Here is a 57,671-nt window from a genome sequence, read left to right on the forward strand (position 1 = left end):
TAATTCTTGTCATATCTACACTATCAATATTACAAAATTGTTCAGATTTTATATTCGCTAATTTACTAAAAGCTGGTTCTTTTTCTAAAATATCATTAATTGATAAACTTCCAGCTTTATAGACAGCAGCAGTTGATGATTTTACAATTTCTGCAATAGTATACGACCAGTTGTGACAATGTAAACATTTGGTAAAGCTGCTAAAGCAACTAAATATGACAATAAGAATATAGCTATAGCAACTATAGTTTTTTAAAATATCGATTGCATAATATTTACTATTAACTAAAATATAATAGACCCTGATCGAATGCATAATTCTACATCAAGATTAGAAAAAACTACTAAAAAATTAATATAACAATAAAAACGATTAAAAGGCAGAATTTATAGGCTATTACTATACTATAACAATCCTAATTTCTCAAAACCGATGTTGTTTAAAGCACCATATAAAATAACCGCCACAGAATTTGATAAATTTAAACTACGACTATTTTTATGCATTGGTATCTTAAGGTGTGTTTGTTTAAGTAGCTCTAATACATCTGCAGGTAGACCTCGAGTTTCAGGGCCAAAAAGTAAAATGTCATCACAACCAAAATCCACTTGATGATAATATTGTTTTGCTTTGGTTGTACATGCCCAAATTTGCTTATCTTTATTTTTTTGATAAAACTCAGCAAAGTTTTTATAAATCTTCAGATCGACAAACTCGTGATAATCTAAACCTGCTCTTCTTAGTTGTTTATCTTCTAACTTAAAGCCTAAAGGCTCAATAAGATGCAAATTAGCTCCAACATTAGCACACAGGCGAATAATATTCCCCGTATTAGGCGGAATCTCCGGTTCGTATAAAGCTATATTTATCATATTTTAACATTTAAACCAATTAGCCACATCTAAAGCAGTATATGTAAGTATCACTTTAGCGCCCGCTCTTTTCATCGATATAAGCGTTTCAATAGTGATTTCCTTTTCATCAACTAAACCAGCACTAGCGGCAGCTTTTATCATCGCATACTCACCGCTGACATGATATGCTGCTATTGGTAAATCTACAATATGATTTAGCTCATTTATGATATCCAGATAACTTAATGCTGGCTTGACTATAATAAAATCTGCACCCTGCTCAATATCTGCAAGCGCTTCACGGATTGCTTCTTTCTTATTACGATAGTCCATCTGATAAGTTTTACGATCACCCTTAAGTGATGAACCACAAGCATTCCTAAATGGGCCATAATATGCAGATGCATATTTGACAGAATATGACATAATACTTACAGTCTCAAAATTTGCTTCATCTAAAGCTTGTCGCATCGCAATTATCAGCCCATCCATCATCCCACTTGGTGCTACAATGTCTGCTCCAGCCTGTGCATGAGAAACAGCTATTTTTTGTAATATTTCTAATGTTTTATCATTATCAACATAATCATACTCATCTAAAATCCCACAATGCCCATGTGGTGTAAAACTACACATACACACATCTGTAGCTACTACAAGCTCTGGAGCAACTTGTTTAATTTTTCTAATTGCTTGTTGTGTTATACCATTAGGATCGTAATTCTCCGATGAAACAAGATCTTTAGTTTTTGGTACACCAAATATCATTAGACTTTTTATTTCAGCCTTGACAACTTGGTCAACCAACTCATCAAGTCTGTCTACTGACCAGTGATATTGATTTGGCATACTTGAAATTTCTTTTTTAATGCCTTGACCATGTACGACAAATATTGGATACATCAAGTCATCAACATTTAAAGTCGTCTCGGCAACCATATCGCGAAAAGCTTGTGTAATCCTAAGTCTGCGTGGACGTGATATTGGAAAATTCATATTATACCTATCTTTTATCTTTATTTGGGTTTATTCTGTATAAGACTATAATATTACCAATAATCTGCACAAGCTCAGACTTTGTGACTTGAGTAATTTCACTGGCAATTTGTTGCTTTTTTCTTTAGGTAAACGACTTGCTTTTATCTTTATTAATTGATGTGATGCCAAAGCTAAGTCAATCTCTAAAATTACATTTTCTGTTAAGCCTTTCTCACCCATCAGAACGACTGGCTTTAAGCTGTGTGCTTGAGCCTTTAATTTTTGTTGTTGTTTTACATCCATTTTATTTTACCTATTTTATAATTTCTAATATTAAGTTTTCTAGGACTAACTCTTTGTCTACATTTTTCAATTTTACAAAATAGCTTTGTGCCTCTAGAGCCTTAGAATACAGTTTGTATATATAATCAACATCAAATTTAGCCGCAAGATATTTTATCACTGCTAGTTTATCATAGTTTGCGATATCTTGGTTTTGCTCATCAAGTTTATAGTAATAAACATCTATAACTATACTAGTTAACCAATAAAGAGTATCCTTAAAATGTGGATTAGCTTCTTTCAGAAACACATTTAGATTAACCTGATTAGCTAGCACTTTGATCAAGTTATTTCGCAGTTGCCAAAAATGTTGTTCAAGCTTAATTTTAGCAATTACATTTATATCATTACGTGTCATTTGTAATGACTTTTCAATATCATCTTTTGACATATCAAATGCATAGTTTAGATAATTATACTTATCGTTTTGAGTAAATTTGATATCATAAACTAAAGATCTACTTTTGACAGTTGCTAAAACATCATTATAGTTTCTTGTAAACATCAAAAAAAAAGTATCCCGTGTTGGTTCTTCTAATGTCTTCAATAATGCATTAGCAGCTGATTCATTTAATAAATCAAGCTCTTGAATTATAATAATCTTTGCTAAATCATTATGTGCAGTCAGCTCACAATTTTTGATTATTTTTTTTATTTCTGCAACTTTAATCTCATCCTTTTCAATCGCTGCTATATTGATATACGGTGAGTCATTATAACTAAGTATTTTCTCACTTAACAATAATTGACACAACGAGTTAATAAAGTTATCTATCAATACAGCATCCTCTACTCTGAATATAAAAGCATGATGAAGCATCTGCTTAGCTTTTTGCTTGAGAAAATTATCAAGAAGTTGCTGATGTGTAGTGAGAGATAACACTTTTATCCTATATTTATTTTACATGCATACAATAAGTTTGCCATAGTTCTTTTAAGCATATTAAGCTTAGACTTTAAGAACCCCTTTTCTTTTTTTATAACATAACTTACTTCATATACATCATACTGTTTGTTAAGTAAATCGATTAAATAATCATCATAAGTCTGAATTTTATCAATCAAGCCTAACTCAAGGGCATCTTTACCAAACCAATATTCGCCAGTAGCTACTTTATTAATATCTAGACTTGGTCTATATACCAGAATATGTTTTTTAAATAGCTCATGAATATTCTCTAAATCTTGCTTAAACTTATTACGTCCTTCTTCCGTATTAACACCAACTGTGGTTAATGTACGCTTATACTCTCCAGAAGTATGCATTTCAACATTGATGCCGTTTTTTTCAAGTAATTCTCTAATATTAGGAATAGTGCCAACAACTCCAATAGAGCCAACTATAGCAAATGGTGCTGCTATTATTTTATGTGCAACAGCTGACATCATGTAGCCACCACTTGCAGCAACTTGATCAATACAAACTGTCAGATTTATTCCAGACTGATGAATACGCTCTAGTTGCGCTGCTGCAAAACCATAACCATTAACAACACCTCCTGGACTATCTATCCTGACAATAATCTCATTCTCTGGGTTAGCTACTGCTAAGACAGCTGAAACTTCATTACGTAGGTTTTCGACTTGCGAAGCATGGATATCACCCTTAAAATTAAGAACAAAAGCTTTTTGTTTTGGTTTATTTTGCTTATTTAATTCTTTTTGATCCTTTAAAAACTTTTTATACTCTTTTTTATCAAGTAAGGTCTCTAAAAGCTGTTGTTTAGTCTGTTTATATTCAGTTGCTATTTTATTTATCTCAAGCTTACCTTTAGCTAGCCTTGCAGCTTCTTGTTTTGCTTTGCTTAATAATGAAAAAAAACTGCCAATTACAAAGATTATAGCAGCAACAACTAACAAAGTACTAAAGGCAAAAAACACAAAATTTATAAAACTTTGATACCACATACCTTACATCCTTATCTATGTGTTCTTAGAGTTTTAAGTAATGATTCACCAGCACCACCTTTTAGGTTAGCTTTTTTAACGGAATCTCTAGTAAAGAGCCTTCTCTTATATTCATAAATTGCACTGTATTCCTCATCTAGAATAAATCCTTCTGCTTCTAAACAAATAATCAAAGCAGCGATATAACAATCCGCTAGAGTAAAGCCAGAAGATATAAAAAACTCTGATCCAGTAAAAGCTTTCTCCATCACTAATAAACTTTCTTTTAAATCTTTGAATATCGATTTAAGCTTCGCCTCGTTTGTTCTGTTCTTGCGAATTTGATCTAGTACCGGATACCACTCGTTATCAATCTTATCAAGCGATAAGCGTATCTTTATACGCTCATTGACCACACTTGGTAACAAACTTGGAGCAGGAAACCTCTCATCTATATAGATTAACAATGCTTTTCTATTATTAATATTATAGTCTTTCTCCCTTAAAACAGGGAAAACACCATTAGGAGAGATTTTCTTGATCATACCTGGTTCTAAATCCCCAGCCTCTACGATATCTGTTGCTATTTTCTTTTCTGATAAAGCAATTCTCGCTCTAAGAGAATATGGACAATACTTTGTTGTATATAATGTAACTTTCATCAAATATGCCTTTTTATAGATTAAAACAATTACTATAGTTTGATATAATTGTAGATAATAAGAACTAATATCAAATTTTACCATATTTATGGATAACTACAACACAGACGAGCACGGCTTTTTACTTGACTTTGTAAGTTGGGATATAAATTTCTGCAATTTAGCTGCTGCACAAGAAAATATATCACTCACACAAGATCACATACTTATTATAGAATTTTTACGTCAATTTTATCAACAAACCAATAAATCGCCAGCAATTAGAGAGCTTGTAAAAGTTTTGAAAGAAAAATATGATGAAAAAATAGGTAATAGTCTATATTTACAAACTTTATTTCCAGTATCACCAGCCGTACAAGCAGCTAAATTAGCTGGCTTGCCTAAACCTAAACGATGTATTTAAGATTAAAGAAGTAAAATCATATGACAAAAGTTTTTTGTAAAAATATCATCAAAGAGTTAGATGCAATTCCATTTCAGCCACTACCTGGTGAGCTAGGTAAAAAAATTCATGCTGAAATCTCTAATCAAGCTTGGCAAGCATGGTTAGCGCATCAAACCATCTTGATCAATGAATACCGCTTAAATCTAATTGACCCAAAAGCAAAAGAATTTCTCAAAGAACAAATGTATAAATTTCTATTTGAGAATCAAGAAGAAAAACCAGAACAATTCAGTGAAATATAGTTGCAAATCTTAAGGCTAATATTTTCTTGAGTTTTTGGTTAATTATAGCTAAATTTATCCCATACTTTTGACAGAAAATACTACTAACATGAGTAAATTTAAAAATTCTTATTATTTTGATATATTGATTTTGCTAAGCATATATATAGTATATTTCTTTATCTTTCTTGGTTGGCGCCATCTTAGTATACCTGATGAAGGTCGCTATCCCGAAATAGCGCGCGAAATGTTAAGTTCTGGTAACTGGGTTACTCCAACTATCAATGGTGTACCTTTTTTAGATAAGCCTCCTCTTTATTATTGGCTTGAGGCTACTTCAATGCATTTTTTTGGTATTAATCCATGGGCAATTAGACTACCTCAAGCTTTATTTGGCATATTAGGATGTATTTTGATATATACTTTTGGTAGGTACTTCTATTCGCGATTTGCTGGAATTCTAGCAAGTCTTATTTTAGCAGCAAATGTACTTTATTTTTTTGAGTCTCACTATGCAAATATGGATCTTATAGTAGCCAACCTACTTTGGATTGCATTTTTTTTGTGCTTAGCTAGTTTAAAACAGACTAATGCTAATAAGGCTAAGCGCTTGCTTATGTATACAGCATATTTTGTATCTGCCCTAGCATTTCTAACTAAAGGACTTATGGCTATCGTCTTTCCATGCATGACTATATTTATTTGGATGCTTATAACTAATAATTGGTATAGACTAAAAGAACTATATATACCTACAGGAGCAGTATTATTTGTTACTATAATCACACCTTGGCTAGTATTAGTACAGCAACAAAACCCTAACTTTTTATATTTTTTTTTCTATTTTCAACAATTTTACCGCTTTGTTGGTCATGGCTTTAACAATGCAATAGGACCATGGTTTTATTTTGTAATCATACTCACTGTATTCTTACCATTTAGTGTCTTACTCCTTAATAGATTATTTAAAGGTACAAAAATAATTTGGCAAAATAGAAAACAAGACTCCACAACTTTTCTAATAACATCTTGGTGTTTGTTAATTTTAGTATTTTTCTCAATTCCTAGCTCAAAAATCATAAGCTATATTTTGCCTATATTTGCACCATTATCACTATTAATGGCATTATCATTTGAGAAAATAGTTAAAAATAATGACAATATCGCTATGTTGAAAAAAATGCATATTATTGCAAGTATCATATTTCTAGTAGCTGCTGTTGCTATTATCGTATTTTCTTTAATGCAAAAACTTCTTTTAAATACTGAAGCACCTTTGCTATATACTACTTTAGTAGCAGTAACTGTGTTGATAATAGCTTTTAGCCTTAAACTATCATTAAAAAATCAAATTAGACAGGCAATTATGCTAATAATTTTTACTCTAATGCTACTTAATGTTTTAGGACAACTTGTAATTCCTTATTTTGATCTAAGAACTTCTGAGCCTCTCGTTGCTAAGGTACTCAATGATTCTAATTCAGATACTATTTTTGTTTATTATAATAGGCCACAACCAAAACATTTTATATTGAAAGAAGAGCTAAAACAAAAAGGCTATGAGGAAGATCTACCAATATTACTCAATGGTAATATCTACATAGTTTACAACTGGAATACTTATAAGCCTGAGATTGATAACTGGGCGAGAGAATTTTACTATGGCATAAACCAATATAAACAAGCACAGAATGGTCAATGGCCTAAATATCTAATAACTTACCCTGAATTTAATAAACTGCTAAATACTAACAAAGATATTATTATCTTTACTTCTGAAAAACAGTTACAAAAATTAAAACAAACATACCCTAGCGTAAATTTCGAAATTAAAGGTAACTATAATAAAAATGTTGTAGTCAGGGTTGTAAAATAACCAAATTGAAGGCTACTAATAATTAAACTACTTAACTTTTAGTGAGTTTTAAAAGCATAAAGTTAAAATTTTTGCTCCTATTAAAATTAAAAATAACACTAATCAAATATTAGTATTTAAGCATATTAATATGCATAAGATTAATTAGGTAACTCGACAAAGTAAGCAATTACTTATCAAAAGACTTTTTCGTTCTAACTAAAAATAAAAGTTTAGATCAGTTTAGCTAAATAGAGTTACAAAATAGAATTAATCTATATAAAATTTTAAATATTTCTACTTTCATCTTCATCAACAATATATCTAGGGCGCTTTTTTGCCTCATCAAATATACGACTTATATACTCGCCTAAAACTCCCAGAGAAATAAGCTGAACACCACTAAAGAACATAATACTCACAACTATAGTTGGCCAACCTGATACATTGACATTAAAGAACAAGCTTTGAACAAAAATATAAAAGCCGTATGTCAATGCAAATATTGAAATTACAATACCTAAAACAGATATCAATCTAAGCGGAACCGATGAGAAAGAGAATATACCCGTAAATGCTAGCTTAAAGAGTTTTTTGTATCCCCAGCGACTTGAAGTACCATCTTTACGATCTGCTACCTCAAATGGTATAGCATAAGAGCTAAAGCCAATCCATGCAAAAAGTCCCCTAATAAAACGACTATTCTCAGGTAGTGAATTAAATGCTTTTATACATTGTTTATCTAATAATCTAAAATAACCAGCATTAGCAGGAATTTTCACTCCCATAAGCTTATTACTAAACTTAAAGAATGTCTCAGATAGAAAACTTCTCGTAGCACTCTGATCTTTTCTTGTTCTTACACCATAAATATTAGAGTAGCCTTCACACCATTTGCTGTAAAACTGATTTATTACTTCAATAGGATGTTGGAAGTCACAATCCATTATTATCGCAGCATCCGCATCTTTAGATGCTTCTAGACCAGCTGTAATAGCTGCCTCCTGACCAAAGTTTCTTGAAAAACTAATAAATTTAATATTTAGCTGATCAACTAATTTTTGAATAATTTTCTTAGAATTATCCGAACTTCCATCATCAACAACTATTATTTTATAGTTCATAGTAATTTGGCTAAGTTTAGCTGCTAGCTCCCTCAAAAAAGAATCTATTAGTACTTCTTCATTATAAACTGGTATCATCGCATAAATACGCGGTTTATTAACATCCCTACTTGTCATCACAAATACAAAATATATTAATCTTAATTAATGATATTATAACTATGAAAGTATAAAATACATAGTAGTAAAGGCGATAATTATATTAGCAAATAAAAGTTATGGTTAAAAAAATAATAATTTGTGCAGATGACTTTGGTATGAGTGATAATATTAACAGCGCTATTATTAATCTTTTAGAAAAAAAGATTATTAATGCCACTAGCTGTATGCCAAATATGTCAGCATTCAAACCAGGAATTGCTCAATTAAGAAAAATATATGATGATTTTAGTCATGTTGGTATACATTTAAATTTAACTGAGGGTAGTGCTTTTACAAATCCAAAATCTATAACTAGCAATCGAAAATTTTTATCGCTATCAAAACTTCTTGTCAAATCAAAACTCAGAGCAATAAGTTATGCAGATGTTTACAATGAGTTGAAAGCTCAGATAAATAACTTTATCGAACATTGGGGTGAGTTACCTGATTTTATCGATGGTCATCAGCATGTCCATCATTTTCCAGTGATTAGAAAAGCTGTTATAAATCTATATAAAGATTTCAATATGTATACTAAGCAAACATATATCCGCTCAACATATAAAATAGATAAGTCAGATTTTAAGTCACTAATAATCTACCGTAGTGGCGCAAAAAAATTCTATAACATGTTAATAAAAAATAATATCAAACATAATTCAAGTTTTTCTGGTGTCTACTCGTTAGAGAGTAATAATCAAGACTTTAGAAGAGTTATTCTAGAAGCTTACGTCGAAATTAAAGATGGTGGCATAATAATGTGTCACCCTGCTGTAGATATTGATATAAAAGATCCGATATCGCAATCACGCGTTAAAGAATTTGCATACTTTAACTCCAAACAAGCGCTAAAAGATCAGAAATATCATAATATTATACTACAATAACTACTATTTTACCTTCTTGTAGATATAGCGTGGATTAATTGTATCTGCTAAAAGTTTGTTCTCAAAATCAACCCTAACCAAGACGCCTAATGTATAACACATAATTAATAAACTACTTCCTCCATAACTTATAAGTGGTAGTGTAAGTCCCTTAGTAGGGAGTAATCCTGTATTAACACCAATATTAACAAAAACTTGAAAGGCAACCCAAAAGCCAACACCGTAAGCAAGACAAGCCTGATAGTATCTTTTAAGTTCAAAGGCCATTTTAGCAATACTCATAGCTCTAAACACAATAAATAAATACACTACAAGTAGAACCATCAAGCCAACAACACCTAACTCTTCAGCAATTATAGAAGTGATAAAGTCAGTATGCGCCTCTGGTAAGAAAAACTGTTTTTGAATCCCATTGCCAAGCCCATCACCAAACCAGCCACCACGTCCAAAACCTATCAACGCTTGAACAAGCTGATAGCCAGAGTCATTGGCATTTTCCCATGGGTGTAAAAAACCTGTTATTCTATGCATTCGATATGGTGATATAATTACCAACATTGCTGCCATCATAACCATAGCACCCAAAAGTAAACCATACCAACGCACTTTGTTACCTGATACAAACAGCATCCCCATAACACATATTGAGATAACAACTGTAGAGCCAAAATCTGGCTGCATCAACAACAATATCGCGATACAACCCAACAAAGTGATTGGTGTGAGAATCCCTTCTTTTAAATTAGCCATTTTTTTTAGATTTTCAGCGATATAACCTGAGAAGAATATAATTGCTAAAAGTTTAGCTAACTCTGCAACTTGGATATTAATAATTATCAAAGGTATCCAGCGTCGCGCACCATTGACACTTTTTCCAATTCCTGGCACAAGTACAGCAACCAAAATAATCAGCATCACAAAGAAAAAAATATTATAATTCTTTTCATAATTCTTAGTTGGTACTAATAAAGCTAATAAAAACAAAAAGATTGTAATAATTGCAAAAAAGCTCTGCCTAATAGAATAAAAATAAGGATTATTGTAGTCATCTAAAGCAACAATCATTGATGCAGAAGTCACCATCACCCAACCAAAAGTAAGCAGACCAAGCATTATAAAGATAATTGAAATATCAATCTCTAGTTTGGCTCTTATACGTTCTTTTTTTGAGTTTTTCCTGCTTAATAACAGTTTTAATCTATATAGCACTTTTATTTCCTAACTTTTTTGCTCTAGCTGAGCAACAAGATTTTGAAAAACTTCACCACGCTGTGCATAACCATTAAACTCATCAAAGCTTGCACATGCTGTTGATAGTAATACTATCTCATTAGCTTGAGCTTTTTGACTAGCTAGTTCGAAAGCTTGTTTCATATTATTACATAACTGATATTTACAATAGCTTTTAATATAGCTTTCAATATATTCTTTATCAGCTCCATATAAATAGACATATTTAACATATTTATCTAGCGATTTTATCATCAAACTAAAATCACCACCCTTTGCTACCCCACCTAATAATAATATGATATTTTTAGAATTTGTTATACTGTTAAGAGCAGCTATTGTAGCACCAACATTGGTACCTTTTGAATCATTTATATAAGTTATGCCATTTATTTTTTTTACAATCTTACAGCGATGTTCTAAGCCTTTAAATTTTTTAATAGAGTTTATTGATTGATTAATATCTAAGCCTAACCTATCAAGGATATTTAACACAACAATAATATTTTCTAAATTATGCTCACCAAACAGATTAGTCTCAGTAATATCTAATAGCTTTGTCGAGTTCTTGTAGATAGCTCCTCTTACTATTTGATATTCACCAGCATACTTGATGCCATCATTATGTACATCATAAACAAAAAAATCATTACTGAATTTTACTAAATTAAGTTTTGACTGCTTATATTCATCAAAATTTTGATGTCTATCTAAATGATCCGGTGAGACATTAATAACACAACCTAAATCAAATCTAACACAATTAAATAAATCTATCTGAAAGCTTGATACTTCAACAATACAGTAATCAAATTTTTCATCTATTTTATTTAGAGCTGGGGTACCAATATTACCAACAAGAATACTTTTATAACTAAGGTCTCTGAGGACAAAATCAGTCATTGTCACTACTGTGCTTTTACCATTTGATCCTGTGACAGCAATTGTTTTAGCTTTAGTATTCTTAATATACTGATAAAATATATCAATATCACTGACTATTTTATCTTTAAATTTAGCTAGCACTCTGTATGGTGGCTTATTAAGAGGAATTCCTGGGCTGACTGTGATTAAGTCATAATTATCTAAATCATAATTAACAAACTCATCATTATTCTGCGATATATCAACTGTAATATCCATAAAACTTGCAAGAAAATCACAAACAGACTTACCTGTAGAGCCATAACCAACCATCAGTAGTTTGGTTATCTTGTTATCATTAAAATAAAAACCAAACATTATCTAACCTTGATAGCAGCTAAACCAATTAAAAAAAGTATCAAAGAAATTATCCAAAAGCGTATTACAACTTTTGTTTCTGGCCAACCTTTTAACTCAAAATGATGATGTATAGGTGCCATTCTAAAAATTCTTTTACCATTTCTAAGCTTATATGAGCCTACTTGTAACATCACTGATAAAGCCTCTACAACAAATAACAATCCCATAATAAAAAATATCAACTCTTGACGTATCATCACTGCAATTACACCAAGTACTGCACCTAGTGTTAGCGAGCCAACATCTCCCATAAATACTTCCGCTGGATAAGAATTAAACCATAAAAATGCTAAACCAGAACCACACAAAGCTGCACAAAAAACTGCCACCTCAGCAAGTCCAGAGCTACCTAAATAGGTAAACAATAAATAATTTGCTAAAGTACTATTAGTTTCAATGTATGCATAAATACCTAATCCAGCCGCAACAAGTACAATAGGTACAATAGCCAAACCATCTAACCCATCAGTAAGATTAACAGCATTACTACTTCCATTGATAATAAAAAATGTCAAAACCACAAATAAAACAATACCCATTGGGATATATAGACTCTTTGAGAACGGTATCGATAAACTCATCTGACCATTATTAGACAATAGATAAAACAAAACTATAGCCAAAACTATTGAGAAAATTGATTGCAAAGCAAACTTGTGCTTAGCTCTTAAACCTTTAGAGTGCTTAAGTACTAGCTTCAAATAATCATCAAAGAATCCAATAGCTCCAAAGAAAATAACCACTAAAATCAAAATCCATAAATATATACTTGTCAAATCTCCCCAAAGTAGACAAGAAATAATAACTGACGAAAGAATCAAAATACCTCCCATAGTTGGGGTATTTCTTTTAGAAAAATGGCTTTGTGGACCGTCATCTCTAACAACTTGACCTATTTGCATCTTCTGTAACCACCTAATCATCGGCCCACTGAGAAAAAGAGTAATTAGTAACGATGTTATCGAAATCATGATTATTCTTACATATACATAACTACTAAAAACTTCTAAGCCTTTGAAATAGCTTAACCATTCAAAAAGATAAATCAGCATATATTTAAAATGTTTAATGACCTTAGGGTATTATAATAGATATGTTATTTTTTTAATAGAGTCAAAATCAATCTCTAGATAGTTGGCTCGAATTTTTTATATTTTAGCGCAAAATCATCATTTTCGAACTGCTCATAATTTTTGATAAAAGCTCTTGCTAACGATTTATATTCTTTTTTGTATTCAGCGCTATCACTCCAATTATTGGTAAGTTGAAGCTCTTGACCATTATCATTTATTGAAGTTAAAGCTTTAAAATTAAAATACTTTTGACGGGTAAATTTAAAACTAACATTTTCTGGTTTAGTCAATAAGTAGTTAACAATAATTTTTGTCTCTTCGACAGGAACTCTTCTACCTGTCTTATAATCACCTTCAATCCAGCCAACATTTATCATATAAATTTTAGCATTACTATGCTTTAAGCGCTGGCGTAGTATATTAGCATATCTAGTTGGCTTAAGTAGTAAAAATGGTTGTGCATAGCAACTTGTAAACTCTGGTTTAGGCTCTGTAACACCTGCCTCTACACCTATAGAAGTAGAAGTATATCCAGATAAAAAATAGTAAATTGCTTGACCCATACTAAGTTTTGCAACTCTTGGTAGCACACCTTTTGCGTCTTTCACAAGAAAGATTATTGTATTAGGATTATCAGTATTTACAACATTATCAAAGTTTTCACGCGGAAAAGTCACATAGGTATTGCTTTGTGAATTACTCTTCTCACCAAATACAATATTTTGATTATTATCAAAGTTAGGATTTTCTATCAAAAGATCACCAGCTAATGCTTCTTTAATCCGTGGATCATCTTTTTTAAAACTTGCTGATTTAATTGTCAAACCTGACTCTAAGCTATATACACCACGCATTTCTGTCCAGGCAATTGCCTCATTAGCAACTAGACTCTTATTTCGGTCTAAAGCTAATGTTGTTTTACCACTACCAGATAAGCCAAAAAACATCGTACTATTAGCTTCGGTATCAACACTGACAGCACAGTAAAAGACACCAATATTATTCAATGAAAGATAATAGCTCATAACTGATAACAGCACCTTATTTATCTCAGCAAGATACATAGTCCCAACTAATATACTTTCTCGCTGTTTGAGATTAGTTGCTATTACCTTTGGTGAGTTTAAATTAAGATCTAGATAATCATCTATCTGCGTTTTAGGTGAATGTATTATTACCCATTGTGGATCAAATGACTCCAATTCTTTTTCATTCGGAGTTATCGATATTAACTTTAAAAAATAAGCAGCTGAAGCCTGAGTAGTTATTAGTCTAACTGCTATGGTATATCTTTCATCATGATTATAAAAACCATCAACAACAAAAAGATCTTTTGTTGCTGCTTCTTGAAGTAGTTTTTCTTTGATTAGCTTCCAGTTTTTTCTTTTTAATCTTTTATTATATGATCCATCTTCACTCCACCAGATATTCTTTTTAGCATATTTAGTCTCAACAATGTACTTATCATTAGGGAGTCTACCTTTGATCTCACCACTGTCAACCACTAATGTTTTACCATTATAACCTATAAAACCATCACTATTATGTGCATATTTAGCTAATTCTTCGAGAGAAAGGGTTTTATGCACATTTTCACAAATATATAGATACTTATTTTCATTTATGGTTGAAGGATCCATTAACAAAAGTCCCTTAGCTTACAAAGCAATTAAATTTAAGTAAAAATTATAGCTAGTATATACTTTTTTCAAAAAAATATGTTATTGTTTTTGTAATAAAGTAAACTATTAAATAAATTTATTTAAGCAATTATTTCTACGACAAAAATGACTAGTGAAATTAAAGTGAACAAGACTAATTTTATAAAAAATATCATCAAGAAAGACATTGAAACAAAGAAAGTCTCAGGTATTCTAACTCGCTTTCCTCCTGAGCCTAATGGCTACCTTCACATTGGTCACGCAAAATCTATATGTCTTAATTTTGGTATTGCACAAGAATTTGGTGGTAAATGCAATCTACGCTTTGATGATACCAATCCTGACAAAGAAGACATTGAGTATATAAATGTCATCCAAGAAGATGTAGAGTGGCTTGGTTTTAAATGGGAAAATCAACCGCGTTTTGCTTCTGAATATTTTGATAAAATGTATGAGCTAGCTATATTACTTATAAAAAAAGGCAAGGCTTATGTCTGTGATTTGTCAGCAGAAGAAATGCGGACGTACCGTGGTACAGTAAAAGAGCCGAGTAAAAATAGTCCATATAGAGAACGCAGTATCACTAAGAACCTTGAATTATTTGAAGGTATGAAAAATGGTAAATTTACTGAAGGTAGTAAAACTTTGAGAGCAAAAATTGATATGTCCTCTGGCAATATCAACCTTAGAGATCCAACTTTATACAGAATAAAGTTTTCTCACCACCCTAAAACAGGTGATAAATGGTATATTTACCCAATGTATACATTTGCTCATCCACTTGAGGATGCAATCGAAGAAATAACTCATTCACTATGCACTTTAGAATTCCAAGACCAAAGACCATTTTATGATTGGGTGATTGAGGAAACAGAATTGAAGATAAAGCCACAACAAATTGAATTTTCAAGACTTAATCTTAATTACACAATTACAAGTAAGCGAAAACTAAAATATTTGGTTGATAATAAGCTTGTCAATGGTTGGGATGACCCACGTATGCCGACTATAAAAGGCTATCGCCGCAGAGGTTATACTCCAGAATCTATTCGTAATTTTTGTGACATGATAGGAATATCTAAACAAGATTCTGTTATTAACGTTTCGGTTTTAGAAGATGCTATTAGAGACGATTTAAACAAAAATGCTTTAAGAAAAAATGTTGTCTTAGATCCAATAAAAGTAAGCATAAAAGATATGCCTAACCATCATCTAGATGTACCAAACCATCCACAAGATCCAAAATTTGGCCGCCGAGAGATCACAATATCATCACAAATATTTATTGAAAAAGATGACTTTGTTTTCAAACTAAAAAAAAATATGAAAAAATTTAGTCCAAATGGTAGAGTCCGTTTACTAAACGGCTATGTAATTGAGTGTCAAGAAGTAATCACTGATACTAATGGAGAAGTTATAGAACTACAATGCTCTTATTTATCAGAAACTCTAGGTGGTAAAAAGCCAAATGATGGTATCAAACCTAATGGTATTATCCATTGGGTTGATGCTAATAATTGTCTTGATGCTGAAGTTAGAATTTATGATCGCCTATTTAATGATGAAAATCCGGCAAGTGCTGATCGTATTGAAGATGTTTTAAATCCAAACTCATTACAAGTTATCAAAAATGCTAAAGTTGAAAGATCTCTTGAAAATGTCAAATCTGAAGAGCGTTTCCAGTTTAACAGAGTTGGTTATTTCATTGCTGACCTAAAAGACTGTTCTCAGCATAAGCTAGTATTTAATCGTATCGTGACTCTTAGAAACTAATTCAAAGGTAATACACTAAAATGTTATCAAACTCGAAAAAAACTATGATATGTGCTTTTCTTTTTTTGTATCTGGATATTTGGAACTTTAGCTTTATACACTGAGTATTCATTATATGTTGATGTTTTAGAAACGCAAAAAAATATATTTTGAAAAAATAAAACTTTGTTAGAAAAATTAACTAGTCCTTTAGGTGTGTGTGGCCTATATCCTTTAGTATTCTTTTTTATTTTGCAAACCTATGCAACACATTTAGAATACGATTGGCTAATGTGTATAATGTCACTAACATTAACGGCATTATTTTATTTATTTGAAGTCAATATAAAGTATAAAATATTCGATAATATTATATTCGTTTTTATTTTAATAGACATTACAGTTTTTATATTTTATAACGCTTTCACATATTTTTCTCCTTAGCCTAAAACTAGAAATTTTGGTAATAAAATTGCTGTCAAGGCTGAGCCTGAGCAATTTGTCAAAAACAATTTAAATCACGACATAGACTATGTCACAGGTGATAGCCCTGTTTATAATCAAATGTAATTACCGGTTGGAGCATTATTAAATAAGTAAACCTTATGTGTTTCTCAAATTTTAAAATACTATCACCTTAAAACAAAATGGTTTTAGTACTCAGGCACACCAATACACAAGCATTAAAAGCATAGATAAATTTAGAAATACAGATGTTAAATTATCATTTTATCTAGTATAGAAACACCAAAACTAAAATTTAGAGTTTTTGCTAATATTGTTTTTATTAAGATGAGTACTTATTGACAAATTTCTTAGTAATAAGGTTGCTAGACTTGTTAACACCGCTATGGCTATAAATGTATCTAAACCGTAACACATCTTTGCTTTAGCTAAGCCTAAATCATTATCTGAAATATAGAAGAAACTAGCGATAAAACCACCTAATTTGCCTCCCACACCTAGTGTTACTAACCAAATACCCATATATAAAGCCACAAAACCTTTAGGAGCTATTTTTGTAATCATTGATAAGCCTATTGTTGATAATGATAATTAAGAAATTCCTAGTACAATATAAGCAAAAATAATCCCATATGCAGTAACTTTAGTACCTTGTGGTGAAATAAGTATTGAGATTAATATAATTAAGAATGTTACTATTAGCAAAATAAAAGCTATATTAAATTTATCAATATCACCTATTTTTGTTTGCTTATTATCCAAATACACCCAAAATTTACCAAGAATACCGGCAAAAAATAATACACTTAAAGATTCTACACTTAAAAACTGACTAGGGTTTAATAACGAATTATCAACAGAGTATTGAGTAAAAAGTAATACACTTATAAAGATTTGAAAATATAAGCCCCAGTATATAATCGATAACAAGAAAAATATCCCCGCAACAAAAACTTTTTTATAACTAGATTTTTTATTGATACCCCAAGGATCAACATAGATGTTATTACTGCTATAAATATTGAGAGATTGGCTATTACAAGTTGCTCAAAAATATAGAATAAAACTATAATGTATACTGTTAATAACAAAGCTACTTTTATAACTATAGCCAAAGTAAGCTTAAACTCAATAATATGCTTATTTAGTAACCTAAAGCCGATAAGCAAAAGACAAATCATAAAAGCACTAACTACCATACTACTATAGAAAGGTGCGCCATAGCCATAATTATTTTTTAACCAGCTAGCTATAAATAATGCCCCAAAGCTACCTAAATTAATTCCCATATAAAAGATATTAAACAAAGTCTCTCTTTGAATCATTTAGGCTAGACTTATCGTAAAATCTACCAATAAAAGCCGACATATTTGATTTTATAAGACCAGTACTGACAGAAACAAAACTTAAACCTAAATATAGCATACTCTGACTACTTAAATATGCTAGTATAAAAAATCAGCCTAACATAAAAAACGAACCTAATAAACCAGCACGATAATAGCCTAAATATTTCTCAGCAACAAAACCACCTAGAATAGCTGATATATAAACCATGGAAAGAGTTGTACCAACTAAAGATGCTGATAAATCTTGAGAGATTTGAAACTTATTGATCAAATAAAATATCAACAATGATTGAATTATGTAGTAGCCATAACGCTCAGCAAACTCAGCTAGTGAGGTAATTGCTAAAACTTTTTTCTCCTCTCTGAGATCTCTAGAATTTATATCTTTGGCAGTCATATTTAAACTAAATAATTAAAATTAAACTTATATAGGCTCTATGATAGCATAACCCTAACTATATTTTGATTATTCTAATTCTAAAAGCTCTTCCCAAAGTAAATATTTTTGTTCAAGATCGCGGCGGTTTAAATCTTCTAATTGCTTTTGTACTTTTGCAATCTTCTGCTGTGATTTTTGATAAAAATATAGTTGTGAAATTTGTTGTTGTATAATCGCAATATTAGCCTCAAGTTTTTCTATCTGATTTAGCAGATTGCGTAGTTGTTTTTTCTGTTCATAAGCCAGCTTTTTTTAATTGCTCAATATTATTCTTGGTAATTTTAGCTGGTTGTTGTAGTTGTTTGTGCTGTGATAACTAATCATCATATCCACCAACAAACTTTTCTAAATGGCTATCATCAATCAAATACTATAGTACTTGTTGCGACATTATTTATAAATTCCCTATCTATTATGACTTACTATAATTATAGTACCTTGATAATTTATAAGCATTTCCTCGAGTATTTCTAAAGTCTCGATATCCAAGTTATTTGTCAGCTCATCAAAGGACTATGATATTGCTAGGTTTTGATAAAATCTCTGCCAGTAAAAGCCGATTCTTTTCACCATCAGATAGATGTGTAATATCTCTGGTGTAAATAAAAACTTCTGAAGATAAGTTTTTACATGAATCTCTTATTAAGATTAATAAAATCCTATTACTCTTTAACATTATTGATAATACTAAGTGTTTCATCTAATTGATCTCTTAATTGATCAAAGTAAGCAATTTTAATACTATCTGCTAGAGTAACCCCACCTTGAGATAGTTTATCCAGCCAAAGTAAACAATTCAAAAGAGTGGTTTTACCACAGCCATTCTGGCCGATAATTGTAATCTTATCACCCTTTTGAATCTCTGTTAAAAAATCTTTAAATTAAATACTTACCAGCATATTCAAAAGCAATCTTGTCAGCTTGAATAACCTTTTTCGATGATTTATCAGCTTGATCAACTTTAATATCCGCTTTACCAATATTTTCACGCCTTTATTTGCGTTCACGACACATCTGCTCTAGAGCTCTGACTCGCCCTTCATTTCTTGTACGTCGTGCTTTAATCCCCTGACTAATTCATGCTTCTTCTTGAGCTAGCTTTTTATCAAACTCACTATTAACCTTTTCTTGGACATCGAGTATTTGCTATTTTTTCTCAACAAACTTAGTATAATTACCATCAAAACAATACAAATTTCCTCTATCTAATTCGACTATACTTTTAGCAACATTATTGAGAAATTTTCTATCATGAGTAATAAAGAGTATTGCCTCACTAAAACTATCTAAAAATTCTTCAAGCCAATTAATAGAATCTATATCAAGGTGGTTAGTTGGCTCATCTAAAAGAAGTAAATCAGGCTTTTTTATTAAAGCTCTAGATAGAATAACTTTTCTTTTCATTCCCCTAGAGAGATCTTTGAATAATGCTGTTGAGTTAAGCTTAAGTTTAGATGCTAATACCTCAACATCATTTAGATATCTCAACCATGATTCTCATCGATATAACTATGTAATTGTTCAAGTTTAGCAGATTCTGTATTTGACACTAAAGTCTACTGGTATGCGATTAAATACTCTTCCAGAGTTCCTAAGCCTCGAAGTATAACACCAGCGATACTTCTCCTTGCATATCATTAGGAACTTCCTGATCATGCTTGTAATAATAGCATTATTATGCACAATAACCTCACCACCGTCTGGGGTATTCTTCGATAATTTTTAGTAGCGATGATTATCTGTACCATCACGACCTATTAAGCAAATTCTTTGACTTTTTGAGATTTCTAAATTAACATTATCAAGGACTATTTGCGTACCAAAGTTTAGACTTAAATTTTTAAGAGATATTAACTGCATTTAAGAAAAATAATCAAATTTTATTAATGGTGATTATTGTACCCTTTCACGCAATATTTTAATAGAAAATACAAAGATAATCGCTGCAATAAAATACATCCCTCCACCAAATGAAATCGGCGAACTCGGAGATATTGATGCAAGATGTCCCATCATAATATCATTTAAAAACCAAGCCAAACCAAAACCTGCTCCAGCAGCACCCATTGCCTTACCTTGTTCCTTATCAGTAACTGCTGTTGAAATCATTGTTAAAAGAGCTGTATAACAAATAAGTTGAGAGGTTGATAAAACTATTGTCAGCAACCATTGTGTGATTTGATTAATTAAAATAGCCACAAAAATAAAACCTATACCACAAATAACTGCGGCTCTTACAAAAGCTATCTGATTAGATAATTTTGCAAAAATCATAGGTTGAATAACAATACTCGCGACTGCTGTAGATAATCCCATAAGAGCATAAAAAACACCCGTTTGCGAAACTGTATAGTTATAAGTCAAATTTAAAAACAATGCTATGCCCTGGCCATAAAATCCCCACGCACATTGAACTAATAAATATACTACCCCAATTAATCTAACACGCTTATCAGATAATAAAAATGATATTGTCTTGTAGATTGTTCCAAGTTGAATAACTAAACCAGGATTCTTCGGTAAATCTTTAGTCATGATAATAGCTATAAAAACAATATTAATCAGTGATAATATCGCTGCAAAGATAAACGGTAATGTATGACTAACATTCATTACTGAAACAAAACTTGTAACTATCGGACCAACAACAAAACCTAAAGATGCTGCCATCGTAATATAACCTAAATTTTTAGACTTATCTTTTTCTGTAGATATATCGATGACTGCAGCTTGAGCAATTTCGAAAGCTCCTCCAGCTAAACCACAAACAAATCTACTTGCTACAAATAATAGATAGTGATGTGAGTATATAGCATATGCTGATAAAATATATGATATACATGTGGTTGATAAAGCAACAATTAGTATAGCTTTGCGTCCATACTTATCTGATAATTCACCAATAATAGGACAACCGATTATTAAGCCTAATGGCCAACATGCCAAAGCTATTGAATAATACCAGTTCTGAAAGTTACCGCCTGGATCACCAAAAGTAATACATGACTGACCAAAAAATAACGACGGCATAATAGGGAAAACAAGCCCTGCACCCATTATATCTATTATAATTGTTGTAATAAGCACTGGGATTAAAATATTCTTTGCTTGCAGATTCATTGTAGACCTCATATATTATAAAAATAGTAATATTAAGAAAAATTCAACGCTATATACTACCGTAACGATGCTTTTTTATCAATGTTTAGAAATCTTTAAGATATAATTATGCTCTAATACTAGTTTTTTGAGTGCATCAAGAAACATCTTTATATAAAAGATAAAACACTATCAAAAAATTGTTTATAGCCTACTTCTATCATCTTGGAAATTTACCTTTTACTCTATATACAATTTGTTTAGATTTATTATTCACTGCTTTTTTTAGTTATATTGGAGCTTCTTCTATAATTTATCTTAATGTTTAAGATAATGGTTACACTCTTTATATGTTATATTTCGCTTTAACAATTATTGTGTTATCTTAACAAACCTCACATTAAAAAAAATTAGTGAATCAGTTGAACTTAAAGTATTTACACTTATTGGTGTATTACTTCTTAGAGTTTTTGTTATGATTATATAATAGTCATACACAATTCAAGCATGGTTATATTTTTATGTTCTTAATGCTTATTACTTGTTATGGTTTAAGTCTAAGCTCAACTTCACTATTAAGTTAGTCTTTACAGCTAATATCTAATCATTTTTGAGCAGCTACAGCTATAAATAACTTTTTCAAATTTTCACTTGCTGGCTTTGCAAACTTTGTGATGAGTTTTTCTGTTGGTTCTATGCTTGTATTAAACTTACCTATACAGCAATTGACTATTATCTTAATCACAATAGTACTTTTGTATACTTACTAAGTGCTATGAAAAGCTAGGTCTTAGCTATAAAAGTATAAGCGTAAAGATTTAAAATGACAAAACAAGAACTAAAAAACTACTACCAGTTAGCTTTTATTAATAGAGTCAATGATGTGATTTCAGTGATTTTATTATACAAAGTATTCGTTGTATTAATGACAGGTAACATTATGATTAGTATCGCTGATATTATTACGAACCTGTAATTTTCTGATTTTGTGCAAATAACTCTTCTATTTAACTTTATTATTTCTGGAGTTATTGCGCATAACTTTATAGCAAAAAGTACTATTAAGTTTCGTATTATATATCTTTATTATTTGTTCTTATATATTGTTTTAGTAGCACTTTTATATTGCACATAAATACGCTACATGATAATAGTTTTGGTTTTCTTATCCTTGCTAATATTGCTACGATTATGAGTGTAATAATGAATAATATATTTTATAGATTTCATTCTACTAAAATAAATCTAGTTGCTTATATTATGAATCTTTTAAACCTTTCACATATGATTACTGAAAAAAGATACCATGATGTAACGATATTAAGCACTACAATCTTAAGTTTCATTATCGGTTTAATTGTTGGAACATTTTTAACTTCTATGATTTATTCTTTTGCAATTTTAATTGCAGTCCCAGTTCTAATTAGTTTATATATATCAAACCACAAAATAAATCTTCAAAAATAAAACTCTTATTAGAAGCTAAATAATGCTTATTCTTTGTCTAACAGTTTCATATAATGCTATACCAGTAGCTACTGAAACATTTAAACTAGAGACCTCACCTAACATTGGTAAGTTAGCCAAAAAATCACAACTTGCTTTTGTACGCTGGCGCATACCACTTCCCTCAGCACCAGCAACTATTGCGATAGGATCAGTTAAGTTCATAGCATATAAGCTATCATCAGCTTCACTAGCTAAGCCAACTATCCAAACACCTAGTTTTTTGAGCTTTTCAATAGCTCTCGCTAGATTTGTAACTATGACAATTTTTGTATGTTCTGCGGCACCACAAGCAACTTTTTTAACTGTCGCATTTATCGGCGCACTGTTATCTTTGGGAATAATTATAAAATCAATCCCAACTGAATGTGCACTGCGAATACACGCACCAAAATTGTGAGGGTCTTGGACATTATCTAATATCAAAATAAATGCATTTTTATCTTGTGGAACTAAGCTTTCAATCTCATTTTCCGTATAAATTTTAAAAGTATTTTTTTCTAGTGCAAAAATATTCTGATGATTAGCATCTTTTTTAACACAGCTAGGAAGTAACTTTAAATCATTAATAAAAGTAACTTTTATATCTTTTGAATTTGCTTTAACATAATAGCTTCTATTTTAGGATTAAGATTTTGTTTTTTAAACACTAATATTTCTTTTGCCTTATCTGATACTATCAAGCTATCAACACCATGAATTCCATAAATTAAACTACTCATTCAGCCTCCAAAAGTCTTACTAGCTTTTCCCTTAAGCCATCAAATGAGCCATTACTCATCATCACAAGTTGTAAGTTTCTGTGTTGATGAATATTTAGTAAGTCATTTATTTGTGTAACAAAATCTTCAATATCCCTGATAAAATCAACATTATCAATATTTTTGAGCAGCTCTTTAACATTCCATTTTAGTAGACTATGATTATATAGTAACACTCTATCGGCTTGTGTTATTGACGCTGGAAGATTATCTTTATTATCCCCTTGACGCATAGTGTTTGAACGCGGATCAATAAGAGCCACTACATAGGCATCTTTGTCTTTATGACGCACAGCTTCTAAAGTCAATTTAATTGATGTTGGATGATGAGCAAAATCATCATACAAAGTAACATTATCTCGATGTAACAATATTTCTAGGCGCCTTTTAACACCTTTAAACTCCTCTAAAGCTTGCTTAATCTTTTCACCGGAGATATTAAGCTGCTTTGCCACAGCATAAGCACTCATAGTGTTTAAAGCATTATGCTCACCTATTAAATCCCATGATATTTGGATACTATTACTATTATCACTAGCCAATTCAAACTTAGAGTAGTCGTAGCTATTTTTAGTTATAAAAACTCCATCGGCTGAATTTACTTTGATAAGCTCTGACCAACAACCCATAGATATTATTTTTTGTACATTATCATCCTTAGCATTGTAGATAATCTTTGCTGTAACTGGCATTTTTCTAAGTAGTTGATGAAATTGCCAAAATATTGCATCAATATCTTTAAAAATATCAGCATGATCATATTCAATATTATTAATCACAAAAATACTTGGATCATAATGAATTAACTTTGAACGCTTATCAAAAAAAGCAGTATCATATTCATCTGCTTCGATAACAAAATACTCAGAATCTGTATAGCGTGAAGAAACCCCAAAATCGCTACTAACACCACCAATCAAAAAGCTTGGATTTAATCCAGCTTGCTCAAGTATTTTTATAGTCATTGTCGTAGTTGTAGTTTTGCCATGTGTTCCAGCTATTGCAATAATCTTTTTATACTTGAGAATATTTTGATATAGCCACTCAGGCCCTGAAAAATAGTTTAACTTTTCTGAAAGTATTTTTTCTATTATTGGCATACCTCTCTTCATAATATTACCAATAATAATCTCATCAGGATTTAGCTCTAACTGAGAGCAATCAAATCCTTGCAATATTTCTATACCTTGAGATTCAAGATAAGTACTCATTGGCGGATAAACATTAGCATCAGAACCTGTTACTTTATAACCTTTTTGTTTTGCTAATACTGCTAGTGAACCCATAAAGGTACCACAAATACCTAAAATATGAATATGTTTTGACATTCAGTCTTTTTTTAAAAAACGTTTATAATTAAGTGGCTAGATTATAACAGTTTATTAAGATTAAATATATCAATACTATTTTAGTTGTTGGTTATATTGACTTGGTATTGTTAAAGTTATTATTTATACTTATAGCAGATTTAGAGTATTAAGAATAAAAAATGTTTATAGAGTTTGCTCTTGAGAGTAAAGTGCTTAAGTTTGGCGAGTTCACCCTCAAATCAGGTCGTATAAGTCCATATTTTTTCAATGCCGGTTTATTTAACTCTGGTAGCCAGCTTGCATCATTAGCTGATTACTATGCACAATTAATTATAAAAAGTGATATCAAATACGATGTTTTATTTGGTCCAGCATACAAAGGAATACCTTTAGTTGCAGCAATTTCAACTTTTTTAGCTGTAAAATACAATATCGATATACCGTATGCCTTTGATCGTAAAGAAGTAAAAGACCATGGTGAAGGTGGTGTATTTGTTGGGGCTGATATGACAAACAAAAAAGTATTACTTATTGATGATGTAATGACATCAGGTACTGCTTTTTATGAGTCATACAACAAATTTAAAAGCATCAATGCTGAAATAGCTGGTGTTGTACTATCGATAGATCGCCAGGAGAAAGCCAAAGATAGTGATATTTCAGCAACTAAGAAAATATCTCAAGACTTTAACATCCCAGTTTTAGCTGTGACAAACTTTGAAAGTATTTTTGAATATGTTAAAGAAAATCTTGATGAAACCATGATTAATAAATTTAAACAATATCGTCAAAAATATGGCTCATAATAAAGATATTTATATAATTTCTGATTTACATTTAAATGCCAATCATGCTGAAATGGCAGAGCTTTTTAAAAAATTTCTAGATAATATTACATCACAGCAGAATCAACTTTTTATCTTAGGAGATTTTTTTGACTATTGGATTGGAGATAATCATCGAGATAACTTCTATCACAAGATCACAGCTTGGTTAAAACTAGCCTCTGATAAAGGCTTAGAAATATTTTTTATGCACGGTAATCGCGATTTTTTAATTGGCCGAAAGTTCGCTAAACAAAGTGGCATTACACTAATTAAAGATCCTTTTTATCTAAATATTGCTGATAAAAAAATAGTTTTATCACATGGCGATCTATTCTGTACTAATGACAAAAGTTACCAGTGGTATAGAAAATGGATCGCATACAACCCTATTTTAAGATTTATTTTTAAAAGATTATCGCTATTTATAAGAGAATATACTGCAAAAAATGTGCGTAAAGCTAGTTATGCAAAAAAACGCAACCACCCAAATGTAGATGTCACTTCTAAAGGTATAGAAAAATATCGTAAAGGTTATCATATTGTTATTCATGGTCATACACATAAAATGGCAATACATATTGCAGATGACTACACTAGATATGTACTAGGCGATTGGTTCAAAGACGGTAATTATATAAAAATTTCTAAAGATTGTGAGATTATGCAGTTTACTACATTACGATAATTTTCTAGTAGCTTATAACTCAAAAGCTTTTGCATAAACCTCACAAAGCTCATCCATAGACTTATTGATTGCTACTTTGTGTTGACCTTTGTCTAGTAGCTTCTGTAAAGCTGATGTAGGTGGCACTTGTAATCTAATATCGGCTCGATAACATCCTCAAATTTAGCTAGATGTGCAGTTGCTACGATTATATAAATCTTTATTAGCATCAAATTGACTTTTTGCCACAAAGCCAGTCGCAGTATGTTGACATACAATTTCATCATACTAACGATAAATTTGCTTTATCTTTTCTATAATTTCGAAATAAGAGACACAAACTGCTTTGACATTGTGTTTGAAACTTTCATAATTTCCTAATAGATATAAAAGTCTTTCAAAATTACTAGGATTACCAACATCCTTAGCATTTGCTAATGTTTCAACACTTGCTTTAGGATTAAACTTACAAGTCTCTAGATAGTCAACAACAGTATCATTAGTATTTAAGCTCATTGATATTTCATTAATTGGAAAGCCCTTTTGCTTAGCCCAAAAAGCAGCCGTAATATTACCTAGATGGAACTATATAATTTGCTTTTTTACTAGTTTGTAAATAGTACTGCTACGATGTATAAACATAGTAAGTAGATTGTAGTAATAATCTACCAATATTTATACTATTTGATGTATTTAATTTTGGTCTCTCTGTCCACCCACGGAGTCTTAAAAGCCTCTTTAACCAAAGCTCAACAATCATCAAAAACACCCTCAACCGCTTGGATATTATCACCCCAACAAGTTATTTGTTTTTCTTGTCTTTTGGAGATTTTACCTTTAGGGAACATCACAATAACACGAATATTACTACTTCCCATGAAAAGCAGCCGCTACCGCAGATCCAGTATCACCAGAAGTTGCAACTAAAATAGTAAATGACTTATCGCTATTTATAGCGCTTAAACAGTTTGCTAAAAATTTGCACCAAAATCTTTAAAATACAAAGTTGGACCATGAAAAAGTTCTAAAACTGATGTGTTTTTATCTAAACGTTTAACTGGCACATCAAAAGTAAAAGCATTATGACAAATCTTATCTAAAGAGCCTTCTAGCTCATCGCCTTTGAAAAACTCTCTCAAAGTACTTGCCGCAAACTAAAAATAGCTCATATCTTTAGCAAAATTCTGCCAATTAACTGTAGTAAATATATCTGGTACAAATAATCCTCCCATCAGGAGCCAATCCAGACTGTATTGCTTCACTTAAACTTTGATATTCTTATCTCTAATACTAATAAAATCATGCTTTACCTTTATTCTTTTTTCTCTAATATATAAGCCTTTGTCACTCATAGTGCTTATTCAACTATTAGACTTTAAGTTAAACTGTTTAAACTTATCTTGGATTGTTTTAGCAACTGCATTTGCATTATCTTGTTTTTTTACAAGTGCAAACATTATTGGGCCAGATCGTGATATACCACAAGCTATAGCTCCTGCAGCATAAGCAGCTTTTTGCACATCATAAAATCCTGTTATTAACTTAGATCTTCTTGGTTGAATTAAAACATCTTTTAAACTCTGAACTATAATTCAATATCTTATGTATATAAAGCACTTATTGTAGATGCTAAATATGCACTATGCTCAACTATTGTAGATAAATCATAAGGATCTTTCAAAAGCTCACGCGCTTTTTTAGTGTCAACCGAAAGATCAGGGAACAATAACTACATTACAGTCAACTATTGGCAAATCTATTTTTTTACATGGTTTTGAACTTTGTAATAATACTAAACCACCAAACATACATGGTACGGCATTATCACCATGGAACGACCCTCTTCGCCATAGATAGCATAATCAATCAAATCATCGTAAAGGTATACGGCTTCTCAAAAAAAGCATTCATTGTAACCAATGCAGCTACTAATGAGGCAGCTGCCTCTATACCATAACCTAGAGTTATACCCTTTTGTATATAAACATCAATACCAATTTTGATATTTTTATCAGCTAGAAACTTTTTGATAATTGCTATAGCAACATTTTATCACTATCAAAGGTAGTTTATCTACTCATGTAGCCCAGTTATGTGCTTGATAACTAAACTCTATGTCATCTCTTTTGATAAGCTCTAGAGTATCACTATAATCTTGAGCTGCTGTAGCAAGGCTACTCCCACCAAACTTATGTACTACCATACTTTACACTCTTATGTTGAACAAATATCAAATTAGTTACTTTTGTATTATACTTTAACAGTAAATTTTATCACTAATAATGATAGGGGTTTATGCTTAAAGTTGGTTTTATTGGTTGGCATGGAATGGTCGGCTCAGTTTTAATGTCTCGTATGATCGAGTCAAAAGATTTTAATGATATTTCACCAACATTTTTCGACATCTTAAATAGGACAACAGCCTTCTGGATTTATGCAACAATATGGCACGTTACAACAAGATGTCAATAGTATTGAGCAACTTAGTAAAATGGGTATACTTCCGAGTTGCCAATGGTTAATACACCAAAGAAATCCACCCTAAACTAAGAGCTTACGGCTGGCAAGGTTTTTGGATAGATGCTACATCTACACTACGCTTAGATCAAAATAGTACTCTAGTTTTAGATCCTTTAAATCATAACTAAATATTGATAATGGTAAAAAGATTTTATCAGTATTAACTGTAACTGTTAGTTTAATGTCACTAGCTATATATAGCTGGCTACTTAAAGAAGATCTTGTTGAATGCTCTAGTACATATCAAGCAATCTCAGGAGCCGGTGATGCAGCAATGCAAGATTCTACTCCAACAAACAGATCTTTTGAGCAAAGCTGATGATGTAAATGAAGATATTCTAGTTAGAGAAAAAATTCTAAGAGAATTATCAAAAGACTCATTAAAAATTTCTCAACAAAAAACTGTACAAACTTTAGCTTATAATCTCCTGCCTTGGATAGATGTTGCTATGCCAAATGGACAGACAAAAGAAGAATATAAAGCAACTACAGAAACTTAACAAAATCTTAGAACCTAAAAAAACTATTCCTGGGATGGTGTATATATCAGAGTACCTAGCTTAAAATCACACTCTCAAGCTCTAACTATTAAACTTAAACAGAAACTAACTATTGAAGAAATTAAGCAAAAGATTTCTCAAGGTAATCAATAGGTTAAAGTAATAGATAATGATAAAGAAGATATCCTAAAATACCTAACACCTCAAGCTACTTCAGAGACTCTAGATATTGCTATAGGGCTATTAAACCATCATTATTAGCTGATGATATATTTCAGCACTTCCACAGTAGGCGGCCAGTTACTATGGGGAGCTACCGAACCGCTTAGACGAGTTTTGAATATTATTAAATATAGAGTTTAATTCCAAAATAGAATCCTATCTATTTTCTTTGCTTAACAAAAGCCACAACTTCTTCCATTTTAAAACTTCTAGCACCTTTGATAGTTAGCTTAGTATTTTGTGATTTATATTCATCCAATACTTTAGTTAAATCATTATTAAGCTCATCTTTGGAGTCATAGTACTTAGCATTTTGGTTTGGATATTCTGCTAAAACATAATCTATTAGATTTTTCTCGCCGAATAAAAATATCTTATCTAAATTTACCTTTTTAAGCCACTGCCCCATCTTTCTATGATAATTTTCAGCCTCATCACCTAGTTCACGCATCGAACTAATAGCGATGATTTTCTTACCATCAAATTCTGCTAAATCTTCGATAGCAGCCTTAACAGCAGCAGTACTAGCATTATAAGTATCATCAACCAAAATCAGCTTATCTGTAAGATGCTCACTTGAGAATCTACCTTTATAGCTTTTGATATTTTGTGTATTTGTAAGAAATTCTTCTGGCTTAAGCCCTGCAGCAATTACACTAGCTATAGCTAAGACACTATTAAACAAATTATGTTTGCCAATATTTGGTAGTTGATAATCGTACTCTTTATCAAAGATTCTAATCTTAACAGCATAATTTTTTGATGTCACGTTATAATCTAATACTAAAATATCAGCTTTTGGATTAGTCATTGAGCAGGTAATCTTTTTACACTCAAGTTGCTTAGCATAGTTTGGAATTCTTTCATCATCAAGATTTACGATACAGTAGCCATTTTTAGGTAATGCCTTTAGAAGCTCACCCTTCTCTATCATTACACCATCAAGAGTTTTAAGGTTCTCAAGATGACAAGCACCAACATTTGTAATCATTGCTATATTTGGCTGGATAATATCAGCAGCGGCTTTTATCTCACCGCCAACACTTGTCCCAGCCTCAATAACTGTAAAATCTGCATTCTGTGAAGTTTCTAATACTGTAATTGGCACACCAAGGTAGTTATTTAGATTACCTTTAGTAAAATGGACTTTTTTCTCACCAAGTAGAGTTACAATCATTTCTTTAACAGATGTTTTACCACAACTACCTGTTATAAATATTATTGGCATAGTTAATGACTTACGATATTCTTTTGCTAATGCTCGTAAGCCTTTTATAGTGTTTTGACAAACTATTTGCAGAATATCTAAATCTTGCTTTTTTGAAACTAGAACTGCTTTGGCACCATTAGCAATAGCACTTGGAATAAACTCATGTCCATCACGATTAGCCATAATTGCAACAAATAGGCCATCATGTCTTATTTCATTTGAATTGATAGCTACTGTTTGTAATGATACATCTTCACCCAAGTATTCCAAACCTGCTTGGGTTACTAATTGTTTTAGTGATTTAATCATTTATTTCTCCATAATGCTTTAATATTCCCCTTCAAGTGTTGAAGGGGGTATTTTTCTTATACTCAGCTATAACCTCTCGCTCATCAAAATGCTCTTTAACACCATTTTTATCAAGATAACACTCATGACCTTTACCAGCTAAAAGAATAATATCGCCTTGACTTATATTCTCTATACTATACTTGATAGCCTTTTCACGAGAGGTAATAAAAATATGTTTTTCTGGATGATTAAAACCTTTCTTAATATCAATAAAAATATTTTCAATATTCTCAAAGCGAGAATTATCTTCTGTAACTACTATTTTATTAGCATATCTCTCAGCTATTTGAGCCATTTTAGGTCTTTTGGTTGGATCTCTATCTCCACCACAGCCAAATATACACCACAAATTAGATTTTGAATATTGTTTTAAAGTCTGTAATGCCTTTTCTAAAGCATCAGGAGTATGTGCATAATCTATTATAACCTTAGCACTATTATCTAAATCAATAATTTCCATACGCCCTTTTACTGGCTTAATTCTAGTGATACTTGCTAAAAGTTGTTCTCTAGCAACATAACCATACAATGCAACTAGGCTTAAACCTAAATTCATTAGATTAAACTCACCAACTAAAGATGTTTGATAAGTACCTATATACTTTTGAGAAACATACAAATCAAAGCTTGTTTGCATATTATGGATATTTTTGACACTTATATAGAAATCAGCATTTTTTGATTTTAAGCTAACAGTTATAAAATCGCAATCACAAATTTCACAAAGCTTTTGACCATATTCATCATCTATATTTATTACAGCTTTTTTTAGGCTTTTAAACTTAAATAACTTAGCTTTAGTCTCAAAATAATTATCCATAGTTTTATGATAATCAAGATGATCATGACTAAGATTACTAAATACTGCAATATCAAAATCTAAACCAGCAACACGCTTTTGATCTAATGAATGTGAAGAAACTTCCATTACTAAGTTTTTCAATTCACCTTTATGATCACTGAGATTGTCGAAATGTGAAGGGCTAGATTGCAAAGCAAGACGATGTAGTACTTTATCAGATGAGTTAAATCTAAATATAACCTCATATAATGATAAAACATCTAGCGTTGTATGAGTGCTTTCTTTCAAAACAGGATAGATACCATTACCATTTGTACCTAGAAGTAATATTTTTTGCGAACTTAAATCTAAAAACTGGGCAATATAATTAGAAATAGAAGTCTTACCATTTGTGCTTGTTATTCCTATTATATTCTTTGGTTTCCTATAATCATAAAACCATTTTGCTAATTCACTGAGCCTATCCTTTAGATTATCTACAAAAAAAATATTTTCTCCATTAGCTAGCTTAGGATTATCACATAAAACAAGTCTTACGCTTTTAGCCAAAACATTAGTAATATATTTATTACCGTCAGTAGTTTGACCTTTTAGCGCTATAAATGCCGATTTATCATCACATTTACGACTATCTAAATAGAGTGATTGAATTTGAAGATTTTTATCATCTAAAGCCTTAATCCCAAGGAATTCTAATATTTGATTTTGATTTTTCATTTTTTCACTGCAAATAAAGCATTGTGGCAAGCTATTATTAAAGTCATAGAATCAATCTCTACAACTGTTCGAACCTGCAAGTTTTTGTAGATATCTATGACTTACAATAAAGCGTGAACATGTGCTAAGCAGTTTTACATACTTTTTCTGCTATTGCAAAAAGTATGTCGCTAAAACTTACACAGTAAGTTAGTAAAGTCTTTAAAATTATTTTTTAAAAGCAGGGAAACCTAGCTTTTCTCTAGCACTATAGTATTCTTTAGCAACTTCTAGAGCTAACTTTCTAACTCTTAGAATATAGCCTTGTCTTTCTGTAACAGATATCGCATGGCGAGCATCTAATAAGTTAAATGTATGCGATGCTTTTAACACAAACTCATAAGCAGGTATAGGCAGATTTTTCTCAACTAATCGATAACCTTCTTTCTCTAATAAATCAAACTGCTTAAATAGCTCATCGACATTTGCCTCTTCAAAGTTATAAGTCGACATCTCAACTTCATTTTGCAAAAACACATCTCGATAGTACAAAGGACCATTCTGCGTATTTACCCATAAGATATCATACATACTATCAACATTTTGGATATACATTGCTAGTCGCTCAAGACCGTAAGTAATCTCACCCATCACCGGCTTACACTCAAGGCCGCCAACTTGCTGGAAATATGTAAACTGTGTAATCTCCATACCATTTGACCATACTTCCCAACCAAGACCCCAAGCACCTAATGTTGGTGATTCCCAGTTATCTTCCACAAAACGAATATCGTTCTCTAATAGATCAATACCAAGCTCTCTAAGCGAACCAAGATATAACTCTTGAATATCATCTGGTGATGGTTTCATCACAACTTGATATTGGTAGTAGTGTTGTGTACGATTTGAATTCTCACCGTAGCGACCATCTGTAGGTCTTCTTGATGGCTGTATATATGCAGCTGTCCAAGGCTCTGGACCTATTGCTCTTAATGTAGTTGCCGGATGAAATGTTCCAGCACCCACTTCCATATCTAATGGTTGAATAATTGCACAACCTTTTGAAGCCCAATAATGATGTAACTTTAAAATAATTTCTTGAAATGTAAGCATAATAATTAAAATCTTCACATAGTTATAACTTTGTAAAAGATTTTATCACATTTAGCTATCAATAAGTATCTTATAAAAGTATCAAAATATTAGCAACACTTAGAATTAGCTAACTGCTGTGATAACCAGGTTACTTTAATTTTGAGTGATGAAAAATCAACCAATTTCCATTGCTAATTAGATGACCAAACTGTGCTAGGAGTATTTAGTCTAGCCTCACTATCTAACTCTAAAATATCTTGTAGTGGCAAGATCACATACTCAGCTATACAGCTAGCTCCAAAATATCGCTTTAGTAGTTTTCTTTGATATCTATTTAGCTCATCGAAATACCAACCTTTTAAGGTGTTATTATTATGAATACCTGAGTAGGCAATAATATTAGCGTCATCAATAAATCTAGCTGTTTTAAGATCAAAATGAAATGGGAAGACTTTCATGCCTTTTAGATTATAGTGATCACGCAATTCAAATACTTCTTGACGTAAATCTCCCAAATCTTCAGCAATAATATTAGCATTAGGAATACGCTTATATACTGTGTCAAAAATCATATCCAGGCGCTTCAATCTACTTGCCAATCACCGCAGTTTTTGGGCTTGCATGAATCTTCCAATATGTATCAAATGCTCTAAAATGATCAATTCTAACAATATAAAATAGTTTAAAGTCACCTTCTAAACGCTCAATCCAAAAGTCAAAATTTATCTCCTGTAACCTATCCCAGTTATATAAAGGATTTCCCCATAATTGACCAGTTTATGAGAAAAAATCAAGAGGAACACCAGCCACAAAAGTTGGATTTTGGTTTTTATCTAATAAAAACACTTCCTGATGTTCACAGACATCAGCAAAGTCAAAACCTAAATATTATTTTTATTAGCATAATCCCTTAGCTAAAACCACTGCTTATAGAAGATAAATTGTAAAAATATTTGGTAATCTATTTCTTCTTGAAACTGCTCAAATCCTATAGTTCTTTCTTTAATCCAACTTTTATAATCTTGAGGCCAGAAATTCCAAGCTTGGTTATCATTAGTCTTTCTAAAAGCTTTAAAATATAACATAATATCTTAACCCAGTCATTTTCAGTTACAAACTTTTGATATGCTGATTTAAGCTCTGAGTTTTGTGATTTATTAAAATTTCCAAAAGCTTTTTTTAGATACTGGTTTTTGTGAACTCTACAGCATAATACTCGATAATACCTGTATCTACATTAAAATGATGAAGATCTTTACTATCCATAAGCTAATCTCTACTAACTTATCAACAGCAATATATATTTCATCACTTGCAAAAGAAGGACTACACTGATGTGGCGGAATTACTAAAACCTAATGGTGTAAGTAGTAATACTTGCCAAATCTTAGTATCTGTTTGTTTGAAATATCAACAAACTCATAAGTACTCTCACCTAAGTCGCCTATACCAAACTCACTAGGTAAACTTGAAATAGCTAACAATAATCCAGCTTTTTTCATAGATTTTCTCTTATTTAAATTCAAGTAATCTTAGATTTTCGAGATATACTTACTATACTCTCCAATAGTTCTATCAGAACTAAAGAAGCCTGACTTAGCAGTATTTACTAAACTCATTCTTAACCAATCTTCGCGATTTTCATAACCTCTAAGCATTTTGTCTTTGATCTTAATATAAATTAACCAAGTCAATTAAAGTTATAAACCAATCTTTATTGATAAGCTCATTAAATATTCTAGTTAATTTATCTTTATCACCAATAGTCAGCATTGTGGTGAAGTTATAAAATCTACAGCATTTTAAATAACTGGATTATTATAGTACTCAATAACTTTATAAACACTAGTTTTATATAAATCAATAATAGTGTTACTATCTTTACCAAAAGTATAAATATTTGCACTTCCTGCCAAATCAGCAATCTCAACATTAGCACCATCCATAGTACCAAGTTTAATAGCACCATTTAACATAAATTTCATATTACCTGTACCAGGAATACCTAGTAATGCTATAGAATCTAAGAAACATGCAGCTAATCTACCTAGACCACCATTACCAAGTGATGGCTCTGGCTCAAACTCCTCAATCTGTACAATATCTTTGCTACTTTCTAATTCACTAGAAATATAATAAATTTTTAGGCTTGCTCTGAAAGTTTTACAGTCTGATCTTTAGCATAAGTTAGTAATGCATAATATAAATCCTTATCATTTGCTGTATTTACATCACAATTTATTATTTTTTCAAGATATAATTTAATTTGATTTTTTCATTCATGATACAAAACCTTTAATAAGAAATTGACTTGAGTTTAAAATATTGATTTCAATAAAGAATATAATGTCATTAAAATATTTTCTATGCAAGATACATAAGATTATTTAACTATTTTCTCGGACTAAATTTTTATATATTTGATATATTTTTTCAGCTGATGAGTCCCAAGTTACTTTCTGTTGTATAGCTGTTTTTCTAACTTTCTTCCAATCTGTCTTACGATTATATAAAGCAAAAGCTCTACGAATTTCTAATAACAAACTCCCAACACTAAATTCATCAAAAACAAATCCAGTAGCAGTACCTTCAGCTAAATTCTCCAAAGAAGCATCTGTAACAGTATCAATAATCCACCAACTTTATGGACTAATGATAAAGTACTATAAGTTAAGCCATATAGTTGTGTTAAACCACATGGTTCAAAGCGTGATGGTACCAGTATCACATTTCAACCAGCAACTAATATGATGAGCTTGCTCTCCATCATAACCTATATGTACAGCAATTGACTTAGGGTATTTTTCAGCTGCAGTTACAAAAACATCCTCAAGAGATTTATCACCACTACCTAGCAATACTACTTGTCTGCCTCTATTTATTATCTTTACTAAAGCTTCAATTAGCAGATTTAAGCCTTTCTGCTCAGTTAGACGACTATACCAAACAAACGTGATCTTCTTTTTTTGCTAGACCTGTCATTTCTTGCAGAGCTGTTTTACACTTTACTTGCAGCCACTGTAGTAATAGAGTAAATTAGCAGCAATCAAAGAATCTTTCTTAGGATTCCATATTTGCGGATCTACCCCGTTTAAAACGCCATATAAATCATTGTGACGATCTACCAGTAAACCCTCAAGACCACACTCCTGTTGATAAGTTTGTATTTCCTTAGCATATGTTGGACTAACTATAGTAATCTTATCAGTAAAGTATAATCCTGCCTTCATAAAAGATACTTGACCATAAAACTCTAAACCATTTATGCTTAAAAAAATGACCAGGCAAATCTAGAAACACTTAGTGGAAAAGTCCTTGATACGTAAGATTATGTATTGTAAAGACAGTTTTGACAGTTTTTATCCACGTAGCAATTTCACTTACCTTTATTTATGTATGCAGGTAACTAGCCCAGCGTGCCAGTCATGACTATGCACTATATTTGGTCTCCAATGAGAATATAACTCCTCAGAAAGTCTTACTGCAACCCAAGCTAACGAAGCAAACCTTAAGTAGTTATCTGAATAAGCTTGATTTTTATTATCTTCATAAGGATTACCAAGGCGATTATATAGATTAGGAGCATCAATTACATATATGTTAAGCTTTGAGTCAGGAATCTTAGCTAAAAAAATTGCTATTTCATCACTGTCAAATCGTCCTGTAAGCTTAAGCAAAAGTTCTTTATTCTCAACAGCATTTAATAAATGCTGGAAATCCAGGAACTAAAACTCTACTATCAACACCAAACTTAGATAATGCTGGAGGTAAAGCTGCTGTAACATCTGCTAACCAGCCTGTTTTTAGTAATGGATATAGCTCACTACATACATGTAAAAATCGCATAATTTCTTATTACACTAATTTATTTTTTAAGTTATCAATCATTTGTTTAGTAACTAATACCACCCTTTTGTCAGTCCTAAAAAAATTTTTAGCATCCTCTTTAGGATTCTCACCGATAACCATGCCATCAGGAATACACAACCTCTATCTACTATAACTTTTTCCAAGCGACAATTCTCACCAATAACATCAGGCATAATTACACACTGATCTATAACACAGTTAGACGAGATTCTAACGTTTGAAAACATAAGCGATTTTGATATCTCTGAACCTAAAACAATACAGCCACTAGCAGCTAAAGTATTGGTAATAACACCATGCTTACCTTTTCTATCATGAACAAATTTAGCTGGTGGTAGCTGTTCTTGTGCTGTCCAAACTGGCCAATCTTTATCATAGATATTTAGCTCAGGCATATTTGCTACCAAATTAAGGTTAGATTCCCAGAAAGCATCAATAGTACCAGCATCTAGCCAGTATGGCTCAACACCATCATCTCTTGGCACACAAGACATACTAAATGGGTGAACCAAAGCTTGGTTCTCCTTAACTATCCTTGGGATTATATCTTTATCAAAATCATGACTTGATGCCTTATTAGCAATATCTTCCTCAAGCAAGTCATATCAAGTAGTCTGAGTTAAATAGATAAATACCCATACTAGCTAGACATCTATTAGGGTCTCCTGGTATAGTAGTAGGCGCATCTTTTTGTGGTTTTTCTATAAAACTAGTTACTCTACGCTCTTTATCAACACCCATTATACCAAATGCAAAAGCTTCTTCTTTATCAATTTCAACACATCCTACAGTACACTTGTAACCACTTTTAACATGATCTTTAAGCATAACTGAATAATCCATCTTGTATATATGATCCCCAGCAAGAATTACCACATACTCAGGACCATAGAGCGTAAAATATCGATATTCTGGTAAACAGCATCAACTGTACCTCTATACCAATGCTCTTCATCAACCCTTTACTGTACTGGTAAAAGATCTATAAATTCATTTAGCTCGACACGTAAAAAAATCCCAACCACGCTGTAAATGGCATAATAGTGAATGTGATTTATACTGAGTTACTACCCTTATCTTACGAATACCATAGTTCAAACAGTTGGATAAAGCAAAATCAATAATCCTGAATTTACCTCCGAAGTATACTGCTAGTTTTGCTCTAATCAGTTAAGTTGTATAAATGTGATCCACGCCTCCAGCTAAAACTAATGCCATAACTTTTTTGTACAACTGATATGATCAATTATGATTATCCATATCATAAACTCCTTTGTGTTAAAATTTTTTATTTAAGTAACTACAGTCGGTTCTTTCATACCTGTTAGAGACTTAATCTTGGTTAGCTGTTCAGCAATATCAATTAAATCTGCTAAAGTTTGTTGTGTTGATACAGCAAATTTACTACTATCTTCTTGATACTTTTCTAGATAAATGCGTAAAGTAGAACCTTGAGTCCCTGTACCAGATAACCTAAATACAATACGCGATCCATTGGCAAAAATAATTCTTATTCCCTGATAATTTGATACTGAGCCATCTATAGGATCCGTATAGCTAAAATCTTCTGCAATTTCTATAGACTCACCATTAAACTGATTTGCTACTAAATTTGGTAAGTTTTGTCTTAATGAAACCATGATTTTATTAGCAATTTCACTATCTATAGATTCATAGTCATGTCTTGAATAAAAATTACGCCCAAACTTTTGCCAATGTTCGACTACAAGCTGGTCAATACTTTTGTTAGTTTCAGCAACTAAGTTTAACCAGAAAAGTACTGCCCAAACACCATCTTTCTCACGAATATGATCAGAACCTGTACCATAACTTTCCTCTCCACATAAAGTGATTTTTTTGGCATCAAGTAAATTACCAAAAAACTTCCAGCCAGTAGGAGTTTCATAACAAGGTATTTGTAATGCTTGTGCCACTCTATCAACAGCTGTTGAGGTTGGCATCGACCTAGCTACACCTTTGATACCATCACTATAGGCTGGAATAAGATGCGCATTTGCTGCCATAATGGCAAGACTATCTGATGGCGATACATCAATTTCTTTACCAACAATCATATTCCTATCAGCATCACCATCAGAAGCTGCCCCAAAATCAAATTCTCCACTACGCATATGTTTGACTAGATCAGCAGCATTTACTGGATTAGGATCAGGATGATGCCCACCGAAGTCCTCTAGAGGCTCTGCATTTACCACTGTCCCAGTAGGAGCATTTAAAAGATTCTCAAAAATATATTTTGAATAAGGGCCTGATACAGCGTTCATCGCATCAAAGCGCACTTTAAATCCTTGTGCAAATAATTTACGAATTTTATCAAAATCAAAAATCTGTTGCATCAATTCAGCATAATCACTTACTGAATCAATAACCTCAACCGTTGTATCCTCTATCTTATAAGTACCTAGCTTAGTCAAATCAAGACAATCATCTTTAGTATCACTCATCAAATACTCAGTAATTTTTTGTGTCTCTAGATAGATTTTTTCTGTAATCTTTTCTGGTGCTGGACCGCCATTTGCAACATTATACTTGATACCAAAGTCACCATCAGGGCCACCTGGATTATGGCTTGCAGATAATATAATCACACCAAAAGCCTTGTACTTTCTGAGTATACAACTAGCTGCTGGAGTAGATAATATCCCATTTTGACCGACTATTATTTTAGCAAAACCATTTGCAGCTGCCATTTTAACAATAGTTTGTATTGCAACATCATTGTAATAGCGACCATCACCACCGACTACTAGAGTTTTACCTGTGGTATCAGTCAGTGAATTAAATATTGATTGAACAAAATTCTCAAAATATGCTGGCTGTTGAAAAGCTATAACTTTATTTCGTAGTCCAGATGTACCTGGTTTTTGATTAGCAAAAGGTTTGGTTGATATAGTTTGAATCGCCATTTTTTTATATTGGTTAATATACACCTAAATAGTGAGTTAGTCGATGTTAGGTAGCTTATTGTTAAAGCCTATATTATTCATCTTATCACTATCTCCTTGAATTTAGAATAACCAATAAATTGTATTATTTGTAAAATTATTTTTTATCTTAATTATCTAATTTACTAAGCTCATAATAAACTATTAAGATTGTAATTAATGAAGTATTTAAAAGAATATTTACAGACTTCTAGCTAAAGCTATTTTCTAGATAAGCTTTTCTATAGTATAAAAACATATATATACCTATAATTTTATGGGAGCTCATAAAACTCATGAAAATGGTGTTGATGGTATAAGATTTACCACTTAGGCTCCTAATGCTAAAAGTATCTGTGTTATTGGTGATTTTAGTCACTAGAAAATTCAAGGTAGCAACTACATGAGTGCTATTAATCAAGTAGGATTGTGAACTGTTTTTATCGCAAATGCAAAAAAATAGTAATAAATATAAGTTTGTAGTAACTAACAAAGATACTAATTATTATGTCTATAAAAGTAATCTTTATGCTTTTTCTCTGAATTAAGACCAAATACAGCTTCTATAATCACTACAGAAACAGAATATACTTGGAGTGATGATAAATGGCTAGAAAAACGCGCTAAAACTTACTACTATGATAATCCTATGAATGTTTATGAGCTACATTTAGCTTCCTGGAAAACTAAAGATGGCAAATTCATAACATACGATGAGCTAAGTGAAACTCTACCTCAATACATCAAAGACATGGGCTATACTCATGTTGAATTTATACCGTTACACGAACACCCATTAGATGCTTCATGGGGATATCAGCCAACTAGATTTTATTCTGTGAATAGTCGTCATGGTGATATAATTGGCTTTAAGCGTCTAGTAGATAAGCTACACAATGATGATATAGGTGTAATTTTAGATTGGGTTCCAGGACATTTCTGTAAATATCAACATGGATTAATATACTTTGATAGTAGTCAGTGCTATGAATATCAAGAGCCTACAAAAGCAATTAACAAAGGTTGAGTAACGCATAATTTTGACTTAGGCAGAAATGAAGTAAAATATCTTTTGCTTTCAAATGCAATGTACTGTATTAATGAGTTTTATATAGACGGATTGCGTATTGATGTAGTGTCAAATATTCTTTATCTTAATTATGATAGAGAAGATGGTCAGTGGATACCTAATATTTATTGTGGTCATGAAAATCTTGAAGGTATAGCTTTCCTTAAAGGAGCTAAATGGTGTTCTAAAACACGCCTGTAAAGGTGTTTTATTACCATTGCTGAAGAATCTTCCTCTTGGCCAGATATCACAACTCCTGCTTAGCAAGGTGGTTTAGGATTTAACTTTAAATGGAATATGGGTTGGATGAATAATACGTTGAGATATATTTCGCTAGATCCCATTTATTGCAAGTATCATCACAACTTGATAACTTTTTCTATGGTATCTCATTATTCAAAAAAGTTTATTCTCTCAATCTTGCATGATGAGGTAGCTGGTGACAAGAAATCTTTTATCAATAGAATGTGGGGGAAGACTTGTGGAATAAAATATACTGGACTACGCTTATTTATAGCTTATATATGTCATACATGGTTGGACATCCAGGTAAAAAGCTTATCTTTATGGGTAGTGAGTTTGGTCAATTTGTTGAATGGCGTGAATATGAGCAACTTCAATGGCAGGTAATTAATGAATACGATGCTCATAAACAAACTCTTTACTTCTTCAAAAAGCTAAATGACTTTTATTATAGTGAAGCTGCACTATGGTAGTGTGACTATGAATATCATGGTTTCAGATGGATAGATGCTGATAATTCTCAGCAAAGTATTCTATCTTTTATCAGAAGTAGTAAAGATGATAAACAAAAACTGATTTTTATTTGTAATTTTACTCCTATGACATATTATGACTATCATTTAGGAATTCCAGATGCGGGGTCATACAAAGAGGTACTCAACTCTGATATTCTTGAATTCGGTGGCTAAGGCAAGTTATGACTGCAGAGATTTTCACCTCACCACAATCATCACATGGTTTTGAGCAGAGAGTTACAATCAAAACCCCACCTATGGCAACACTCGTAATCAAATTTATCAAATAACTAATTTTTTTACAATAGAGATTTAACAGTTTATGCCAGCAACAAATCGAAATATATGGATACAATATAAATTTGGTAATTTCACTCACCTTACCGCAACTCATCAAATTTACCTGGATTTTGAAACTAATAGCATTAGGTTTCGCATCCAAGCAGATGGTTTTTACATGGTTATGTAATTGTTAATTTAACAATTGGTAAAAACTTGAAGAGTATAAGCTTACTTGGACTACTGATAATGATGATGGGAGTTTATGGTTAACCAAAGGTGTTTTTAATATATCAACTCTTAACGCAGAAACAAACCAATATTCATTCATCCTAGTAAGCCTAACTGGTGAAGAGTTTAAGGTTTCTATAAATGATCATGATTGATACCACTTAGCTTTTAATTGGCAAGTAGCAAAAGGTACTCTCGAAATTAAAGCTTCTGAAAATTATGTAATCCCTGGTTTTAACCTAGAGCTAATTGCTATAACAAAATCAATTACTGGCTATCAAAACATTGTCGATGTTGAATGATGTCATCCCTTAAAATTCAAAAAATAACTTTAGCTAATAGTAAACTTTTCATAGATCCTCGTGTCAGTAATTTAACAGAAGTTAAAGTTTCATGCTTTGCTAAAAATAATCCCGAACTTAAGGCTCAAAGGACATTTACCGTTGTTAAAGAAAAAAGAAAAGATTCACTTGTACATTTGTTGAGGTTCTACTCTATAACGAAGATTTAAACAACATAAAAAGCAACCAGATTTTGTCCATGAGCTAACAGCTGAGAGAAGCTATGGTACTCATCATATAGAAATTTGTCGTAAAAGTTATGAAAACAAATATTACATCTACAGATTACATTTTGAAGATTTGGATAACAAAGGTCAAAGATGTATTAAAACAACTTATGTAGTTGATCCATATGTTTATCGAGTTGGTCTAAACTGCAAAAAATATTTCTTAGTAGATCTTAATGATGCTAAAGTTGCTTCCGAACAATGGCAACAAAAACATAACCATAATTGCATAAATAGAGAAGATACTATCATCTATGAAGTACACCTGCGCAATTTCACGATTAGTCTAGAAAATGGCATCAGCGAAGAATTAAGAGGAAAATATCTAGGTACGGTTGAGAATAATACTTATTATATAGATTCTGTCACAAACCAAAAAGTATCAATAGGTATAGATAGCTTAGTTGAGCTTGGAATTACTCATATTCATCTTTTACCAATTTTTGATTTTTCATCAGTAAATGAAGAAAAAATAATGAAAAAGATAATCACAACTGAGGCTATAATCCACAAAACTATAATGCTCTCAGATGGTAGCTATTCTATAAACCCTTATGATCCTCTGCAACGAATTAGAGGGGCTAGAAATATGATATTAAGTTTTCACCAAAAAGGTATTGGTGTAATAATGGATATGGTTTATAACTATACGACAGAAACTTCAAATTTAGACAAAATTGTACCTAAGTATTATTTCAGAACAAATACACTAGGCAATTTCACCAATGGTTCAGGATGTGGTAATGAATTAGCAAGTGAAAAGCCTATGGTTAGCAAGTTTATCCAAGACTCAGTGATTGACTAGGTCAAAAACTACAAAATTGATGGTATCCGTTTTGACTTAATGGAACTTATTGATATCAATACAATTAAAAATATCGTTACCAAAGTTAAGCAAATCAATCCAAGTGTATTTATGGCGAGCCATGGAAAGGCGAGACTCACCACTAGTAAATGGTACTCATAAAGGCACCCAAAGAAATAGCAATCTCAATATTTAATAATTATTTCTGTGATGCTATTCGCGGCAATAACAATCCTGGTAATATTGGTAATGTAATTGAAGGATTACGTGGCTCAATTTATAACTTAACAGCAATGCCTAGTGAGTCTGTCAACTATGTCGATACTCATGATAACTACACCCTTTGGAATCAGGTTGAAAAAACCAAAGTCATGATATTCCCAATAGATATTATCGTAAAAACCTGCCTAAAAATATTTTTGAACATCATTTTGTTAGACAAAATGCTCTTGCTTTAGGGATTGTTTTAACAGTACAAGGTATACCTTTTATTCATGGCGGTTCAGAGTTTCTCAGAACCAAGCAAGGCTATCACAACAGTTACAAAAGTGGCGATAGTATCAATGCTTTTCATTGGTCAGATAAGCTTCTATACAAAGTATTCTTTGATTATATTGCAAGAGGCTTATTAAGATTAGAAAAGAGCACCATGCTTTTAGAATGAAAGATCGTGAAACTATAGAAAATAACTTAAATATGACTACCACTCATAATGATTCTAAATCTGGTGTGATTATTTCACATTTCAAAAATGATGCTAATGGTGATAGCTGGCAAGATATTATTGTCATCTATAATGAGACTTCTATAGATGGTTATGATATTAATGCACTTATGCCAATACCAGCTAGTAGTAAAATTTGGCATATTGTCGCAAATCACGAAAAAGCGGGTACCGAAACCATCCAAACAGTAAACTCTGGCGAACTTCTAGGTTTGAAATCTTATTCATTAATGAATATACACAACTAGATAATTTTTAAACAAATAGGTAAAAAAATGTCAAGTTTATTTAAAATTCATCTAAATACTAAAACTAAGTTATTACTCTCAACAGCTTGGAGTAATTCTTTAATATATAGACATAATACTGCGATACAAAAACCCGGCCTAAATCTTTGCTATTTTACTTTTAGTAGAGAAATTTCAGCTAAAACTTATACTGGATGCTATTATTTAGAGCTCCTTTTGTAAATGGTGGTACTGTCACAGCTCACAATGGTCTTTAAATCTAAGGTAATGCCATTTTTAGACTATGTTGAGCCACTTGCTCAACAAACTTTAGCTGTAAATACTATCATCAACAAAGATGGTAAACTCTATGGCTACAATACCGATTACTATCGTTTGCACGCTGCACTAACAAAAAGTATCAAAGAGTCTAAACAAGATATCAAAACAGCTGTAATTTATTGCAATGGTGGAGTTTCTGGAGTTGCTTTTAAAGTACTCCAAGACTTAGGTATCAACGTAAACATTATTGGTAGAAATGCTGATAAAGTAGCTCAAAAAAGAAAGGAGTTAGGTATAGAAAACATCCCATATTTTGATGAAGGCCATATGATTTAGTAATTGATGCAACTCCTATCTCATCACCTGCTGATTTGGAACAAAATACTCAATTCATAAGCCTAATAAAGCAAGCAAAAATGATATTTTCCATATAGATGGTGAAGGTATGTATATTGCTCAACTTGGAAAACAGTATAAGCTTTATTTTGAGAACTTAGACTCTCAAAGAAAAATTACTGAGCAAAATATTATTGAGGCTTGGGGATTGTAATTAATCTAAAATCACTTCTCTCTAGTAATAGATTTCGTACCAAACTCTTTGATAATATATTCATATGAAGCTCGGTGAACTTGATATGTAGGATGGACATGACCCCAAAATACATAATCTTGAGGATCATTACACATACTACCGCTGCAACCTGTATCTATAATGCTTCGCATTGAGAGCTGATTTATTAAATCATCAATTTTAACCTTATCACTAGAATCATATTGATCCTTCTAAGTCATTATAAACATTATCTAATTTAGATTTCTCAAATAAAAATACCCCTTCCAACAAGAATCTTTAATATGAGTAAGTTTTATACTTGCATGATATTTAGTATTAAAACTCTTAGTATTATTTACCATTTCATCAAAGACTGTAGCAATATCTATAAATTTCATTTATGCTTATCTGCATATTCTCTAAAATTTGATTATGCTTAATGTATATTTTTTGAGAATTCTCTCATTACTTAATGACTTAGACTCTCCCATTATACTAAGATCAGGTAGACCAACAATGACTATTTTCTTCACCACTATTTTTTCAATAGCATTTATGATCCCATCTGTAACTTGCTTGACTGCACTATCAATATCCTCTATTTTTGGATTAGAAGTTAGATAATCATTTCCTCCTAAAAAGAATATTGCTAAGTTATCTTTTATATCATCATTAGCTTTTAAATTTAGAATAAACCTACCTGATCATCTAACACATACTGAGTACTATTATTAGTCTCTGGAAACACTATAACTGAACTACCCTCTACTGTATAGTTACTCACTGGAATATTATTTAGATAGAGTCTGTTTGCAAATTGTTCTGACCACACCTCACTATTAGAAAACATTCCTCTATAGTAAGGTATTGACTTTGGTAATAGTTGTAGCGAATATTTATAAAGGTTGCCTTTATCGCTCAAACTATCACCAAATATTAGTACTTTTTGATACCAGATAACAAACTAGCAAATATATCTATTTCTTTATGGCAAGCTTAAATAGTAAAACTAGTAATAATCAAGTCTCCATTTAGTAAGGTTTGTAAATTAACAGAATAGTTAGTCCAATAATATTCATAACCACTGTTGTGCAGTCTATGATTTACTTCAATATTTCCAATAGCATCTTTGAATAATGTCCTATTAGTACCCTTCTCTCCAAAGTAGAAAAAGTTATTAGATAACAGAACCATATGGTTCATACGATCTAAAGCTAATATCATAGAATGATGTTGTTGAGAGTAAAAAATTATCGTTAGATAACTCTTTAGTTGTGTAATATTGATGTGGCTTTAATACTTTGTTCAATAAAGCTCATTTAGTTTCTATAGTGAATTTAGAACATTCTAATATAAACAGAGTATCATATATCTCTATACTAAATAGATTGTTTAATCTTGTAAATGAAGTATAGCTAGTTTTACTTTATTAAAATTTAATAAAGTAAAATTGTATTATTGTAGAATATTCAAAAACTACTTAGGCTGCCAAACAATATCTAGCTCTTTCGCTGCTTTGACATCATCTAAACGGCGAGTCGGTAGGTTATATGGAGCTCCTTTCAGATATTCAGGATTTTGTTTGGCAATATTTCTGATTTCTACCATTGCTTGAATAAACTTCTCCATGCTATCAATATTTTCAGTTTCAGTAGGCTCTATCAGTAAGCACTCTGGCACTAATAATGGGAAGTACATAGTAGGAGCATGCACTCCTCTATCTATCAAACACTTAGCAAAATCTGTAGCTGTGACACCATAGTTCTGAAATTCAGGTTTTAAAGTCACAATAAACTCATGTGATGCTCTTCTATCAGGAAGGGCTATTGTGAAGCCTTCTTGTTTTAAACGAGCCATCATATAGTTAGCATTTAAAGTTGCTATCTCAGATGCTTCTGTCAGCCCATTACCACCTAGCATAGTACCATAGATATATGCTCTGATTAGTACACCAATATTGCCGTTAAATGCTGATAGTCTACCGATAGTATTTGGTCGATCTTTTTCTTCTAACCATACAAACTTGTCATCTTTCTTACCAACCATTGGTACTGGTAAGAACTCTTTTAATTTGTCATTAACGGCAACAGGACCAGCACCTGGACCTCCACTCCCATGAGGAGTAGCAAAAGTTTTATGCAAGTTCATGTGTAAGACATCAAAGCCCATAGTACCAGGAGACGCTTTACCCATAATTGCATTTAAGTTTGCACCATCATAGTATAGCAAACCACCAGCTTGATGAACTTTCTTGGTAATAACAGTAATACTTCTCTCAAACACGCCTACTGTAGATGGGTTAGTCAACATAATACCCGCAGTCTTTGGGCCAAGAACTTTGTCAAGAGCCTTGATATCGATATCACCATCTTTCTTGGTAGGAATCTCGATAATCTTTAGACCACAAACTTTTGCAGTTGCTGGGTTTGTACCATGTGCAGCATCTGGCACAATAATCTCATCACGCTCGAAATCGCCACGCTTGTGATGATACGCTTTGATCATAGCTACACCAGCAAACTCGCCTTGCGCTCCAGCCATGGGAGCAAGCGATATACCAGTCATCCCAGTTAACTCTTTGATTAAGTTTTGTAAATCATATAAACACTCTAGAGTCCCTTGTACACTTTGAGCGCTTGCATAAGGATGTCTTTCTAAAAATCCAGTAAGTGAAGCATATTTATGAGCTGCACGTGGATTGTATTTCATAGTACAAGAGCCTAGTGGATAAAAATTAGTATCTATACAGAAGTTTTTGCGTGATAGTTGTGTATAATGTCTTACGACATCTAACTCTGCTTGCTCTGGAAGTATAGGTTTTTTAGTGCGTAGCATATTTGTTGGAATACTTGAAGTATCTCCCTTTTTGCTAGGCATTACAGCTGATGAGTTGACCCCTATAGTTTTTTCAAAAATAATCATTTAATTAACCTCCTAACCTAGCTAGAATTTTTTTCGTTGCAGTAATATATTCATTGATATCCTCAGGTGTATGAATCTCTGTAGCACAAACCATAATAGAGTTAGTCAAATCACTACTATATTCACCTAAGAAGTAACCTGCATCAATCCCTTCTTTTTCCATCTCTGTGACAAATACTTCTGCATTAACAGGTAAATTAATTACAACTTCATTGAAGAAAGCATTATCAAATCTTATATTTACACCATCTATTTTAGCTAGTTTATTTGCCAAAGTTTTCGTATTTTCATGAGAAACACTTGCTACTCTTTCTAAGCCTTCCACACCAAGTAAGCTCATGTAGATAGTTGCTGCTGTAACCATTAATCCTTGGTTAGTACAAATATTTGATGTCGCTTTAGCACGACGGATATGCTGTTCTCTCGCTTGCAAAGTTAGACAAAAACCCTCTTTACCATCTAAATCGACTGTTCTACCAACAATACGACCTGGCATTTGGCGAATGTGAAGCATCTTACAAGTCATAAAACCAAAATATGGGCCACCTGAAGCAAGAGGTACACCCAGAGGCTGACCCTCACCACAGACTATATCCGCACCATTATCACCCCATTCTCCTGGTGGTTTTAAGATTGCTAAAGACATAGGATTTGTCACTGCCACTACTAGAGCATCATGTTGATAAGCCCAGTTTGTAAGGCTATCAACATACGCAATTTGACCTAAAAAATTAGGACTTTGTATCACTACAGCAGCATAGTTAGTATCAGCAAAATCAGCTAGTTTAGCAATATCAGCCTTACCCAGTTTAGAATCAAGATTTACAATATCAACTTCAATACCTTGATGCTTTGTAATAGTTTCTAATACATTTAAATAAGTAGGATGTAAAGCTTCAGCAATTAAGATCTTTTGTGACTTTGCTTTTTTATTTGAGCGAATCGCCATAAGTACTGACTCAGTTAGAGCAGTTGCACCATCATACATAGATGCATTAGAGGCATCCATACCTGTTAGCTCTGCCATCATAGTTTGAAACTCATAAATCACTTGCAGACTACCTTGAGAAGCCTCCGCTTGATATGGTGTATATGCGGTATAGAACTCTCCACGAGCTACAATATCCCATATTGCAGCTGGAATATAGTGACTATATGCACCAGCTCCAATAAAGTTTATATTATGATGATTTTTGTTAGCTCTCTTTCTAATAAGATTTGCTAATTGGATTTCATTAATACCATCTTTTATTTTAAGTTTAGCTGCTCTTAGCTGAGTTGGTATCTCATCAAATAATTGATCTACAGAGTCTGCTCCTATAGTATCAAGCATTTTTTTAATTTGTTCCGGTTTATGTGGGATAAAAGACATACTTCCTCCATGTCTTTATACAAGGTTTTATAAAAAGATTAAAAAAATAGATTGTTTGTTTATGCAATTATTCCTCAAGAGTTTTTGCATAATCATTAGCAGTTAGCAAGTCAGCTAACTGAGATTCATCATAGATTTTAAGTTTAAATAACCAACCATCTTTATATGGTGTATAATTTACTTGTGAAGGGTCATCAACCAAAGATTCATTAATTTCAATTACCTCACCATCAACAGGAGCATATACATCAGAGGCTGCTTTGACAGACTCAACGACACAAATATCATCACCAGCGGCGAACTCTTCGCCTACTTCTGGTAACTCAACATAGACTAAATCACCTAATAAAGACTGTGCATGCGCTGTGATACCTACAGTAACTTCATCACCATCTATTTTGACCCACTCATGCGACTTTGTATATTTTAATTTTTTAGGAACATTTAACATTTTATACCTCCATTTTATACCTCCGTATTGACTACGATTAATCGTTTTGAATAATCCTTATGTACTTTATATCAAAGATTTACCATTTTTAACAAACTTTAGTTTAACTAGCTCAACCTCTAGCTCTTTACCTCTGATATTTACCACGGGGTTATTAGCTTGTTTAGGCACATAAGCTAATGCAATAGCAACTTTTAAAGTTGGCGAAAAGCTACCACTTGTTATATAGCCTTTTTCACCATTATCAAAATCAATCTCTTGACCTGCTCTAAGGACACCTTTTGCTTTTAGTACTACACCAACCCACTTAGTATCAACTCCTTGTATTTTTTTAGTAAGATATGCTTTTTTGCCAATAAAGTCTCTATGCTGGTCAGATAAATCAACACTCCAGCCCAAGCCTCTTTCTAAAGGTGTCGTAGATGTATCTATATCAGCACCATATAGATGCATTCCTGCCTCTAACCTTAGTGTATCACGAGCACCTAAACCTGCAGGTTTTGCGCCATTTTCAAGCAGACTATTCCAGAATTTTTTTACCTGCGCTGCAGGGAGAATTACCTCAAAACCATCTTCACCCGTATAACCAGTGCGTGCTATCATCCATTTACTAAAAAACTTAAATGAAAAAGGCTTAAGTGTTTCAATTTCAGTAGCGATTTCTTTGGTAACAACACGCTTAATAACCTCAACAGCTTTTGGCCCCTGTACTGCAACTATAGCTAGATCAGTCTGTGGAGTTATCGTAACATCAAAATCTTTAGCATTTTCGCTAAACCATGCAACATCTGACTCTCTATTGCCAGCATTGACAACAATTCTAAAATGCTCAGCATCAACTTTATAAGTAATCAAATCATCAACGATACCAGCATTATGATTTAGCATACAGCCATATTGAGCTTTATTCTCTTGTAGTTTAGCGACATCATTAGCTAAAAGATGACGTAAAAACTTCTCAGCTTCAGAACCTTGTATATCAACAGCTAGCATATGTGATACATCAAAGATACCGCAATCTTCTCTAACATTATTATGCTCTTGAATTTGTGAACCATATTTAATTGGCATTGACCAACCTGAGAAATCAACCATCTTAGCATTAGCTGCTATATGTGATTCATAAAGAGGAGTTTTCAGCATGAACTATCCACCTAAAAAATTATGCTCGATAATCATACTATACATTTTTTTTTAGTGTTTTATAAGCATTTTATTTCAAAAAATAAGATATTATTTATCATCAATAACTTTGATATATAGCTTACCATCTCTTCCTCTTTCAGGACCATGAATATCTGTATCAAAGCCAGACAACATAGAACCTATTTTTTCAAGACTTTAGATTCTTGGGTTATCTTCTCACCTGGGAAAATAACAGGTATCCCAGGTAGATATAGTAATATCATAACGGCAGAAGTATCCTCATATAAATCTGCTAATGGTACCTTCTTTACTTTACCTTTTAGTAACTTTTAAATGCTCGATGTGGATTTAATTGCTGCCCAGGTAAGACATTAAATGCATGATACATAAGTTTAAGTAAATTAGCATTTTTAATATACTCATAAAGTTGCTCACTAATTTCTTGGATCCTTTTACCATTATAAAATTTATGGTCTTCTGCATATAAAGTTGGTAGCATTTTTTCTACCAATGTATTTTCATCATACATCTTCTTGAATTTATTCAATACTGAGATTAGCCTTGCTGATTTAGCTTTTGTCGTACATAAACTAAAATATAAATAGTAACTGAATGTAGCCCAGACTTGTCAACTGCTATATCATGCTCATCTAAGAATTTAGCGACCACATTAGCCAGTACTCCTCAATCTTGGACATCGTTATCTTTTATTACAGGAGTTAGAATTGTAATCTTAATAGGGTCTAATAAGAGAAAATCACCATCAACATTTTAAAATCCATGCCACTTATCAGCATTTCTTAATAACCAAGTTTCTTTATTAGAGAGGTTGCCAAACATCAAAAAACTAACCATTCGCTTCAGATCTTAGTTTAACTAATTCTTTTCTAAAATTTATAGTTAAATTAATAGTTTTATCTATAAGATTATAACCTTGCTCACCCTCCATCATTGCCACTGCTGTTTCAACACTAGAAACTATGAGATAAAAAGGTGATGTTGAAGTATACAGCATATAAACACTTCATTTTAAACTTCCCCATTATAGTCACCTTTATATGCAACATTGATGACTAGCTAAAGGCCGCTAAAAGCTTATGCGGTGACTGTGTCTCAAAAATTATATGTTCTGGTTTTGGATCAATTTGCATCGCTGATTTATGTTTATAAATTGGATGAAATATTGCATATGGTATCCAAGTACTATCAAAATGTAGCTTTTTAACATCAAGCTCCCTATGTATTGTATCAGTGTTACAAAGGATGCCATCATAAGTTGAATTGGTAACCCCAGCATATTCAGGCCACTTATCAGCAATATTTCTATTGTCATATCTTTTCTTGGATAGTTTCTATTTTGAACTCTTTTTTAGGAATCCCACCGATTATTCCATAAGCATTTCTTGTCGATTTTAGATATATCGGATTAACATCAAGCATCATCATTAAATGTGTTACTGACTTATGGCAATTTCTATCAACCAAAATAGTATCACCATCAGTAACACTATACATACCGACTATTTTATTCGCTGTTGAAGTACCATTTATGACAATAAATGATCTATCTGATTTAAAGCTTTCGATATATATTCTTCGGCGGCTTTATGTGCTTCAGAATGGTCAAGCAAGCTTCCTAACTCTTTCATCAAAATAGACAAATCTGTATTAAAAATATTTTCACCATAAAAATCATAAAACAAAGCTACTACTGCAGAACGCTGAAAACCATAGCATCCTTGGTACCTGGAGTACAAAAAGCTGAATTAAAAGATTTAGAATACTTAAACAATTTACAAGTCAAAAGTGGTAATATATCGTTAAAGTAATTTGTGATAGTTTTGTGAGTAAAGTCATAATCCTCGCTAGCTAAAGCATCATACTATAAAAAGTTGATATTTAAATTAAAATCACGCAAATTGAGCTTAATACTTTGACTATAATCAGATGCCACAAATATCGGCTTTGTATTAAGGTGTGCAATATTATGAAAAGCTTCAATATTGAAACTAGCTCTATCTAAAACGATACAGCATCTTAGAATTCTCTTCAAGAATTTCAACAACTTCAGATAAATCATCAACTGTTAAAGTATAATACTATGATGGTTTTTTAAGATCTTTCTCAATTTTTAGTAAAAATTTTTCTTTATATGACTTTGGAGTATCTTTATAGACAAATACAACTCTTTTCATAATCTTAGAACTTATAGAAATAACTACATATCAATGTAGTATACTAAAAGTACATAAATTAAAAATATTTTTTATTCTAAATAATAGAAAAATATAGCAACCAAAATCTAGTTAGACTTTTCGACTAGTTCTAATTCACCATCTACTAATCGATAAATTGTATTCATACGACTAGCTAGTTTTTCATCATGTGTGACAATCACAAAACTAGTCCCAAAATCATCACTAAGCTGTTGCATTAATGCAAATATGCTCTCTGATCTTTGACTATCTAGATTACCAGTAGGCTCATCTGCAAGAATACAGTTTGGATTTGTAACCAATGCTCTAGCAATAGCCACTCGCTGACGCTCCCCACCTGAAAGCTCAGCTGGTTTATGATGAGCACGATGCTCAAGACCAACTTTTGTGAGAATTTCATTAGCAAGGTTTATCGACTCTTTTTTACTATATTTTTTAGTAATAGCTAATGGAATCATCACATTTTCAATAGCTGTAAACTCTGGCAATAAATGATGTAATTGATAGATAAAGCCTAAATGCTTATTACGCATTTTTGCCCGCTTATTTACGGACTGATTATCAAACCTCTCACCCATCAGATATACTTCACCTGCACTACATTTATCTAGTCCACCTAAAACATTTAATAGTGTAGTCTTGCCTGATCCAGATAACCCGAGGATAGCGACTTTTTCACCTTTTTTAATTTCAAGGTTTGCATCTTTTAAGATAGCTATATCAGTTTTAAATTCTGTATATTTTTTTGAAACATTTTTGCAACTTAAAACAACATCATTCATATCTTAACGCCTCCACTGGCTGAACCTTAGAAGCACTCCAAGCAGGATAAAGTGTCGCTAAGAAACTTAAAAACATAGAAACTAAAGTAACTTTTAGAACATCTGACCACATCAACTCTGATGGAATATAATTTATAAGGTAAACACTTGCGTTTAAAAATTGCTTACCAGTAACATTCTGGATAAAATTAACTATCTCTGTAGCATAAGTTGAAAGAAATATACCAAGCAATACACCAATAACTGTACCTATCAAACCAATAATAAAACCTTGATATATAAATACCGTTATAATTTGTCGCGATGACATCCCTATCGTTCTAAGAATAGCTATATCACTACGCTTATCAGTAACAACCATAACTAAAGATGATAATAAGTTAAATACTGCAACAGCAATTATTAGCAATAGGATAAAAAACATCACCGTTTTTTCCATTTTTAAGGCATCAAAGAAAGATTTATTCTCATCTGTCCAATCACGAGTGAAATAGTAAGGTGGGATTGCGCCATCATTGAGTTTGTTTTTCACAAGTGGCGCATTATAGATATTTTTTATACCTAGCTGAATAGATAATACCGAATTACCTGTTTCAAAAACTTTTTGCGCATTTTTGATGTTAATCAAAGCATAATAAGCATCGTATTGATAACTTACAGAGAATACCCCCGATACTCTAAACTTCTTAATTTTCGGAATCATCCCTACTGGTGTTAGGTTAATCTTTGGCACAATTAAAGTGACTTTATCACCAACTTTAACACCTAAATTATCAGCTAAGACACTACCTAAAATTATATTATATCCTTGGTTATCATTTAACGATGATAACTTACCATTGACGATATGCTCAGCTACAGGGAGTACTTTGGTTTGATACTTAGGCTCTATACCCTGAATTTGTACAAATGCCGTAGTACTACCGACAGTATTTGCACTAAGCAACCCTTGTGACTCCACTATCGGTGCTGCTGCTGTGACACTTGGAATATTTTTCTCAATTTCTTTGGCTAATGTTGACCAGTCAGTAACCTCTCCACCTAATTGATAAACCTTTAAAGGTGGCACCATCATTAGAATTCTGTTCTTAATCTGCTGATCGAAACCATTCATAACTGACATCACTGTGATAAGTACAGCAACCCCTAGAGAAATACCCAAAAATGATATTGCCGAAATAATAGATATAAACCGATTACGCTTTTTTGCACGAATATATCTTAATCCGATAAATAGTGGTAAGCTCTTAAACATTAAAATTCTTTTTTAGCAATAAAAATTATTCTATAGAATAACATATTAAGCCAATAAAAAACATTTCAAAAACATCTAAGCAAATTGTCATAACTTATGTAATAGCAACTGTTTTTTGTATCATAGAGAAATTAATTAACTATTAAAAATTGATTAGACTTGTTAAATTTTACTAATTGTTGCTAAAGCAGCTTAGGGTACCATTAGCCCAAGATAACAACTTGATGTAAGCAATAAAGATGACAAAATTACTAAAATCTCAAATCCACATATATCTTGCTGGATTAACTATCGTTTACTTAACATTAGCAATCATAATTGCTAAGCTGATGTTCTAAATATGGCTAGTTGAGCTTAATAGTTTTAGATAGCTAAACCAAGTGCTGTTCTTCCCACCACACAGGACAGACACCTTAATATCGCGAAACCTGTAAGCTTTCTAAAATATATCTTAACTAGTCATATTTAAAGCAAAACTATTTAAATATTTTTAGTATTGAGTAAATGAAAATAATAGTGAAAAAAATTTAAAGAGGTTTGACGATTACCTACTTTCACTTGGGCATTGCCAGATTATCATTGGCGTGAGGCCATTTCATTCCTGAGTTCGAAATGGGATCAAGTGGTTCCAGACTGCTATTATCGTCAGTTCAAGTTATGCTACTATTCTTAATTTATATGTCAACTATTAGTTTTGATATTGCTACAAAAAAACTTATATATTTTTACCTATTTGATATTTTTCTAATAACAATGGAACTCTCTTCACCACATTCTTGATAAGCTTTAAGCTTACCACTAGCAAATTTAACTTATAGCTCTTCTTACCATAGATTTAGTATCAAAATCAACATAGACAGAGACAAGTAGGTGATTAAATTCATGCTGGAATATTACAGCAGCTACAGAATCAAGTTTGCTAGTAATTTTCTCACGCATCTCTGTCATGATATTCTGTATTTCAGCTCTTTTTATATCCGTTACAGGTTTACATTTTTGATAC

32 protein-coding genes, 1 rRNA gene and 21 pseudogenes (2 of these 54 cut by a window edge) are annotated in these 57,671 nt (G+C 31.8%); 14 read left to right on the forward strand and 40 right to left on the reverse strand.

Going from position 1 to position 57,671, the window contains the following annotated elements:
- The 7 genes and pseudogenes from C9379_RS08915 to sspA form a co-directional block, all read right to left on the reverse strand.
- Positions 1–246 (reverse strand): annotated as a pseudogene (locus C9379_RS08915) (asparaginase domain-containing protein); it reaches 774 nt to the left of the window's first position.
- Positions 247–405: 159 nt separating this feature from the next.
- Complete coding sequence (trmL, locus tag C9379_RS06985; protein WP_143384532.1) at positions 406–873, reverse strand: tRNA (uridine(34)/cytosine(34)/5-carboxymethylaminomethyluridine(34)-2'-O)-methyltransferase TrmL; 468 nt, start codon at positions 871–873, stop codon at positions 406–408.
- Positions 874–876: 3 nt separating this feature from the next.
- Entirely contained in the window at positions 877–1,851 is a 975-nt protein-coding gene (gene hemB, locus C9379_RS06990; protein ID WP_143384531.1) for a porphobilinogen synthase, read from the reverse strand.
- 7 nt (positions 1,852–1,858) lie between these two features.
- Positions 1,859–2,136, reverse strand: a pseudogene (gene yhbY, locus C9379_RS06995) (ribosome assembly RNA-binding protein YhbY).
- Positions 2,137–2,146: 10 nt separating this feature from the next.
- Complete coding sequence (locus C9379_RS07000) at positions 2,147–3,058, reverse strand: DNA polymerase III subunit delta' C-terminal domain-containing protein (RefSeq protein ID WP_143384530.1); 912 nt, start codon at positions 3,056–3,058, stop codon at positions 2,147–2,149.
- Positions 3,059–3,060: 2 nt separating this feature from the next.
- On the reverse strand, positions 3,061–4,083 hold the full coding sequence (gene sohB / locus C9379_RS07005; protein ID WP_143384529.1) for a protease SohB: 1,023 nt from the start codon (positions 4,081–4,083) through the stop codon (positions 3,061–3,063).
- A gap of 11 nt (positions 4,084–4,094) precedes the next feature.
- Positions 4,095–4,727, reverse strand: a complete 633-nt coding sequence (sspA, locus tag C9379_RS07010; RefSeq protein WP_143384528.1) for a transcriptional regulator SspA — start codon at positions 4,725–4,727, stop codon at positions 4,095–4,097.
- Between the two features lie 85 nt (positions 4,728–4,812).
- Here sspA and C9379_RS07015 point away from each other — a divergent pair, with 85 nt between their 5' ends.
- From C9379_RS07015 to C9379_RS07025, 3 genes are all read left to right on the forward strand, one after another.
- Positions 4,813–5,127 carry a TusE/DsrC/DsvC family sulfur relay protein gene (locus C9379_RS07015; protein WP_143384527.1) on the forward strand — a complete coding sequence of 105 codons (315 nt, stop codon included), beginning with the start codon at positions 4,813–4,815 and terminating at the stop codon, positions 5,125–5,127.
- Between the two features lie 20 nt (positions 5,128–5,147).
- Positions 5,148–5,411, forward strand: coding sequence for an oxidative damage protection protein (locus tag C9379_RS07020; protein ID WP_070083806.1), 264 nt, complete (start codon positions 5,148–5,150; stop codon positions 5,409–5,411).
- A gap of 88 nt (positions 5,412–5,499) precedes the next feature.
- A complete protein-coding gene (locus tag C9379_RS07025) occupies positions 5,500–7,266 on the forward strand; it encodes an ArnT family glycosyltransferase (RefSeq protein WP_343377568.1) in 1,767 nt (588 codons plus the stop codon).
- Between the two features lie 266 nt (positions 7,267–7,532).
- Here C9379_RS07025 and C9379_RS07030 read toward each other — a convergent pair whose 3' ends face one another.
- Complete coding sequence (locus C9379_RS07030; protein WP_143384525.1) at positions 7,533–8,489, reverse strand: glycosyltransferase; 957 nt, start codon at positions 8,487–8,489, stop codon at positions 7,533–7,535.
- A gap of 98 nt (positions 8,490–8,587) precedes the next feature.
- On the opposite strand from C9379_RS07030, the gene naxD reads away from it, so the two are divergent.
- Complete coding sequence (gene naxD / locus C9379_RS07035) at positions 8,588–9,397, forward strand: N-acetylhexosamine deacetylase NaxD (protein WP_143384524.1); 810 nt, start codon at positions 8,588–8,590, stop codon at positions 9,395–9,397.
- 3 nt (positions 9,398–9,400) lie between these two features.
- Here the strand turns inward: naxD and ftsW are convergent, their stop codons facing one another.
- The 4 genes from ftsW to C9379_RS07055 form a co-directional block, all read right to left on the reverse strand.
- The gene (gene ftsW, locus C9379_RS07040; RefSeq protein WP_143384523.1) at positions 9,401–10,606 is read right to left on the reverse strand and encodes a putative lipid II flippase FtsW; all 1,206 of its coding nucleotides are present in this window, start codon (positions 10,604–10,606) and stop codon (positions 9,401–9,403) included.
- Between the two features lie 9 nt (positions 10,607–10,615).
- The gene (murD, locus tag C9379_RS07045) at positions 10,616–11,869 is read right to left on the reverse strand and encodes a UDP-N-acetylmuramoyl-L-alanine--D-glutamate ligase (protein WP_143384522.1); all 1,254 of its coding nucleotides are present in this window, start codon (positions 11,867–11,869) and stop codon (positions 10,616–10,618) included.
- Positions 11,869–12,963, reverse strand: coding sequence for a phospho-N-acetylmuramoyl-pentapeptide-transferase (gene mraY / locus C9379_RS07050; protein WP_143384521.1), 1,095 nt, complete (start codon positions 12,961–12,963; stop codon positions 11,869–11,871). Before mraY ends, murD begins: the two co-directional genes overlap by 1 nt.
- 74 nt (positions 12,964–13,037) lie before the next feature.
- Positions 13,038–14,624 carry a phosphoenolpyruvate carboxykinase (ATP) gene (locus C9379_RS07055; protein ID WP_343377569.1) on the reverse strand — a complete coding sequence of 529 codons (1,587 nt, stop codon included), beginning with the start codon at positions 14,622–14,624 and terminating at the stop codon, positions 13,038–13,040.
- 147 nt (positions 14,625–14,771) lie between these two features.
- Between C9379_RS07055 and C9379_RS07060 the strand changes: the two genes are divergently transcribed.
- Both C9379_RS07060 and C9379_RS07065 read left to right on the forward strand, forming a co-directional pair.
- Positions 14,772–16,418 carry a glutamine--tRNA ligase/YqeY domain fusion protein gene (locus C9379_RS07060; protein ID WP_143384519.1) on the forward strand — a complete coding sequence of 549 codons (1,647 nt, stop codon included), beginning with the start codon at positions 14,772–14,774 and terminating at the stop codon, positions 16,416–16,418.
- Between the two features lie 133 nt (positions 16,419–16,551).
- Positions 16,552–17,139: pseudogene (locus tag C9379_RS07065) on the forward strand (glycosyltransferase family 39 protein); the annotation flags it as partial.
- A 45-nt stretch (positions 17,140–17,184) separates the two neighbouring features.
- Here C9379_RS07065 and C9379_RS07070 read toward each other — a convergent pair.
- The 3 genes and pseudogenes from C9379_RS07070 to C9379_RS07080 all read right to left on the reverse strand — a co-directional run bounded on the left by C9379_RS07070 (position 17,185) and on the right by C9379_RS07080 (position 21,770).
- A pseudogene (locus tag C9379_RS07070) lies at positions 17,185–18,608 on the reverse strand (peptide MFS transporter).
- A 69-nt stretch (positions 18,609–18,677) separates the two neighbouring features.
- Positions 18,678–20,510: pseudogene (locus C9379_RS07075) on the reverse strand (ATP-binding cassette domain-containing protein).
- A gap of 33 nt (positions 20,511–20,543) precedes the next feature.
- Entirely contained in the window at positions 20,544–21,770 is a 1,227-nt protein-coding gene (locus tag C9379_RS07080; RefSeq protein WP_318263204.1) for an MFS transporter, read from the reverse strand.
- A gap of 167 nt (positions 21,771–21,937) precedes the next feature.
- Here C9379_RS07080 and C9379_RS08920 point away from each other — a divergent pair.
- Together C9379_RS08920 and C9379_RS07085 are read left to right on the forward strand one after the other, a co-directional pair.
- A pseudogene (locus tag C9379_RS08920) lies at positions 21,938–22,519 on the forward strand (MFS transporter); the annotation flags it as partial.
- 53 nt (positions 22,520–22,572) lie between these two features.
- Positions 22,573–23,216: pseudogene (locus C9379_RS07085) on the forward strand (DUF1275 family protein).
- Positions 23,217–23,231: 15 nt separating this feature from the next.
- Here C9379_RS07085 and rlmB read toward each other — a convergent pair.
- Both rlmB and mpl read right to left on the reverse strand, forming a co-directional pair.
- Positions 23,232–23,977 (reverse strand): annotated as a pseudogene (gene rlmB / locus C9379_RS07090) (23S rRNA (guanosine(2251)-2'-O)-methyltransferase RlmB).
- Positions 23,974–25,344, reverse strand: a complete 1,371-nt coding sequence (gene mpl / locus C9379_RS07095; protein ID WP_143384517.1) for a UDP-N-acetylmuramate:L-alanyl-gamma-D-glutamyl-meso-diaminopimelate ligase — start codon at positions 25,342–25,344, stop codon at positions 23,974–23,976. Before mpl ends, rlmB begins: the two are co-directional and overlap by 4 nt.
- 161 nt (positions 25,345–25,505) lie before the next feature.
- On the opposite strand from mpl, the gene pyrE reads away from it, so the two are divergent.
- Together pyrE and C9379_RS07105 are read left to right on the forward strand one after the other, a co-directional pair.
- A complete protein-coding gene (pyrE, locus tag C9379_RS07100) occupies positions 25,506–26,132 on the forward strand; it encodes an orotate phosphoribosyltransferase (protein ID WP_143384516.1) in 627 nt (208 codons plus the stop codon).
- Complete coding sequence (locus C9379_RS07105) at positions 26,122–26,838, forward strand: UDP-2,3-diacylglucosamine diphosphatase (protein ID WP_143384515.1); 717 nt, start codon at positions 26,122–26,124, stop codon at positions 26,836–26,838. The genes pyrE and C9379_RS07105 overlap by 11 nt, the downstream gene beginning before the upstream one ends.
- A gap of 12 nt (positions 26,839–26,850) precedes the next feature.
- On the opposite strand, the pseudogene thrC reads toward C9379_RS07105, so the two are convergent.
- Positions 26,851–28,169: pseudogene (thrC, locus tag C9379_RS07110) on the reverse strand (threonine synthase).
- A gap of 9 nt (positions 28,170–28,178) precedes the next feature.
- A pseudogene (locus tag C9379_RS07115) lies at positions 28,179–28,963 on the reverse strand (homoserine kinase); the annotation flags it as partial.
- Between the two features lie 149 nt (positions 28,964–29,112).
- Here C9379_RS07115 and C9379_RS07120 point away from each other — a divergent pair.
- Positions 29,113–30,200: pseudogene (locus C9379_RS07120) on the forward strand (aspartate-semialdehyde dehydrogenase).
- 19 nt (positions 30,201–30,219) lie between these two features.
- Here C9379_RS07120 and C9379_RS07125 read toward each other — a convergent pair.
- The 9 genes and pseudogenes from C9379_RS07125 to C9379_RS07165 all read right to left on the reverse strand — a co-directional run bounded on the left by C9379_RS07125 (position 30,220) and on the right by C9379_RS07165 (position 41,010).
- On the reverse strand, positions 30,220–31,578 hold the full coding sequence (locus tag C9379_RS07125; RefSeq protein WP_143384514.1) for a UDP-N-acetylmuramoyl-tripeptide--D-alanyl-D-alanine ligase: 1,359 nt from the start codon (positions 31,576–31,578) through the stop codon (positions 30,220–30,222).
- 31 nt (positions 31,579–31,609) lie between these two features.
- On the reverse strand, positions 31,610–33,139 hold the full coding sequence (locus C9379_RS07130) for a Mur ligase family protein (RefSeq protein WP_143384513.1): 1,530 nt from the start codon (positions 33,137–33,139) through the stop codon (positions 31,610–31,612).
- Positions 33,140–33,346: 207 nt separating this feature from the next.
- On the reverse strand, positions 33,347–34,231 hold the full coding sequence (glyQ, locus tag C9379_RS07135) for a glycine--tRNA ligase subunit alpha (protein WP_143384715.1): 885 nt from the start codon (positions 34,229–34,231) through the stop codon (positions 33,347–33,349).
- An 89-nt stretch (positions 34,232–34,320) separates the two neighbouring features.
- Positions 34,321–35,715 (reverse strand): annotated as a pseudogene (gene malQ, locus C9379_RS07140) (4-alpha-glucanotransferase).
- Between the two features lie 30 nt (positions 35,716–35,745).
- Positions 35,746–36,354, reverse strand: a pseudogene (locus tag C9379_RS07145) (glycogen/starch/alpha-glucan phosphorylase).
- A 246-nt stretch (positions 36,355–36,600) separates the two neighbouring features.
- Positions 36,601–38,059 (reverse strand): annotated as a pseudogene (glgA, locus tag C9379_RS07150) (glycogen synthase GlgA).
- A 9-nt stretch (positions 38,060–38,068) separates the two neighbouring features.
- Positions 38,069–38,682 (reverse strand): annotated as a pseudogene (locus C9379_RS07155) (GlgC family sugar phosphate nucleotidyltransferase).
- A gap of 1 nt (position 38,683) precedes the next feature.
- Positions 38,684–39,253 (reverse strand): annotated as a pseudogene (locus C9379_RS07160) (sugar phosphate nucleotidyltransferase).
- A gap of 122 nt (positions 39,254–39,375) precedes the next feature.
- Entirely contained in the window at positions 39,376–41,010 is a 1,635-nt protein-coding gene (locus tag C9379_RS07165) for an alpha-D-glucose phosphate-specific phosphoglucomutase (protein ID WP_143384512.1), read from the reverse strand.
- Between the two features lie 271 nt (positions 41,011–41,281).
- Here C9379_RS07165 and glgB point away from each other — a divergent pair.
- The 3 pseudogenes from glgB to C9379_RS07180 form a co-directional block, all read left to right on the forward strand.
- A pseudogene (glgB, locus tag C9379_RS07170) lies at positions 41,282–43,145 on the forward strand (1,4-alpha-glucan branching protein GlgB); the annotation flags it as partial.
- 216 nt (positions 43,146–43,361) lie between these two features.
- Positions 43,362–45,710, forward strand: a pseudogene (locus C9379_RS07175) (type I pullulanase); the annotation flags it as partial.
- A 27-nt stretch (positions 45,711–45,737) separates the two neighbouring features.
- Positions 45,738–46,521 (forward strand): annotated as a pseudogene (locus C9379_RS07180) (shikimate dehydrogenase family protein).
- Positions 46,522–46,532: 11 nt separating this feature from the next.
- Here the strand turns inward: C9379_RS07180 and C9379_RS07185 are convergent.
- The 12 genes and pseudogenes from C9379_RS07185 to C9379_RS07240 all read right to left on the reverse strand — a co-directional run.
- Entirely contained in the window at positions 46,533–46,694 is a 162-nt protein-coding gene (locus C9379_RS07185) for a hypothetical protein (RefSeq protein ID WP_318263202.1), read from the reverse strand.
- 81 nt (positions 46,695–46,775) lie between these two features.
- On the reverse strand, positions 46,776–46,922 hold the full coding sequence (locus C9379_RS07190; protein WP_318263201.1) for a hypothetical protein: 147 nt from the start codon (positions 46,920–46,922) through the stop codon (positions 46,776–46,778).
- Between the two features lie 287 nt (positions 46,923–47,209).
- On the reverse strand, positions 47,210–47,446 hold the full coding sequence (locus tag C9379_RS07195; protein WP_318263200.1) for an SGNH/GDSL hydrolase family protein: 237 nt from the start codon (positions 47,444–47,446) through the stop codon (positions 47,210–47,212).
- Positions 47,447–48,000: 554 nt separating this feature from the next.
- Complete coding sequence (gene gcvPB / locus C9379_RS07200; protein ID WP_143384507.1) at positions 48,001–49,446, reverse strand: aminomethyl-transferring glycine dehydrogenase subunit GcvPB; 1,446 nt, start codon at positions 49,444–49,446, stop codon at positions 48,001–48,003.
- A 4-nt stretch (positions 49,447–49,450) separates the two neighbouring features.
- Positions 49,451–50,818: an aminomethyl-transferring glycine dehydrogenase subunit GcvPA gene (gene gcvPA, locus C9379_RS07205; protein ID WP_143384506.1), complete on the reverse strand. Its 1,368-nt coding sequence runs from the start codon at positions 50,816–50,818 to the stop codon at positions 49,451–49,453.
- 67 nt (positions 50,819–50,885) lie between these two features.
- On the reverse strand, positions 50,886–51,269 hold the full coding sequence (gene gcvH / locus C9379_RS07210; RefSeq protein WP_143384505.1) for a glycine cleavage system protein GcvH: 384 nt from the start codon (positions 51,267–51,269) through the stop codon (positions 50,886–50,888).
- 66 nt (positions 51,270–51,335) lie between these two features.
- Positions 51,336–52,412, reverse strand: coding sequence for a glycine cleavage system aminomethyltransferase GcvT (gcvT, locus tag C9379_RS07215; protein ID WP_143384504.1), 1,077 nt, complete (start codon positions 52,410–52,412; stop codon positions 51,336–51,338).
- A 90-nt stretch (positions 52,413–52,502) separates the two neighbouring features.
- Positions 52,503–54,610 (reverse strand): annotated as a pseudogene (gene ldcC / locus C9379_RS07220) (lysine decarboxylase LdcC).
- 107 nt (positions 54,611–54,717) lie between these two features.
- Complete coding sequence (locus C9379_RS07225; RefSeq protein WP_143384503.1) at positions 54,718–55,413, reverse strand: ABC transporter ATP-binding protein; 696 nt, start codon at positions 55,411–55,413, stop codon at positions 54,718–54,720.
- A complete protein-coding gene (locus C9379_RS07230) occupies positions 55,406–56,668 on the reverse strand; it encodes a lipoprotein-releasing ABC transporter permease subunit (protein WP_143384502.1) in 1,263 nt (420 codons plus the stop codon). Before C9379_RS07230 ends, C9379_RS07225 begins: the two co-directional genes overlap by 8 nt.
- Before the next feature lie 535 nt (positions 56,669–57,203).
- Positions 57,204–57,318 (reverse strand): 5S ribosomal RNA (gene rrf, locus C9379_RS07235).
- A gap of 65 nt (positions 57,319–57,383) precedes the next feature.
- Positions 57,384–57,671, reverse strand: a pseudogene (locus C9379_RS07240) (hypothetical protein) (it continues 47 nt past the right edge of the window).

This window comes from Francisella-like endosymbiont, from assembly GCF_003069505.1.
Classification (GTDB): Bacteria; Pseudomonadota; Gammaproteobacteria; order Francisellales; family Francisellaceae; genus Francisella.

Excerpts from the sequence above, each read along its gene's own strand:
- trmL (WP_143384532.1), bottom strand. The coding sequence starts at position 873 with ATGATAAATATAGCTTTATACGAACCGGAGATTCCGCCTAATACGGGG.
- hemB (WP_143384531.1), bottom strand. The coding sequence starts at position 1,851 with ATGAATTTTCCAATATCACGTCCACGCAGACTTAGGATTACACAAGCT.
- sohB (WP_143384529.1), bottom strand. The coding sequence starts at position 4,083 with ATGTGGTATCAAAGTTTTATAAATTTTGTGTTTTTTGCCTTTAGTACT.
- C9379_RS07015 (WP_143384527.1), top strand. The coding sequence starts at position 4,813 with ATGGATAACTACAACACAGACGAGCACGGCTTTTTACTTGACTTTGTA.
- C9379_RS07020 (WP_070083806.1), top strand. The coding sequence starts at position 5,148 with ATGACAAAAGTTTTTTGTAAAAATATCATCAAAGAGTTAGATGCAATT.
- C9379_RS07025 (WP_343377568.1), top strand. The coding sequence starts at position 5,500 with ATGAGTAAATTTAAAAATTCTTATTATTTTGATATATTGATTTTGCTA.
- naxD (WP_143384524.1), top strand. The coding sequence starts at position 8,588 with ATGGTTAAAAAAATAATAATTTGTGCAGATGACTTTGGTATGAGTGAT.
- murD (WP_143384522.1), bottom strand. The coding sequence starts at position 11,869 with ATGTTTGGTTTTTATTTTAATGATAACAAGATAACCAAACTACTGATG.
- mraY (WP_143384521.1), bottom strand. The coding sequence starts at position 12,963 with ATGCTGATTTATCTTTTTGAATGGTTAAGCTATTTCAAAGGCTTAGAA.
- C9379_RS07055 (WP_343377569.1), bottom strand. The coding sequence starts at position 14,624 with ATGGATCCTTCAACCATAAATGAAAATAAGTATCTATATATTTGTGAA.
- C9379_RS07060 (WP_143384519.1), top strand. The coding sequence starts at position 14,772 with ATGACTAGTGAAATTAAAGTGAACAAGACTAATTTTATAAAAAATATC.
- C9379_RS07080 (WP_318263204.1), bottom strand. The coding sequence starts at position 21,770 with ATGAATCTGCAAGCAAAGAATATTTTAATCCCAGTGCTTATTACAACA.
- mpl (WP_143384517.1), bottom strand. The coding sequence starts at position 25,344 with ATGTCAAAACATATTCATATTTTAGGTATTTGTGGTACCTTTATGGGT.
- pyrE (WP_143384516.1), top strand. The coding sequence starts at position 25,506 with ATGTTTATAGAGTTTGCTCTTGAGAGTAAAGTGCTTAAGTTTGGCGAG.
- C9379_RS07105 (WP_143384515.1), top strand. The coding sequence starts at position 26,122 with ATGGCTCATAATAAAGATATTTATATAATTTCTGATTTACATTTAAAT.
- C9379_RS07125 (WP_143384514.1), bottom strand. The coding sequence starts at position 31,578 with ATGATTAAATCACTAAAACAATTAGTAACCCAAGCAGGTTTGGAATAC.
- C9379_RS07130 (WP_143384513.1), bottom strand. The coding sequence starts at position 33,139 with ATGAAAAATCAAAATCAAATATTAGAATTCCTTGGGATTAAGGCTTTA.
- glyQ (WP_143384715.1), bottom strand. The coding sequence starts at position 34,231 with ATGCTTACATTTCAAGAAATTATTTTAAAGTTACATCATTATTGGGCT.
- C9379_RS07165 (WP_143384512.1), bottom strand. The coding sequence starts at position 41,010 with ATGGCGATTCAAACTATATCAACCAAACCTTTTGCTAATCAAAAACCA.
- C9379_RS07185 (WP_318263202.1), bottom strand. The coding sequence starts at position 46,694 with ATGCGAAGCATTATAGATACAGGTTGCAGCGGTAGTATGTGTAATGAT.
- C9379_RS07190 (WP_318263201.1), bottom strand. The coding sequence starts at position 46,922 with ATGAAATTTATAGATATTGCTACAGTCTTTGATGAAATGGTAAATAAT.
- gcvPB (WP_143384507.1), bottom strand. The coding sequence starts at position 49,446 with ATGATTATTTTTGAAAAAACTATAGGGGTCAACTCATCAGCTGTAATG.
- gcvPA (WP_143384506.1), bottom strand. The coding sequence starts at position 50,818 with ATGTCTTTTATCCCACATAAACCGGAACAAATTAAAAAAATGCTTGAT.
- gcvH (WP_143384505.1), bottom strand. The coding sequence starts at position 51,269 with ATGTTAAATGTTCCTAAAAAATTAAAATATACAAAGTCGCATGAGTGG.
- gcvT (WP_143384504.1), bottom strand. The coding sequence starts at position 52,412 with ATGCTGAAAACTCCTCTTTATGAATCACATATAGCAGCTAATGCTAAG.
- C9379_RS07225 (WP_143384503.1), bottom strand. The coding sequence starts at position 55,413 with ATGAATGATGTTGTTTTAAGTTGCAAAAATGTTTCAAAAAAATATACA.
- C9379_RS07230 (WP_143384502.1), bottom strand. The coding sequence starts at position 56,668 with ATGTTTAAGAGCTTACCACTATTTATCGGATTAAGATATATTCGTGCA.